This window comes from Hymenobacter profundi (assembly GCF_019334315.1).
Lineage (GTDB): Bacteria > Bacteroidota > Bacteroidia > Cytophagales > Hymenobacteraceae > Hymenobacter > Hymenobacter profundi.
Window position 1 is genome coordinate 1 of the sequence record NZ_JAHWGL010000030.1, and the last position, 45,080, is coordinate 45,080.

General features: G+C 56.3%; 33 protein-coding genes. 25 read left to right on the forward strand and 8 right to left on the reverse strand.

Annotated features, from left to right (window positions below):
- Nucleotides 1-80: 80 nt before the first annotated feature.
- The 4 genes from KYK14_RS09330 to egtB all read right to left on the reverse strand — a co-directional run bounded on the left by KYK14_RS09330 (nt 81) and on the right by egtB (nt 5,264).
- Complete coding sequence (locus tag KYK14_RS09330) at nt 81-1,472, reverse strand: MATE family efflux transporter (RefSeq protein ID WP_208305881.1); 1,392 nt, start codon at nt 1,470-1,472, stop codon at nt 81-83.
- A gap of 178 nt (nt 1,473-1,650) precedes the next feature.
- Nucleotides 1,651-2,766 (reverse strand): pyridoxal phosphate-dependent aminotransferase, encoded by a 1,116-nt coding sequence (locus KYK14_RS09335; RefSeq protein WP_219158611.1) that lies wholly within the window; start codon nt 2,764-2,766, stop codon nt 1,651-1,653.
- 49 nt (nt 2,767-2,815) lie between these two features.
- Nucleotides 2,816-3,814, reverse strand: coding sequence for an L-histidine N(alpha)-methyltransferase (gene egtD / locus KYK14_RS09340; RefSeq protein WP_219158612.1), 999 nt, complete (start codon nt 3,812-3,814; stop codon nt 2,816-2,818).
- 142 nt (nt 3,815-3,956) lie between these two features.
- On the reverse strand, nt 3,957-5,264 hold the full coding sequence (gene egtB, locus KYK14_RS09345; protein ID WP_219158613.1) for an ergothioneine biosynthesis protein EgtB: 1,308 nt from the start codon (nt 5,262-5,264) through the stop codon (nt 3,957-3,959).
- Nucleotides 5,265-5,517: 253 nt separating this feature from the next.
- On the opposite strand from egtB, the gene KYK14_RS09350 reads away from it, so the two are divergent.
- The 3 genes from KYK14_RS09350 to KYK14_RS09360 all read left to right on the forward strand — a co-directional run bounded on the left by KYK14_RS09350 (nt 5,518) and on the right by KYK14_RS09360 (nt 8,307).
- Entirely contained in the window at nt 5,518-5,769 is a 252-nt protein-coding gene (locus KYK14_RS09350; RefSeq protein WP_185283032.1) for a KGG domain-containing protein, read from the forward strand.
- Nucleotides 5,770-5,893: 124 nt separating this feature from the next.
- Nucleotides 5,894-6,961 carry an o-succinylbenzoate synthase gene (locus tag KYK14_RS09355; protein WP_219158614.1) on the forward strand — a complete coding sequence of 356 codons (1,068 nt, stop codon included), beginning with the start codon at nt 5,894-5,896 and terminating at the stop codon, nt 6,959-6,961.
- Nucleotides 6,962-7,032: 71 nt separating this feature from the next.
- Nucleotides 7,033-8,307 (forward strand): aspartyl protease family protein, encoded by a 1,275-nt coding sequence (locus KYK14_RS09360; protein ID WP_219158615.1) that lies wholly within the window; start codon nt 7,033-7,035, stop codon nt 8,305-8,307.
- A gap of 179 nt (nt 8,308-8,486) precedes the next feature.
- Here the strand turns inward: KYK14_RS09360 and KYK14_RS09365 are convergent, their stop codons facing one another.
- A complete protein-coding gene (locus KYK14_RS09365; protein ID WP_219158616.1) occupies nt 8,487-10,223 on the reverse strand; it encodes a phospho-sugar mutase in 1,737 nt (578 codons plus the stop codon).
- 272 nt (nt 10,224-10,495) lie between these two features.
- Here KYK14_RS09365 and KYK14_RS09370 point away from each other — a divergent pair, with 272 nt between their 5' ends.
- Both KYK14_RS09370 and KYK14_RS09375 read left to right on the forward strand, forming a co-directional pair.
- Entirely contained in the window at nt 10,496-10,882 is a 387-nt protein-coding gene (locus tag KYK14_RS09370) for a hypothetical protein (RefSeq protein WP_185283036.1), read from the forward strand.
- Nucleotides 10,883-11,119: 237 nt separating this feature from the next.
- Nucleotides 11,120-11,794 carry a hypothetical protein gene (locus KYK14_RS09375; protein ID WP_219158617.1) on the forward strand — a complete coding sequence of 225 codons (675 nt, stop codon included), beginning with the start codon at nt 11,120-11,122 and terminating at the stop codon, nt 11,792-11,794.
- Nucleotides 11,795-11,853: 59 nt separating this feature from the next.
- Here KYK14_RS09375 and KYK14_RS09380 read toward each other — a convergent pair whose 3' ends face one another.
- On the reverse strand, nt 11,854-13,761 hold the full coding sequence (locus tag KYK14_RS09380; RefSeq protein WP_219158618.1) for an ABC-F family ATP-binding cassette domain-containing protein: 1,908 nt from the start codon (nt 13,759-13,761) through the stop codon (nt 11,854-11,856).
- Between the two features lie 373 nt (nt 13,762-14,134).
- Here KYK14_RS09380 and KYK14_RS09385 point away from each other — a divergent pair, with 373 nt between their 5' ends.
- The 12 genes from KYK14_RS09385 (at nt 14,135) to KYK14_RS09440 (ending at nt 32,600) form a co-directional block, all read left to right on the forward strand.
- Entirely contained in the window at nt 14,135-14,722 is a 588-nt protein-coding gene (locus tag KYK14_RS09385) for a curli production assembly/transport protein CsgE (RefSeq protein WP_219158619.1), read from the forward strand.
- Between the two features lie 59 nt (nt 14,723-14,781).
- Entirely contained in the window at nt 14,782-15,210 is a 429-nt protein-coding gene (locus KYK14_RS09390) for a curli production assembly/transport component CsgF (RefSeq protein ID WP_243900069.1), read from the forward strand.
- 55 nt (nt 15,211-15,265) lie between these two features.
- A complete protein-coding gene (locus KYK14_RS09395) occupies nt 15,266-16,672 on the forward strand; it encodes a CsgG/HfaB family protein (protein WP_219158620.1) in 1,407 nt (468 codons plus the stop codon).
- A 250-nt stretch (nt 16,673-16,922) separates the two neighbouring features.
- A complete protein-coding gene (locus tag KYK14_RS09400; protein WP_219158621.1) occupies nt 16,923-17,735 on the forward strand; it encodes a hypothetical protein in 813 nt (270 codons plus the stop codon).
- A gap of 125 nt (nt 17,736-17,860) precedes the next feature.
- A complete protein-coding gene (locus tag KYK14_RS09405; RefSeq protein ID WP_185283042.1) occupies nt 17,861-18,448 on the forward strand; it encodes a hypothetical protein in 588 nt (195 codons plus the stop codon).
- Nucleotides 18,449-18,612: 164 nt separating this feature from the next.
- A complete protein-coding gene (gene csgH, locus KYK14_RS09410) occupies nt 18,613-18,984 on the forward strand; it encodes a curli-like amyloid fiber formation chaperone CsgH (RefSeq protein ID WP_219158622.1) in 372 nt (123 codons plus the stop codon).
- A 177-nt stretch (nt 18,985-19,161) separates the two neighbouring features.
- Nucleotides 19,162-20,601 (forward strand): carboxypeptidase-like regulatory domain-containing protein, encoded by a 1,440-nt coding sequence (locus tag KYK14_RS09415; protein WP_219158623.1) that lies wholly within the window; start codon nt 19,162-19,164, stop codon nt 20,599-20,601.
- Between the two features lie 68 nt (nt 20,602-20,669).
- Nucleotides 20,670-21,494 (forward strand): glutamate racemase, encoded by an 825-nt coding sequence (murI, locus tag KYK14_RS09420; RefSeq protein ID WP_185283045.1) that lies wholly within the window; start codon nt 20,670-20,672, stop codon nt 21,492-21,494.
- 361 nt (nt 21,495-21,855) lie between these two features.
- Nucleotides 21,856-25,647, forward strand: coding sequence for a T9SS type A sorting domain-containing protein (locus KYK14_RS09425; protein ID WP_219158624.1), 3,792 nt, complete (start codon nt 21,856-21,858; stop codon nt 25,645-25,647).
- A 162-nt stretch (nt 25,648-25,809) separates the two neighbouring features.
- On the forward strand, nt 25,810-28,836 hold the full coding sequence (locus KYK14_RS09430; RefSeq protein ID WP_219158625.1) for a lamin tail domain-containing protein: 3,027 nt from the start codon (nt 25,810-25,812) through the stop codon (nt 28,834-28,836).
- 194 nt (nt 28,837-29,030) lie between these two features.
- Nucleotides 29,031-29,840, forward strand: coding sequence for an SDR family oxidoreductase (locus KYK14_RS09435; protein ID WP_208306472.1), 810 nt, complete (start codon nt 29,031-29,033; stop codon nt 29,838-29,840).
- A 93-nt stretch (nt 29,841-29,933) separates the two neighbouring features.
- A complete protein-coding gene (locus tag KYK14_RS09440; RefSeq protein WP_219158626.1) occupies nt 29,934-32,600 on the forward strand; it encodes an MGH1-like glycoside hydrolase domain-containing protein in 2,667 nt (888 codons plus the stop codon).
- A 173-nt stretch (nt 32,601-32,773) separates the two neighbouring features.
- On the opposite strand, the gene KYK14_RS09445 is transcribed toward KYK14_RS09440, so the two are convergent.
- Nucleotides 32,774-33,439, reverse strand: coding sequence for a hypothetical protein (locus tag KYK14_RS09445; protein WP_219158627.1), 666 nt, complete (start codon nt 33,437-33,439; stop codon nt 32,774-32,776).
- Nucleotides 33,440-33,777: 338 nt separating this feature from the next.
- Here KYK14_RS09445 and KYK14_RS09450 point away from each other — a divergent pair, with 338 nt between their 5' ends.
- The 8 genes from KYK14_RS09450 (at nt 33,778) to KYK14_RS09485 (ending at nt 43,774) form a co-directional block, all read left to right on the forward strand.
- Nucleotides 33,778-34,419: a (2Fe-2S)-binding protein gene (locus tag KYK14_RS09450; RefSeq protein ID WP_246601771.1), complete on the forward strand. Its 642-nt coding sequence runs from the start codon at nt 33,778-33,780 to the stop codon at nt 34,417-34,419.
- A gap of 6 nt (nt 34,420-34,425) precedes the next feature.
- Nucleotides 34,426-35,415 (forward strand): FAD binding domain-containing protein, encoded by a 990-nt coding sequence (locus KYK14_RS09455; RefSeq protein WP_219158628.1) that lies wholly within the window; start codon nt 34,426-34,428, stop codon nt 35,413-35,415.
- A gap of 142 nt (nt 35,416-35,557) precedes the next feature.
- Nucleotides 35,558-37,933 carry a xanthine dehydrogenase family protein molybdopterin-binding subunit gene (locus KYK14_RS09460; RefSeq protein WP_219158629.1) on the forward strand — a complete coding sequence of 792 codons (2,376 nt, stop codon included), beginning with the start codon at nt 35,558-35,560 and terminating at the stop codon, nt 37,931-37,933.
- Nucleotides 37,934-38,073: 140 nt separating this feature from the next.
- The gene (locus tag KYK14_RS09465; RefSeq protein ID WP_219158630.1) at nt 38,074-39,270 is read left to right on the forward strand and encodes an XdhC family protein; all 1,197 of its coding nucleotides are present in this window, start codon (nt 38,074-38,076) and stop codon (nt 39,268-39,270) included.
- A gap of 23 nt (nt 39,271-39,293) precedes the next feature.
- On the forward strand, nt 39,294-39,926 hold the full coding sequence (locus KYK14_RS09470) for a nucleotidyltransferase family protein (protein WP_219158631.1): 633 nt from the start codon (nt 39,294-39,296) through the stop codon (nt 39,924-39,926).
- Between the two features lie 78 nt (nt 39,927-40,004).
- The gene (locus KYK14_RS09475; protein WP_219158632.1) at nt 40,005-41,453 is read left to right on the forward strand and encodes an AAA family ATPase; all 1,449 of its coding nucleotides are present in this window, start codon (nt 40,005-40,007) and stop codon (nt 41,451-41,453) included.
- A 15-nt stretch (nt 41,454-41,468) separates the two neighbouring features.
- On the forward strand, nt 41,469-42,293 hold the full coding sequence (locus tag KYK14_RS09480) for an HNH endonuclease family protein (protein WP_219158633.1): 825 nt from the start codon (nt 41,469-41,471) through the stop codon (nt 42,291-42,293).
- A gap of 62 nt (nt 42,294-42,355) precedes the next feature.
- Nucleotides 42,356-43,774 carry an MFS transporter gene (locus KYK14_RS09485; RefSeq protein WP_219158634.1) on the forward strand — a complete coding sequence of 473 codons (1,419 nt, stop codon included), beginning with the start codon at nt 42,356-42,358 and terminating at the stop codon, nt 43,772-43,774.
- A 66-nt stretch (nt 43,775-43,840) separates the two neighbouring features.
- Here the strand turns inward: KYK14_RS09485 and KYK14_RS09490 are convergent, their stop codons facing one another.
- The gene (locus KYK14_RS09490) at nt 43,841-44,857 is read right to left on the reverse strand and encodes a zinc-binding alcohol dehydrogenase family protein (protein WP_219158635.1); all 1,017 of its coding nucleotides are present in this window, start codon (nt 44,855-44,857) and stop codon (nt 43,841-43,843) included.
- Nucleotides 44,858-45,080: the final 223 nt, after the last annotated feature.

Consider the following 45,080-nt stretch of genomic DNA (forward strand, 5'->3'; position numbering starts at 1 on the left):
TTACGCTTGTCGTTCACGCGTGATAAGGTCCTTCGCAGGCTCAGGATGACAGCCGTATTCTTTATTCACAACCTCACCACTTAATGCGCCATTACAATCCGTTCCAAATTCACGGCTGCCGGCGTTTGGGCGCTGTGCTGCCGGAAGCGCCAGAGCAGCACGCCCGCTACCAGCGTGAGGCCAGTGAGTAGCCCTACCCATACGCCGGTTGCACCCCAGCCCAGCCCAAAGCCCAGGCCGTAGCCTATGGGCAGCCCCACCGCCCAATATGCCAGCAAGGCTACTATAGAAGGTACTTTTACATCTTCCAGACCGCGCAGCGCGCCCAGCCCTACCACCTGCAAGCCATCGGATACCTGGAACAGCGCGGCAATGAGCAGCAGCCCGGCGGCTTGCTCTACCACCAGGGTTGTGTCGTTGTATAGGTAGGGAATCACCTGGCGGCCTGCTACCAATATGAGGCCCATCGTGCCCATAAACAGGAAGGTGAGCCAATAGGCCGTAAAGCCCGCCTGTCGGGCACCGGGGCCGTCGCCGAGGCCGTAGAAGTTGCCTACCCGCACGGTGGCCGCGGCCGCAATGCCGCTGGCCGCCATATAGGTAACGGAAGCTACGTTGATGGCAATCTGGTGGGCAGCCAGCGGCGTAGCGCCCAACCAGCCAATCATGATGGCGGAAAAGCTGAAGGCGCCCATTTCGAACATCATCTGCACGCCAATGGGCGCGCCCAGGCCCAACAACCGGCGCAGCGTAACGGCATCGGGGAGGAACTGCGTGCTGGCCGCTTCGCGGTAGGGTTGCAGGCGGGCCGCTCGTAGCACGTAGGTGCCCATGAGCAGCGCCATCAGAATGCGGGCCGTGAGGGTAGCCCAGGCTGAGCCCATCAGCCCCATTGGGGCCACGCCGAAGTGCCCGAAAATCAGGACGTAGCACAGGAAGGCATTCACTACGTTGGCCATGATGGACAAGTACATGGCTTGGCGGGTGAGGCCCAGGCCTTCGGCAAACTGCTTGAAAGCCTGAAAGAGCATCAGCGGCACGTAGGACAGGAACAGCACCTGAATCCAGGGGCGGGCCAGGGCTTCTACGGCCGCCGGCTGGTCTAGGTAGCGCAGCAGTGGCGTTAGGGCAAAGCCCAACAATGCCAGCACCAGACCGGCCGCCAGGCACAGCCATACGCCATTCACCAGCAGCCTACCCAATGCGGGCACGTCGCGGCGGCCATTGGCGGCGGCCACCAGCGGCGTGATGCCCAACGACACGCCCAGGCCCAGCACCAGTCCTACCGTACTTGTGCTCACGCCCAGGGATATAGCTGCCAACGACGTAGCCGCCAACGCAGGCGGGTCAATGTGGCCTACCATCACGCTGTCGCAGACGTTGACGAGCACGTGGCCCAACTGGCTCAGCACCACCGGGTAAGCCAGCAGCAAGGTGGGTTTAATGTGTGGACGAAGCGCGGTGAAAGACATAACAAGCAGATGAATGGGCCGGCAAAGGTAGCGTAATGCGAAGCACTGCCGTTCACCCCACCCCCAGCCCCTCCCCTCCGGGAGAGGGGTGCCAGTCAACATCAGAATGATTCGTCAGAACGCACCCCTCTCCCGGAGGGGAGGGGCTGGGGATGGGGTAACCGAAAGCGCTCTAAATTCACTTGCGCATTGCTTCTAGCGCCATTCGCAGCCGAGGTAGCGCCTCGGTCAGTACCTCGGACTCCACGGCGTACGACAGCCGCACAAAGCCCGGCGTGCCGCAGCTGGTGCCGTCTACCACCTCTACTCCGTTGGATTTTAGATGGGCCACCAGGGCAGCCGAGGCAACCTCCTCCGATTCGGCTGGGGGAAGGTAGGCGCGTAGGTCGGGGAAGGCGTAGTAGGTGCCGGCCGGCGGGGGTAGGGCGGGCACGTGGGGTAGGGCAGTCAGGGCGTGCAGGAGCTGCGTCCGGTTGGGCGCCAGCCGGGCCAGTAGGTCAACCGCAATGGCGTCGGCGGCTTCTACGGCCGCTTGGGCTGCCGCCTGGGCCGGCGCGGGCACCGACTTACCGGTGGCAAATTGGATGGCCGCGCACTTGCGGGCCAGCGCTGGCGGCATTACCAGATAGCCCACACCCCAGCCCACCAGCTCCAGCGACTTTGAGAAGCCGTTGAGCACCAAATGTTGCGCGTGCGGGTCGGGAAAGGAGAGCAGGGTAGGAGTCGGGTCCTCGCCAAACTGCACCAGATCGTAGATTTCATCGGAGAGCACCAGCAGCTCGGGGTGTTGCTGCGTGACTTCCAGCAGCGCCCCTACCTCGGCCCGCGTGTAGAGGCGGCCGGTGGGGTTGTTGGGGTTGGTGAGCAGCAGCAGGCGAGTGCGGGGCGTGAGGGCCTCCGCGAGCTGCGTCGGGGTAAAGGCGTAGTTATCATCGGCAGAGAGCGGGAGCAGCCGCACCACGCCGCCCGCCCGCTGAATCACCTCCCAGAAGCCAAACCACGCAGGCGTCGGCACCAGCACTTCGTCGCCGGGTTGCAGCACGGCTTGCAGCAGCGTGAGCAGGCCCGCTTTGCCGCCGGGCGTCACCACCACGTGCTCGGGCGTGACGTGGGTGGCGCCCCGCTGCCGGTAGTGCGACGCCAGGGCCGCCCGTAATTCCGGTTGTCCTTCGGCCGCCGATACGGGCAGGGCCCGGTTGCTGCGCAGAGCAGCCATAGCCGCTTCCACCGCCACGGCGGGGGTAGGGTAGGGGCCGTAGCCAGAAGCCAGACTAACCAGAGGCGAAGAGGACATATACCAGAGAAGTCAGAAGATAGAAAGGAAGCCGCAAGCTAGGCCGTGGCTACTCAGGTGCCAGCACCACATCCGCGAAATAAGCCTGCGCATCCGAGAAGGAATGCACCAGCGTGAGCCCGGCTTCCTGGCCCAGCTGCTTAATCTGAGGTAGGGTGAACTTGTAGGAGTTTTCGGTATGAATCATCTCCCAGGCCGCAAACTTCACGTGTAAATCCAGGGCGGCAAACTGCACCGTTTGGGCGCGGGTGCTCACCAAAAACGAGTGCACGGCCCCGCTCAGCGGGTCATAATCGGTGTAGTGCTGCCAATGCTCCAAGTCGAAATCGGCACCCAGCTCACGGTTCAAACGCTTGAGCAAATTGAAGTTGAACGCCGCCGTAATGCCCTGTGTATCGTCGTACGCCGCCCGAATCAGGCGCGGGTCTTTTTGTAAGTCGAAGCCAATGAGCAGCCGGTCGTCGGACGAAAGCGGACGGGCTACACTCCGCAGAAATTCATGCCGATCCTTGGGTAAGAAGTTGCCGATGTTGGAGCCCAGAAACAGCACCGCTTTGCGGCCGGGCCGGGCGGCCAGCAGCGTCAGCGCGTCGGCATAGTCGGCCGTTACGGGCTCCACGGGTAGTGTTGGCAGTTCGTCGGTCAGGCTGGCTACCAAGCCATCCAAAGCACCCGTCGAAATATCGACCGGCACGTAGGTGAAACGGGCGCCAGTATCGAGTAGATGGCGGAGTAAGATTTTGGTTTTCAGACCGTCACCAGCTCCCAACTCCACTAGAAAAAAATGCTCGTCGGCGGCTGTAGGGCGTAGCGCATCGGCAATGGCAGCCTGGTGCGTCGTAAGCAAGGCAAACTCGGTGCGAGTAGGGTAGTACTCCGGCAGCGCCATAATCTGCTGAAACAGTCGGCTACCCTCGTCGTCGTAGAAATACATCGACGACAGCATTTTGGGCGTGCGGCTCAGGCCGTCGGCTACGTGCTGGCCCAGATCAGTAGCAGAAGCGGGTGCTGCTGGCTCGGCGGAGGTAGGGGAGGAGAGGTGGGGCATGAAAGAAAAAGTATCGGGTGCGGTTTTACAATGAGATTGTCATCCTGAGTGCAGCGAAGGACCTTATGCCCGCAGAACGAGTCGTTGCTACGTCTGTCGTTCAATCGTGATAAGGTCCTTCGCAAGCTCAGGATGACAGCCGTTACCGGGCCAAGCGAATACCCGTGAACTGCCAGCGCTTATCGGCGTGGAAGAAGTTGCGGTAGGTAGGGCGAATGTGGCTTTCGGGGGTGGCGCAGGAGCCGCCGCGCAGCACCAGTTGGTTCACCATAAACTTGCCGTTGTACTCGCCCAGCGCCCCAGCCGCACGCTGGTAACCGGGGTAGGGATGGTAGGGCGAATACGTCCATTCCCAAGCGTCGCCGAGGAGCTGGTGGCACTGGCTGGGGTCGGCATCGGCGGGAAGGGGCTGCGGGTCAAAGAGGCCGCTTTCCAGAAAGGTGCCGGCCGCCGTAGTAGGCTGAAACTGTCGGGCCGCAATTTCCCATTCCTGTTCCGTGGGCAAGCGGTGGCCGGACCACTGCGCGTAGGCATCAGCCTCGTAAAAGCTGATTTGCGTGACTGGCGCGGCCATGTTCAGGGGTTGCAAGCCGTGGTGAGTGAAGCGCAACCATTGCCCATCTTTCTCCACCCAATACAAGGGAGTTTGCCAGCCTTCGCGCTGCACCAGTTCCCAACCCTCACCCAGCCAGTAGCGAAAATCCTTGTAGCCGCCGGCCTGTATGAATTCCAGGTATTCGGCGTTGGTTACCAGGCGGTTTTGTAACTCGAAGTCAGCCACGTAGGTATCGTGTACCGGTAGCTCGTTGTCGAAGCAAAAGCCAGTACCCTCGTGGCCCATACGCTGGATGCCTCCGGTTACAGGCAGCCAGGTAGCGGCGGGGGCTGAGGTAGCTGGTTTCTGGTCGGCTGGCGCGGGTAGGTAGGCGGGTGCCAACGGGCTGGTGCTCAGAATGTATTTGATATCCGTAGCCAGCAGCTCCTGGTGCTGCTGCTCGTGCTGCAAACCCAACTCAAACAGCTCGGCAAACGTGGCGGGTAGGGTGTCGGCTAGGGCCAGCAGTTGAGCCATGTGCGCGTCTACGTGGGCGCGGTAGGCGTACACATCGGCCAGCGGTGGGCGCGAGATGGTGCCGCGGTCGGCACGGTTCACGCGGCTGCCCAGCGAGTTATAATAGGAGTTAAACAGGTAGGCGTATTCGGGGTGGAATACCGTGTAGCCCGGCAGGTATTCGCGCAGCAGGAACGTCTCAAAAAACCAGCTCATGTGCGCCAAGTGCCATTTGGGTGGGCTCACATCGAGGGTAGGCTGCACCACGGTATCTTCGGCCAGCAACGGGCGGCACAGTGCCACCGATTGCTCGCGCACGGCTTGGTAGCGGGTTAGCCAGTTGGTATTGAGGGTGGTAGGGGTAGTGGTAACGGTAGTTGGGGAAGCAGTGGTAGACATACTAGTGGAGTTGGCAGGTTGTTAATACGTACGGCAAAAGGTAGGCGTTGGACAACGAATTGTGATAAATACAGCTCTCTGCAAGCTCATCCGTATTTATCGCGGCGTGGTGCGGTAAGTAACCATACTGTTCAGTATAAACCTTGATTTATAGGCATAAAATCGGTCCTTTCTTTTCTTTTTATCGTCTCTTGTCCTGACTTGCTTACGCAGATGGCAAGTTCTATTCTTCATCCTTTTACCACTAAGCGCTATGCAAACCAACGCCACTTCCTCCACAACCACTCGTCGTCCAGCACAGCGCCGGGCCAACAAAACAGTTACGAAGAGCCCCCGCGGTTTTGCCGCCATGGATCCTGAGCAGCAGCGCCGCATTGCCAGCGAAGGCGGAAAAGCCTCGCACGCCAGCGGCCGCGGACACCGTTTCACCTCGGAAGAGGCTCGCGCTGCCGGCCGCAAAGGTGGTATGGCCAGCCGCACACGTCCGGAGACGGCTACCCGCTAGGTAGTTGCTATACTTACTACATGCGTAAACCCTTGGCCAAGCCAAGGGTTTATTTTTTTGTGACAGCCAACCGAAATCAACGTGCGCTGTTGTGTACCGACGGTCCACATGCCACCGATTTTCTATGCTTACGCTCCGCTACTCGCACCGCCCGCTTCGCTTCAACTTCCCGGCCCGCACCTCGCGCGGCGCCCTCACCGAGCACGTGGCCTGGTACCTGCACGTGCACGACACTGCTCAGCCCAGCGTGGTAGGGCTGGGCGAGGCCGCCCCACTAGCTGGCCTCAGCCCCGACTATGGCCCCGGTTTCGAGGCGCATATTCAGGCACTGTGTGCAGATTTCAACCGGCTTGCGTTGCCGGAGCTGCCACCCGAACAAGCGCACCAGTTTGTGGGGGAAGACCTGCCGGCCCTGCGCTTCGCCCTCGAAACCGCCCTGCTCGACCTGCAACATGGCGGCCGACGCCTGCTCTACGATACGCCGTTCAGCCGGGGCGAGGCTGGCCTACCCATCAACGGACTGGTGTGGATGGGCGACGCGGCCTTCATGCGCGAGCAAATTCAGAAGAAGCTGGCAGAAGGCTATTCCTGCCTGAAGCTGAAAATCGGAAGCCTAGATTTTGCCACGGAATTGCAGCTGCTGCGCGAAATCCGGGCGGTGGCCGGCCCCAAGGAGTTGACGCTACGTGTGGATGCCAACGGCGCCTTTGCACCCGCCGAGGCGCTAGCCAAGCTGGCAGCGCTCAGCGAGTTTGCGCTGCACTCCATCGAGCAGCCCATTCGGGCGGGGCAGTGGGCGGAAATGGCCCGCATCTGCCGCGAGTCGCCGGTGCCGGTGGCTCTGGATGAGGAGTTGATTGGAGTACCGGCCGAACAACAACTAGCGCTGCTCACGGAAACTCGGCCGGCCTACATCATCCTGAAACCAACCCTACTGGGTGGGCTGCAACGCACGCTCCAGTGGCTGCGCACGGCCAACCAGCTGAGCATTGGCTGGTGGCTGACCTCGGCGCTGGAATCCAACGTGGGGCTGAATGCCATCAGTCAGTTTGCCGGGCAGTACGTAATGGATGGCTTTCCGCAGGGCCTGGGCACGGGCCAGCTGTACCACAACAACGTGGCGGCACCGCTGCACATCCAGGGCGGAGCGCTGCACTACAATCCGCAGGGTACGTGGGAATTGCCGGAGTAGGCTAGGGTAGGGGTGAAGTGGCGGGGCGTACGTTTTTTGCGTATCTTACCCAACGCTCTTTCCTACCCTGTATGCTCTTGGTTCAAGTACTTACACTGATTTTTCAGGGTAGTCGTCTGTGGCTGCTGGCGGCGCTGCTGCTGAGCGCCGGGCCATTGGTAGCGCAGGAAAAGCCGGCCTTTCGGTTCGAGCGGCCACGGGCGCGCCGCATCAGCCTACCGTTTCTGTTGCAGCGCAACTTGGTTATTGTGAGTGCCCGGCTCAATGGGCAGGGGCCGTACAATTTTCTGCTCGATTCGGGGGTAGGGATTTCCATTCTCACCGATCCGGCCGTGAAGAACTTCCTGCAACTGCGCACCGGCGAGGAAATACGGCTGATGGGCGCCGGCGAATCGGAGCAGCCGCTGCTGGCCTACCGTGTAGATAGCGTGCAGGTGCAGCTGCCGGGAGCGGTAGCACCGGCCCTCACGTTCTTCACGCTTTCGGAGGACATACTCAATTTGTCGGCCTATGTAGGAATGCCCATTCACGGCATTTTGGGCTACGATGTGTTCCAGAGCTTTGTGGTGGAAATACACGCCGATCCGGCCTTGCTCTACCTCCACGACCCCATCCGCTACCGGGCGCCCCGTTCGCGGCGGTGGGCCCGCATTCCACTAACGCTGCGAGCCAACCGCACCTACCTGACCACCGCCGTGCAGCTCAACGACACCCTGACGATGCCCCTAAAACTGCTTCTGGACACGGGCGCGGGTCATGCCCTGTCGCTGGAAACCGGCTCGGCGTCTGATATTCCCCTACCCCAACGTCGGCTGCGGGCGCAGCTAGGGCTAGGCCTCAGTGGCAACATCAACGGCTACCTGGCGCGGGTACAGAGCATGCAGCTGGGGCGCTACCGGGTGAAGTCGCTCCTCACATCCTTCCCCGATGCACAGGAAGTGCGCCTAAAGACCACCGTGCCGCGCGACGGTGGCCTGGGCTTCGAGCTGCTCAAGCGCTTCACCACCATCATCGACTACCAGCGGGGCGTGCTGCTGCTGCGACCCAACGCGCTCTACCACGACCCTTTTGAGCACGATATGAGTGGCATTGACTTGCTGGCAGTTGGTACCGACTACCGCCGCTACCTCATTTTGAAAGTAGAGCCCGGTTCGCCCGCCGCCGCCGCCGGCCTGCAACCCGACGACGAATTACTCATCATCAACATGCAGCCTACCGGCAACATGACGCTCACGCAAATCAGCCGCCTGCTACACTCCGGCGACAAGCGCGAGTTAATATTCATCGTGCGCCGCCCCAACGGGGAGTTGTTCTCTACGAGCCTGCGCCTGAAGCGGCAGATATAGGGTAGGGCTGGGGTGGAGAGTATTGTAAAAATGAAAAAGGCCTGTCATCCTGAGCGGAGCGAAGGACCTTCTCATGCGTGAACGACAATCGTATTAACGACTCGTTCACGCATGAGAAGGTCCTTCGCTCCGCTCAGGATGACAGGCCTTTTTTTAGTCTATCAGGACCTAAATTAACCCTATTTCAACTGCATATCCTCGATAATCGCCTGAATGCGCTGATCCAACGTACGGTCGGCCAAGTCGAAATCCACAGTAGATTTCAGCGGCTGCTTCACGCTGAAGTAAAACTTAATTTTGGGCTCGGTGCCGCTGGGACGGGCCGAAATTTTGCTGCCGTCTTCGGTCAGGAACTGCAATACATTGCTGCTTTCCAAGCCAGTATCGGTGGTTTGGCCAGTTTTCTGATCCGTGATTTTGCCGGTTTTGTAATCCCGGATTTCCACCACTGGCGAGCCGGCAATGGTAGCAGGCGGGTTGGCACGCAGGTCGCGCATCATCTCCTGAATTTCCTCAGCGCCGCGCTGGCCCTTCTTGGTCAGCGAAATCAGGTGTTCTTTGTAGAGGCCATAGTCGGCGTACATCTGCACCATTTCTTCGTAGAGCGTGCGGCCTTTGTCTTTGGCCACGGCCGCCATTTCGGCCACCAGCGCACACGCCGATACAGCGTCTTTATCGCGCACAAAATCGCCAATCATAAAGCCGTAGCTTTCCTCGCCACCGCAGATATACGTTTCCTTACCCTCCAGGTCGCGGATGATGCCGGCAATGTATTTGAAGCCTGTAAGCGTGTTATAAGCCTTCACTTGGTAGCGGTTGGCGATGTCGCCCAGCACGTCGCTGGTCACAATCGTATACACGATGAAGTCCTTATCGGTCATCTTGCCAGCCTGCTTGCGGGCCGACAGCATATATTGCGTGAGTAGGGCAGCTGTCTGGTTGCCGTTCAGCAGCACCCATTCGCCTTTGTCGTTTTTCACACCCATGCCCACGCGGTCAGCATCGGGGTCGGTAGCTAGTACGATGTCAGCATCGAGGGCTTTGGCCTGATCTAGCGCTAATTGCATAGCAGCCTTTTCCTCGGGGTTCGGCGACTGCACCGTAGGGAAGTTGCCGTCGGGGGTAGCCTGCTCCTGCACCACGTGCACGTTCTGGAAGCCAAAGCGCTCCAACGCTTTCGGTACCAGCGTGATGCCGGTGCCATGCAGTGGGGTAAATACGATTTTCAGGTCCGACTGGCGCTGAATAGCGGCCGGGTTGATGCTGAGTTGCTGCACCTGCGCGAGGTAGGCATCGTCCAGCTCCTGCCCAATCAGGTGAATCTTCGACTCGTCGGCCTGGAACCTCACCTCATCCACCGACTGAATGCTCTGCACCTCCTCAATGATGTTCTTATCGTGCGGTGCTACCACTTGGGCGCCGTCGTTCCAGTACACCTTGAAGCCGTTGTACTCCTTGGGGTTGTGCGAAGCCGTGATAACGCAGCCGCTTTGGCAGCCCAGGTAGCGGATGGCAAACGACAGCTCTGGGGTAGGGCGCAGGGCATCAAACAAATACACCGTGATGCCGTTGGCCGAGAAGATATCGGCCGCAATGCGCGCAAACTCTTTGCTGTTGTTACGCGAGTCGTGGGCAATGGCCACTTTAATTTCCTGGCCGTGAAACGAGCTCAGCAGGTAGTTGCTCAGGCCCTGTGTAGCCATGCCCAGCGTGTAGCGGTTCATGCGGTTGGAGCCGGCGCCCATCACGCCGCGCAGGCCACCGGTGCCAAACTCCAGGTCGCGGTAGAAGGCATCGTTGAGCGCATCGTCCTGGCCGGTGGCTACCAGCTGTTGGATATCGGCTTTGGTGGTCGCATCGTAGTTGCCGGAGAGCCAGGTATTGATTTTCTGCTGAACGTCGGGGGAGAGAGCCATAAAAGGGAATTGTGGAAGTAAAAAAAGTCGGTCTTTTGAGAACGGCGGTAAAGAAAAGAGGTTTACACAATATCAGCGCGAAAAGCACTGGCGAATCTCCGTTACTACGTAAAAGAGGCCTGGAGCGAACTTGCGAAAACAACTGTTCGTTGGCCCGTATACTAGTCTGCCGGTAGGCCCTTCGTGGGTTTCCACGCCCTGCCACCGTAGAAATGTAGGGATTCCTCCCCACCTTTGTATCGTTAACTCTAACCTCCGCCGTTGTACCACCTATGAACGTTACTGAACTAAACCAAGCCCTCGTTACCCTGATTGAGAAAAAGCAGGAACTGCAAACCCTCACCTACGACGACGCCCGCTACGACGACGTAGAAGAAGAACTGCACGATCTGGAAGACGATTTCAACGACGAGTACGGCCAGTTTCTGGAAGAAGCGCTGGAGAAAGTGCACGACGACCTGGGCTCCGATACCGACGTGCTGCTGCCCACGGCCTACCTGCCCGCCAACATCAGCGGCGAGCCTACCCCCAAGGAAGGCGTTTGGATCGACTCAGAGAAATATTCCGGCAAGGAAGCCCGTCTTACTTTGATACCTAACCCTACTCGCCTTTTTCTGACGGTAGGCAAGACCGTGCGTCAGGAGGTGTGGAAAGCATAAGCTAGAAAGAATCTACTGTTGAAACCCAGGTTGCGCTAGCGTAGCCTGGGTTTTGTTTTATAAAGCGGCTTAGAAAATTACTAAACCGCTTCTATATATCCTGTATACCCTATTTCGTTTATTTACTTTCAGATTACTTACCCTGTAGCTTACTACCCTATGAAATTATTGCAACGGCTATCTATATTGATTGTCAGCAGCCTTCTAAGCGCGTGCGGACCGTCTTACTTCCTCACCATGAAACCCACGGCGGCGGATACTATCTGGTATGAAGGGCGCGAAATGATGCTGCAAGAGCAGGACAGTATGCTGGTGCAAATGAGCTTCGTGCGGTATGAAGGTAGAGAGTTGGTGTTTGAGGCAGTAGTAGAAAATGGCTCCTCGCAGCCTATTTTGGTAGCCCCCGAGCAGTTTTACTACCAACCCGTGGTTACCCAGGCCGCAGCGGCAGGTACCGCCACCAATGTGCCCGGGCGCGTAGCGGCCATCGACCCAGAGCAACGCATGCAGCAACTGGAAACGCAGCTGGCGTACGAATCCAAAGAAGCCACCAAAGTCAGTTTCGGCGAATTGCTCACCACGCTAAGCCACATTACAGAAAATGTGGCCAGCATCAAGAAAGAAGAGACGGAGAAAGAGATAGACGAGCGCGAGGAACGGCAGCAAAGTGAGCGAGACTACTACACCAACCACCGCATAGACCACAGCATAGCGGCCGACCAGGTACGATACACGAAGGAGGAGGTAGAGCAACGGCTGTTGCGCAAAAACACGTTGCCACCGGGCCAGTACATCCGCGGCTACGTTTACTTTCCGCGCACCGATGCGGCCGATGTTATTCGGGTAGTAGTGCCTGTCAACGAGCAGCAGCCCGCCACGTTCGATTTCACGCAAAACCGGACGAAGCAGTAGCTCCACAAAGCAAAAGCGCCGGCTCGTGGGAGTCGGCGCTTTTGCTTTGTGGAGATTGTCTACACGAATTCAGCTAGCTCTAGCCACCGTTCGCCTTTGGTATCCAACTCTGTATCAATTTTCTTAAGGCGGGCCGCCCAGTCGGCTAGCTCCTGGGGGGTACCGTTGCCGCTGCTGAGCTTGTCTACGAGTTGCTGCTTCTCGTTTTCCAATTGCTCAATGGCAGCTTCCAGCGTTTCGTATTCCTTCTTTTCAGCGAAAGAGGCCTTGCGCTTGGGCGTCGCCGCAGGGGTAGGGGCTGCCGGAGCAGCAGCAGGCGCCACCCCAGCGGCGGCTTTGGCCGTTTTGGCAGCTTGCTGCTGATACTCGGCCGTGTTGTGCTCTTTCTGCCACTCGCGGTAGTCGGTGTAGTTGCCGGGGAAGTTGTGCATCACGCCGCCTGGCTCCAGCACAAATACGTGCTCCACCAGCGCATCCATAAAGTAGCGGTCGTGCGACACGATAAGCAAGCAGCCCGCGAAATTCAGCAGGAAATCCTCCAGGATATTCAGCGTGATGATGTCCAGGTCGTTGGTCGGCTCGTCCAGAATCAGGAAGTTGGGATTCTTGATGAGCACGCGCAACAGCTGCAAGCGGCGCTTCTCGCCTCCGCTCAGCTTGCTTACCAGTGTGTACTGCTGGGCCGGCGGAAACTGAAAGTGCTGCAAAAACTGCGAAGCCGTTACCACGTCGCCGTTGGCCATTTCCACTACCTCGGCCACTTCCTTCACAATATCAATCACACGCTGCGATTCGTCGAACTCCAGCTCCGTTTGGGTGTAGTAGCCAAATACGGTAGTCTGGCCCGCATCTACGGTACCCGAGTCGGGCGCCAAGCGGCCCGTGAGCATGTTGAGCAGAGTAGACTTGCCCGCACCGTTTGGCCCAATCAGGCCAATGCGGTCCTTTTTCTTGAACACGTAGCTGAAATCGTCCAGCACCACATGGTCGCCAAACTGCTTGTGCAGGTGCTCTACCTCAATGATTTTGCCGCCCTGGCGGGTAGTCTTTACCGACAGCTCCAACTGCGGACCGCCAATCTTGGTCTTGGCCTTTTCCTGCGTTTCGTAGAACGCGTCGATGCGGGCTTTCTGCTTGGTGCCGCGGGCCTGGGGCTGGCGGCGCATCCACTCCAATTCCTTGCGCAACAGGTTGCGGGCTTTTTCCACCTCCACGGTTTCCATCTGCTCACGCTCGGCTTTCTTCTCTACGAAGTAGGAGTAGTTGCCCTGGTAGCGGTGCACGCGGCCCTGGTCTAGCTCCACAATTTCGTTGGCTACTTTATCCAGGAAATAGCGGTCGTGGGTTACCATCAGCAGCGTGAGGGTAGGGGAGGCCAAGCGGTTTTCGAGCCACTCAATGGTATCGAGGTCGAGGTGGTTGGTAGGCTCGTCCAGAATTAGTACATCGGGCTCCTCAATCAGCACGCGGGCTAGGGCCACACGCTTGCGCTGCCCCCCCGACAGGTTACTGACTTTGCGTTCCAGCAATTCACCCAGGATACCTAGCCGGCCCAGAATCTGCTTCACCTGCGAGTCGTAGTCCCAGGCATTGTGCGTGTCCATCAGCTCCAGCACCCGTTGCAGCTCGTTGGGCGAGTGGTTGGGGTCGTTTACCACGTGCTCGTAGTCGCGGATGGCAGCGAGGGTAGCGTTTTGGCTGGCAAAGATGGTTTCTTCTACCGTCAGGTTTTCGTCGAACACCGGCTGCTGGCCTAGGAAGGCCACACGGGTTTCCTTGCGCACGCTCACCGAGCCCGTATCGCCGGGCTCAATACCGGCCAGAATGCGCAGCAACGTGGTTTTGCCGGTGCCGTTGATGCCGACCAGCGCCACGCGCTGCCCTTGTTGCAGGCCAAAGTTCAGGTCGCGGAACAACCAACGGTCGGCGTAATTTTTCGAGATATTCTCAGCGGAAAGCAGATTCATGCTACAAAGGTAAGATAAGGACCATCCTAAAGCTTCCTGTCTCTCTGCATTTCACATGGTTGAGGAAAAACAGCAGCACCATTCTCCAGTCTTGGCGGATGAAAGGCTGATAAGTATGCGGTTAGTGCTCATGATATAAATCCCAGGCAAAGCACAGTGTATATTATATGATTTATTCGATAAAATATTGATTAATTAATAATTATAATGCAAATAACGGTTGCGGGAGTTGTATTATTTTATCAGACAGTTACATTTATGTGAACCGTCCGATAAAGCCATTTTTGAGTTATTTATTGGCTTTTATCTCTGTATGTACAGGAATTGATTTTTGTTTAAAGTAAGTCATATCGCATAAGAATAAGACAATTGTATGAACATCGCGAGGATTTCCGCTATGGTTCGGGTATGTGGCGGCTTGTTATGCTGGGTAGGGCTGCTGGGTATGCCCACTACCTATGGGCAAGCTGAGCGCCGGGCACCGGTGCGTGTAAACCAGCCCTCCAAAGCGGATTCCAAGCTGCCGGGCAAACAAGAAAGTCGGCAACTCTCCCCCAAGAAAGTGGAAGAGGCCCTGCGCCTACTGCTCCGCGCCGATTCGCTCCAGTCCACTCAGGCGCCTATTGGTGGCCCCGAAGCGAGCGGCCTAGTAATGGACCAGACGGTGACGAAGATTGGCCACGATTTCTACGATGCCTTTTACGCCGGCTTCGAGGCGCCTGTGGGTGTGCAAGACTTTCTGGTGACGATCAGCGAGCGACCGGCCCGCGGCAACTCGGCCTTGGTAGCCGTGAGCGTCAACAACGAAGACTTGCTTGAATTTCCGTTGCAACCGCGGCAGGAGTTGGTAGAGGAAGCTGCCAGCCAGGCCATTGCTCTGGCAATAGAGTACCTGCAAACCAGTCAGGAAATCAGCCGCCAGTTGGAGCGGGGCGAGCGGCGCACCCTGGAAGTATACTAGCCGCCGTCCTACCCTACTACAGCCACTTATCTCTCCACCCTCTTATCTACCCTTCTCTCATGAAAATGCTTCGCTTCTGTTTGGTGTTGCTGAGTGTATACCTGCTGCCGGGTTTTGCGCAGGCGCAAGATTTCATATACGAGCCGAAGAACCCCAATTTTGGGGGCGGGAACTCCTTCAACTATTCCTGGATGTTGAGCGCCGCCACGGCCCAGGACACCAACAAAGACCCTAACAGCAGCCGTGCACAAGCCGCCACCGACCCGCTGGCCGACTTTGCGGCGGGCCTGAACCGGCAGATTCTGAGTCAGCTAACGGACCGGTTTATTACCTCGCAGTTTGGGCAGGGTAGCACCGTGAAGGCGGGCACTTACCAAGTAGGCGGCTACCAGATTCAGGTGACGCCGGGAAGCGCGGGGGTAGTTATCCAGATTTCTGACCCGGCCACCGGCAACCAAACCACCGTCACTATCCCTAATATCCCGTAGGCGCGGGCTGCCTACCCGCTGCTATCAGTTCGTTTACCCGCCCCATCCCACCCGTATGAATCTACGCTTACTCCGCTACCTACCTGTAGTATGCGGCCTGCTGTTGGCTGGCTGCACGCCCTATTTTCACCAGCCTTTCGGCACGGAGCGCGCCCGGTTGGGTGCCGAGGTAAACGCCAACCGCGAGATGCGAAACCTGCCCGCCCCTAAAGCCCGCACGGTAGTGGCTGTGTATAAGTTTCGAGACCAAACCGGCCAATACAAGCCCCAACTCAATGGGTCTAGCTTCTCCACGGCCATCACGCAGGGGGCTACCACCATTCTGCTGAAAGCCTTGGAAGAATCGGGGTGGTTTGACCCGATTGAGCGCGAAAACCTGGGCAACCTGCTTAACGAGCGCAAAATCATTCGCTCCACGCGCGCCGAGTTTGCCGAGCAAACTGGTGTGAAGCAGCCGGTGCTTCCTCCGCTGCTGTTTGCGGGCGTAATCCTGGAGGGCGGCATCATATCGTACGATGCCAATATGCTGACCGGCGGGGCCGGCCTGCGCTACTTTGGGGCGGGTGCCTCCGGGCAATACCGGCAAGACCGCGTGACGGTGTACCTGCGGGCCATCAGCACCAGCACCGGCCAGATTTTGAAGACCGTATACACGTCCAAAACCATTTTGTCGCAGCAGGTAGACGCCAGCCTGTTTCGCTTTGTGAAGTTTAAGCGGCTGCTGGAAACCGAAACCGGCTTCACCTACAACGAGCCCAGCGAGATGGCCGTGAAGGATGCCATTGAGAAGGCTGTGCAAGCCTTGGTATTCGAAGGTATTCAGCTAAACCTGTGGGCGGTGCAGGACTCGACGGAGCGCACGGGTAGCAAAATGCTGGCCTATGTACGGGAGCGGGAGTATGGCCTGCACTACGACGTGCTGGGCCGGCAGGTGCTGGAGCGCCATCCGGCCGTTCACGCCACCCTCACGGCAGGCGCCCAACGCTACGCCGGCGACTTTGCCAATCCGCGTGTTACGCCCGTAATGCAGGGCAAACTGCTGTACCAGCTGGAAGGTGGCCGCTGGCTACCCTTTGTGTCGGTTGGAGGTGGGCGCTTGGCCACAGAGCGCTTCTTCGACCAGACAATCTATTATGCCGAGGCGGGCGTGCAGATGCGCCTGCTACCCACTGACCGGCTCTCGCCCTACCTAACGCTGGCCGGAGGGGCTACGCAGCACGGCCGCGGCAACGAGACCGGCCCGCGCGGGATAGTGCCCCACGCTACCCTGGGCGTGGGACTGGAGTATCAGCTAAGCGGCAAGTGGTGCGCTACCGGCAGCGCCGACGGGCGGCTATTTCTGCGCGACAACCTAGACGGCGCAAGCGTGGGCCAGTACAACGATAACACCACCTCCCTACAAGTGGGGTTGACCTATATAGTAGGCAACGCAAAAAGGCGTCCGAAAACGGCTGGTAATTAGAAGAAAAAAATATGGTGAAAACAGTGGAATAGTACTGTTTTGAGAGGAGGAAAAGGATTAGTACTACTAACCGCTAATAGTATAATTATTTTTACATAAAAAAATATTATTTCAATACGAAATCGTTTGCGGTTTTGTTTTACACCCCTATATTTGACTTGTTCTTCCGGAAAGAGCAAGAAAAATTTTCTGATAGCGGCAGAGGGTATCTGTTGCTAAAACACAACATAATCATACTTATACCTCCAACATGAAAAAGATTCAACTTTTGCTTGCAGGTGCTGTGCTATTGGCTGGAGCTGCCCATGCACAGACTGGTACCCGCGCTGAGTTCCGTAACGTGAATGATTGCATCGGCTGCGAAACGATTAGCTTGAACGCTCGGCCTGTCAATCAAAGCAACCCCAATCCTAATTACAGCGCTCCATCGTTGGCATCTATTGATAACTGCTCGGTGGTAATTCAGGGCCAGGCATCGGGCGCGCCTGCTAAAGACCGTGGTGATAATAACGTGGCTGTGGTAGACCAAAGTGGCACCAAGAATAACGCCCAACTTTACCAACGCGAAGGCAACCGCAACTACGGGCTTCAGGTGCAAACCGGTACTAGCAACCAAGCACAGACCATTGTATGGGGTAGCCAAAACACAACGATTCAACTACAGAACGGCAGCCGCAACAAGGCTGGCATCAACGTAGACCAGGTAGATGGTTCGTATACTCCCGGTGGCACTGAAAACGGCAATAACAACTGGGCACAGCAGCGTCAGCAAGGCACAGGAACTGGCGTGGGTAACGACAACATTGCCAACCTCAACCAGTACGGGAACAACAACCTTTCCTCGCAAGACCAGCAAGGTAACAGCAACAGTGGGGATGTTTTTCAGCATACCAACTACAGCACCGCCGTGCAGCAGCAGACAGGTGATCTTAATACGGCCGTTACGCTTCAGGGCAAAACGCTGGCAAGCGGCGTTATTATGAGTGGCGACCAGTATCAACGCAGCTCCATTCAGCAAGGCGGCAACTCCAACGCCGCTATCGTTTCGCAAGACCGTCGCTAAGCAGTGGCGGGTGGTACTCTGGCCGCCTGCCTAGCCAGTTGGGTGCGTAAGTCTCTCGCCGGGGAGCAGCACCCAGCTACGGCTTTAGCAATGGCGAAGCAAGGGTGCCCCTTCTCTGAAAAATCATGAAATACGCACTGCTTTTGGTACTGAGTGGCTTGCTAAGCTGGGGCGCTTACCCCGTACTGGGCCAGCAGCTTGGCCGCAGCGAAGCCGCTACGCCTGAGCAGCGGCTGGTGGAAGACCTGGGGGCCAACTGGAAAAACCTGCCCGTACCGTTGCTCGTGAACCTGCAAAACTTGTCGGAGATTGTGCAGCAGGGCAATAGCAACTTGGCCCTCACTACCCAGCAAAATGCAGGCAACCAGACGAATCGGGCTTTCATTGAGCAGGTAGGGAGCCTGAACAAAGCCTACATTGTGCAAACGGGCACGGGCAATACCACCCGCATCACCCAGCAAGGCCAAGACAATATGGCCGTGAGCGAGGTACTCGGCGACCAGAACCTGACTACCCTCGTGCAGAAAGGCAATGGCAACCTGTTGAACCGTCAAGCCCAAACCTCCAATATGGAATACAGCGTGTTGCAAGAAGGTAACAACAATTTGCTGAACACGCGCGATGCGGGCCCAGCGGTACCACAGGGCTACAGTATCGAAATGCGCGGCAACGGCATTCGTCTGAGCATTGAGCAGGGCAAAGTAGGGCAGTAATAGGCAGCCCCAGTACAGTAGGAAAGACCAGCCCATCAGGTTGGTCTTTCCCATTGCGGGCAGCGGTGCTAAAGCCATGCTGTACGATTAGCCTACCCTAGTCTCGATTAATAATGCTTTCCACCCCATGCTGCTGAAAAGCAGACCACCTACTTGGTTAGCGTATGATAAAACATATACTACACGTGTTGCTTCCTAGCTGCTTATTGGCCTTTCAGGATAGGGAAAAACCTTGCGAGGCGAAAATTGCGCTGGAGCGTGATGCGGTTCAATTACGCATCACCGGGTATTGCCACAGCCAGAGCACCCAGCCAGCCAGCTACCGCTACGAGTTGGTGGTGGCAAAAAAAAGCCAGGGTGGACAGGCAACGAGTCGACAAAGCGGCGAGTTTGAGTTGCTGCCTGGTCAGACGGTGCGGCTTTCGCATATCACAGTAGATGCGGGTGGTGCCTATGCTGGACGGTTGCGCATTTTCACCCACGCCGGTGTTCTGTTAGCCCGCGACTCAGTGTGGCAGTCTACGCCCACTCACTAGCCTGCTTATCTCAGTGCTGCATAGCCGCATGTCGTTCGCCCTACCCGCTCCCTACCACCCACTCTTTATCATATTGCTGTGATGCTTCATTATGTACGCGCAACCTGGTGCCATTGGCTGTTCTGTTGTTTCTGCTGGCTGGCGCTGAGCGCTTGCGAAGACACTCCGGTAGAGCCTGTGTATTACGGGAACGTGTCGGGTGTGCTACGCGATGCCCGCACCAACCAGCCCCTTGCCAACGTTGCTATTAGCACTACACCTGCTACCTCGGCCGTGGTAACCGATGCGCAGGGGAGTTTTTTGCTGGAGCGAGTGCCTACCGGGCGCCTCGCCATTACAGCTTCCAAAACGGAGTATCAACCTGCTACTACTACCATTACAGTAGAGGAAAACCAGACGGCCCAAGTAGCCATTATTCTCACCAAAAGCCAGACGGCCACCGCGCCCGCCGCGCCTACCCGGCCCGCGCCCGCCGACCAGGCCAACGTGCCTGGCCCCGATGTGACGCTGGAGTGGCACCCGGTGCGCCCTGCACTCCTCAGCGACTCTCTGCGCTACGATGTGCTGCTATACGAAAGCAACTCCACTGTTCGGCGCCAGTTGCTCACCAACTCTCGCGATACTACCGTGCGCGCCACCGGCTTGCAGTACAACACCACCTACTTCTGGCAAGTAACGATCCGAAATGGGAGTGGAGCCGCTACACGCTCCAATCTGTGGAGCTTTACTACGGGCGCCCTACCCGATAATCGCTACCTATTCGCCCGCGAGGTAAACGGAAACACAGATATTTATTCTTCCAACACTACAGGCAGCATGCTACTGCGCCTGACCACCTCCGCTTCTGTAGAAACCGCGCCGCGGCTGAGTCCCAACCGCGACCGGATAGCGTATGCTTCCAACGCCACCGGGCAGTATCAGCTATATACGATGAACCGCGACGGGTCGGATCAACGGCAGATTACGCAGCTGCCCGTGGAAGGCTACTTCAATTTTGGTACGGGCTATTGCTGGTCGCCCGACGGGTCGCAGCTATTGTATAGTAGCTACAACAAGCTTTACCGCATCAACCGCGACGGTACAGGCCTAACATTGATAGCCACAGCCCCCGCCGAGCGGCACTTCCGTGAATGCGACTGGACAAGCCAAGGCAATCGGATTGTGGTGCAAACAGTGGGCGTCAGTGTCTATGATTCTGAGCTGTACTACCTCAAGCCCGATGGTACAGGCCTGACCCTGGCAATAGGAAATTTGTCGGGCCGCCTCGATTCACCGTCATTCAGCGTCGACGGGCGCCGCCTGCTTTACACCCGCGACGTAGATGGGTACGACGATGGAACCGGTCGGCAACTCAACGCACACATCTTCTCTCAGCTATTGGATGGTAGCAACCTAGTTGATATTTCGGCTGGGACAGGTTCTGGAGCGAGTGCCGCTAATAGTAAGCCATTGGGTTTCAATGATGTGCTGCCGCACTACGCGCCAGATGGGAGCAAGGTGATTTTCGTGCAGGTAAACAACGTGGCCCGCTCAGTGCCCGAAGTCTGGATCGTTGATTTGAATGGTGCCAACCGGATGCGCTTATTTGAGAATGCTACCTACCCTGATTGGAAGTAATTTGCTTTGCAAAACCAGCAACCAACAATAAGGCTGACCGGGAGAAAGACCTTACCTTCGTGCCTGTTATGGCGCCTTCTCCTGAGTTTGCATCACGCCCCATCGGCATTTTCGACAGTGGTATTGGCGGCCTCACGGTAGCCCGGGCCGTAAACCGCGCCCTACCCCACGAGCGACTGGTCTACTTTGGAGATACGGCGCATCTGCCCTACGGCGACAAGTCGACCGCGGCCATTCAAGCGTATTCTGTCAAGATCTGCGACGTGCTGTTGCGGCAACAATGCAAGGCCATTCTGATTGCGTGCAACTCGGCTTCGGCAGCGGCCTATGAGCTAGTGCGCGAATACGTGGGTAGTAAAGCCTTAGTGCTGAATGTTATAGACCCTATTGTGGCGTATGTAGGGCAGCACTACGCCGGGCGTACCATCGGCCTGATTGGCACCAAGCAAACGGTAGGCTCCAACGTCTACCGTAAAAAGATTGACGACTTGGCCGTCGGAATTGAACTACACGCGCTGGCCACCCCACTGCTGGCCCCTATGGTAGAGGAGGGCTTTTTCGATAACGCGATCAGTGAAAGCGTTATCCAGAACTATTTATCCGACTCGTCGCTTGAAGCCATTGAGGCCCTAGTGTTAGCCTGCACCCACTATCCGCTGATTCGGGAGCAGATAACGCATTTTTATCAGGATCGTATCGACGTGCTCGACCCCTCTGATGTGGTAGCACTGGCACTGAAAGAGATGCTAACAAAGCATCAGCTATTGGCTTCGGCCTCCACTCGCCCGCATCACCATTTCTACGTATCCGACTTCACGCGCAGTTTTGAGGAGAGCACCCGCATTTTCTTTGGGCAGGAGGTAGACTTGGAATTATATCCGCTTTGGGAATAGATAGTTTCTGATGTCTGAGGCTGTCTAATTGGGAAAGTTATATCCCTTATTTTGCGTTGCGAAAGCAAGTACGCTAGCTAATAATTGTACTTAGCTTGGGAATAGTCATAACGCAAAGTATTATAAATCAATATTGCACAGATTGGAATAATACGTATTCATTGTCTCATTACGGGGCTTGGCATGAATTATGGCTTCTTAAAAGGAAAGAATAGCAAAGCCTGTTCTTTTGAGGTTTATTTGATAAATCATAAATTTTCATTAAATGTTTATGATATAGAATAGACTTACTGCGTAGAAGCACAAATCTCATGCTCCAGAAAAAAGCATATTCTAAAAGAACCTCCTTTTTCCATTCACTATGAAAAAATTGTACAGTTTACCTTGGGGAAGATATGCTCGACCTTGGGTTGCAGTGTTACTCTTACTGTTGAGTTCAGCAGTCAATAGTTGGGCGCAGACGTTCACAGAGACGTTTGGTACGGCAGGACCTAAAACTGTTGTGCAGGCAAACACGGATAACAATTTTGACAACAGTGGCAGATTCACCTTTGCTGGTAATGCTACTCTAATCAAATCAGATCCTTATATACCACCATCTCCAGGTTCACAGGGTTCATTCATCTATTTCGGTAATATAGATCCTGTCACTGGGGGTAGCGCTGAAGAATTGCCAGCGGATAATCGTACTTTCTCTATTTTTAGAATTAACACTTCTCAGTTAACGAACATAGTACTGAGGTTTAACTTGTATGCAACGCCGGGTATTGCATCCGTTCCAGGGGATTTTATAGCAGAATATTCTCTAAACCCAGCAGCTAGAAACCCTATTTATACTTCTATCCCGTCTGCTGCCATTGATAACGCTCTGCAGACTGATGGGTGGAGTGCTATCAGTATTACCAATCCTTTTAATGGAAACACAGCAGATGCTATAGCCATACGCTTTACGCGTAAAGGAAAAAATAATAGTACTGGTCCTACTGGCGACTACATTGCCATTGATGATGTAGCTCTATCCGCTACTGTTGCGCCCAACTTCACTGTTAATCCGCCGTCATTAGGTTTTACTAACACTGCCATTAATGCGCAATCAGCCTCCCAAACAATTAGCGTTTCGGGTAGTGGCTTAACGTCTGCTATCAACGTTGTCGCACCATCCGGTTACCGGATTCGCAAACAAGGCGACGCTGCTTACCTGGCAGAGGGTGCTACCCTTATGCTGACGCCAACCAACGGGGCTATCAATTCAGTAGTAGAAGTGGTATTCAATCCAACGGCTGCAGGCACATACAGCGGGCAGATTACGTTTAATACTACAGGCGTCACGCAGAAAACAGTTGCAGTGAGTGGAACGGCGGTTGCGCCAACTATTGCTGTTTCGCCCGCTACGTTGTCCTTTGGCAACGTGGAAACGAATACAAAATCAAATATTCAGAGCGTTGTCGTGCAGGGTAGCAGCCTGATGAGCGATATTTCCGTGCAGGTACCAACAGGTTATGAGTTTCGCAAGCAGGGCGATGCTGCTTTCCTCTCCGCTGGCAACACGCTGACGCTCACACAGGCTAATGGTGCTGTGAATGCTGTGGTAGAAGTGCGCTTTGCACCCGTAACGGCCGGCGTATTTAGTGGCAATATGTCTTTTGTCGGCACCGGCGCAACTACGCAGTTTGTTGCTCTCTCAGGTACTGGCGTTGCCCCAGCTCCCGTTGTGACGGTTTCGCCTGCCAATATCACGTTCTCCGATACCCAGGTTGGACGCTCATCCGATGCGGTTTCTTTCTTCGTGAGCGGGCAAAATCTCGATAACAACACAATTATTGTTAACTCGCCTTCAAACGAGTTTCTGATCCGGCGTGGCACAACAGGAGCCTTTGGGTCGCAAGTGACTCTGACCGGTACCGCTGGTACTCTGAGCAGCACCGAACTACAGGTGCAGTTCTCGCCTTCCACCGCTGGCAACCGGGCTGCCGTCATTGCTGCTGCTTCGGGTACAACGGTTAATTCCATTTTGCAAGTGAATGGCAACGGCTTACCGGCTCCTACGGTAGCCGATGTCTTTATCAATCCCGACCCAGCAACGCTGGATTTCGGTTCGGTCTCCTCAAACGGCTCGGCGCAGGTGCTGACGTTCAAGGTGGGTGGTACGCTGCTGGGAACCAACCCGCTGGTGCTGACGCCCGCTAGTTCTGCTTCCTCAAACCCTAATATTGAGATTCGGGCAGCAGGGATTGGCGATTTTGAATCTAAGCCATTAGTATTCCAGCCTGTGGATGGTAATGTAAGCGAGCGTATAATTGAAGTACGATTGGGTGGCACGCTTACCGCAGGTAGCTATGCTGGTACAATTACGGTCAGCAGCCCTAATAGCGGTGCGCCTAATAAGGTAGTGAATGTGGTAGCAAACAGCAATGGTGTTGCGGCTACCATATCGGCCGACAATACGCTGACCGATTTCTCAACGGTGCCTGGGGTAGCTTCTGCAACGCAGTCTTACAAGCTGAATGGCCAGGGCCTAATTCGGGATATTACAGTGAAGGCTCCCAACAACTTCCAGGTAGCGTTACAAGAAGCAGACTTTGCCAGTTTAAAGGATGCCAATGGAAAGGATATCACTGGCAATACAATCACGGTGGTGCGGAACAATGCTACTGGTGACGGATTCCAGAATCCGGTATCTATTTATGTTCGTTATCTGCCTTCTGTTGCAAGTGATCAACCCGATCCGGCCAGCATTTCCAACACCAGCGACCCCGCTGTGGGCGCGGCCGTGCAAGTAAAAGGCTTCAGTGCTCCTTCGGTTGAAATTGTGGTGCAAACGCCGCAGATCAACAACGTAGTTGTTGGGACAGTATCGAATCTGGTGGCTGTTACGGTACGTGCTGTGCGGGTTCGTCAGGCGATTACCATAGCAGAGGTGCTGACTCAACAACCTAGTCAGTTCAACAACCCCCTACAGGATCAGTTTCAGATTTCGCTGACTCAGAACGATGCTGATTTTGGGCAGACAGTAACGTTCACTCCAAATGCAAGTACGTTCAGTATTGATCAGGTGGTGTATGTGCGTTATAAACCTACTCACATTGGGGATGCTACGTCGAAGCTTCAATTCCGGAGCGATGATTTCATTACTAAAACATTCCAAGACTTCTCGGTAAATGGTGGTCTTAGCGGCAGAGCCCTCGATACGCAGCCTACTGTACAAACTACCATTAGTGTGACACGAAGTGGTTCAACAGCTACCGTGTTTTTCTCCCCAGCACAGGGTGGAGCAGTAAATGGCGCGGGTGAAGGACGACTTATCATTGCCAGCTTATCTAACTCGCTAAGTGGTAGCTCGCAGCCGCAGGACGGACAAACTTATCTGTCAGCAGACGGTACTTTTGGGCAGGGTGATATTTTAGTGCCAGGCTACTACGCAGTTTATACAGGTACTGGCGATCAGGCGGTAGTGAAAGGCTTAGATCCTAGCAAACCATACTATTTCTACGTATTTGACTACAACTATGTGGCCACCAATAGTTCAGGTAAGCGGTTGTCGGTGCCAGGTGCTGAGAATTACCGCACGCCAACACCACCTAGCCAAATTGTACCAGTAGATGCCAGTATACCCGGTACGCCGCTACCTGTAGAACTGAAGTCGTTTGCTGCCAAGCTCACCACCAGTGGTGTGAAATTGGATTGGGCTACAGCCAGCGAGAAGAACAATAAAGGGTTTGAGGTACAGCGCAGCCAGGATGGTGAGCAATTCACTGTGCTACAGTTTGTGAAAGGACATAGTTCTAAAGCTAGCGGAACGGTTTATTCAGCATTTGATGCACAGCCGCTCTCAGGTGTTTCTTACTATCGTCTGAAGCAGGTAGACGAAGACGGCACGTTCGCCTACTCACCGGTAGCTGCTATCACTAACATAGAAGCTGCCCGCGAAGTAACCTTCTACCCCAACCCTGCCCGTGACGTGCTCAACATCAGCACCAGCGAGTCGCTGGTAGAGGCTCGTGTAACAGTAACTGATCTAACGGGGCGGACGTTGCTGACTCGCACGCTGGATGCTTCTAATACTGTGTCGTTGAGCGTTCTGCGTACCGGCACGTATCTGGTAACTGTAGAGACAGCCTCAGGAAAAGTAACCCGGAAAATAGTGAAGGAGTAACTTAACTAGTACACTTACTAAAAGCGCCCCGAGCCTAGGTTTGGGGTGCTTTTGTGTTTTACGATAATGAGCGTCTTGCTGAATACTGTTGGATCATCTTTTGTATGTATATAAATAGCTTGGTATCTATTGTTTGTGTTTGGTAATTAATCCTTTTACAGTATGAATATCCGTGTGGTGCAGCAAAGATGCCTGTACCAGAAAATAGTATTTGTGCTGGTAGGGCTGCTCGCAGCAGCGCCCTTGCACAGTTGGGCGCAGCAAACGCACAGCGCCCGACCGGCTGTCAGTTCCTCCATCGTAATAAGTCAAGTGTATGGCGGCGGCGGTAATGGTGGGGCTACTTACAAGAACGATTTTGTGGAGCTGTTCAACCGTGGCAACACCACCGTTGACTTGAGTGGCTGGACGCTGCAGTATGCGGCTTCGACCAGCAATTTTTCGGCAAGCTTTAGCCTTACGGGTACCATTGCCCCTGGTCGTTACTATCTAATCCAACTGGCTAGCGGTGGAAGTGTTGGCGCCAATTTGCCCGCGCCGGATGCAACAGGAGCAATCAGTATGGCCATGGCTGCTGGCAAGGTAGCCTTGGCAAACAATGCCACGGTTGTAACGGGTTCTACGGGAAGCAACGTGGTGGATTTTGTGGGCTACGGAAACGGAACGAACGATTCTGAAGGTAATCAGCCTACGCCAGCGTCGAGTGCTGTGCTAAGTGTTGGCAGAAGCAGCAACGGCTGCACCGACACCGACAACAACCAGAACGATTTCACAGCGGGCACGCCAGCCCCACGCAATAGCAGCGCACCAGCCAACAACTGCGGTACCACGCTAACCGCATCGCCCTCTGCTCTTACTAATTTTGTAACCACGACCGGCGTTGATTCGGATGAACAGAGCTATACCCTTACGGGGAGTGGCCTGGGTGCCGCCATTACTGTCACCGCGCCGACAGGGTATGCTGTGGCCCTGGCTTCGGGCGGACCCTATACCACGTCCGTCACTACCGGCGCTCCGGTGGGGGGTAGTCTGACCACTACGGTATACGTAGTACTGCGTAGCACCACGGCTGGTACTATTGCGGGCACCATTACCAATACCAGTGGTGCTACCTCGGCCGGAGTAGCTGTTTCGGGAATGGCTAATGCGCCGGTTACAAACACCCAGACCGTGCGCTGGGACGGCGGTGCGGGCACCAACTACTGGTTTGATGCGGCCAACTGGAGCAACGACGCGGTGCCTACTACCGCCACCGATGTGGTGCTGGACCACACGTTTGTAACGGCTGGATACAAAGTACTGCTACAATCTGCCACCACCACCGTTGCCACGGTAGAGCCTGCCGTTTCCATTCAGTCGCTGGTGGTCAATCCGGGAGGTGGGGAAGCTATTAGCTTCGAGATACCCGTGCTCAATACCAATGGCAGTGCCCTGAGATTAGCGCGTAGCACCGCAAACGAGGTAGCCCTAGCCATTTACAACAAAGGCACTGTCACGAACAGCACCGGCAACAGCAATAGCTCCGGCGCGGGGCTAACAGTAGAAGGCAGCAATCCTACCGTATATATCTACAATGGCGGTACCTATCAGCACTACACCAACCGCGGGCACGCAACGGTAGTAGAAAACATAGCGCCTGTTACCGGAACCGAGGCCGGCCGTTGGGAATTTCGTCTTTCCAACACCACGTTTTCCACTACTCTCTCCATAGGTAAGCGCAGCTATCCTACGCTGGTGCTGCGCGCCAATCCTGCCGCCACCAATATCACCAGCTATACAGGCAGCAGCACTGCCCTAACCATCCGGGGCGACTTGGTAATTGAGCCAGGAGTGGTATTTGCGCCCAACGTAACGGGAGAGTTGAAAATAGCCGGTAACTTGAATATACAAGGTGCGCTACGCTTTGCACCTACCAATACGAGCGCGCCGGCTAAGGGCCAATTGGTACTGAATGGCGTACTACCCCAAACCATCAGCGGGGCTACCCTTGGCGCTGTAGGAGCCGACAGCTACCTGAGCGCTGGCGTAACGCTGCAAATAAACAATCCCAGTGGGGTGCTGCTGGCAACACCTGTGATGGTAAACGGCACGCTGCAACTCACGGCGGGGCCGCTTATTACCAGCACCGTCAATACGTTGACGCTGGCGGCGGGCGGCACAACGAGCGGAGGATCGGCAGACAGCTTTATCAACGGGCCAGTGGCATGTGTGGCTAATGGCGCTGGTTATCTGCGGTTCCCACTGGGTAGGGTAGGAGTTCGGGGCAATATGTATCGGCCGATTGTGCTTACCATCACAAAGTTGGCCTCGCCTACCACCTTCACAGCCACGCAGGTAGAAGAAGGCGGTATAGGCAGCTTGAGCGGTGGCCTGACGCGAGTGAGTCGGGTGCGCTATTTCGAAATCACGCCCACGCCCGCCCCGGCTGCCGGCGATTTTACCGGTACCGTGACGGTAAGCTATGGCGCTGATGATTTTGTGAATGCTCCCGAAGCTAGTTCCCTCGTCATTGCTAAGAATAACAACAACGCCTGGAGTAATATCGGCCGAAGTGCCTACTCGGGTACCGCTAGTAGCGGCACCGTTACGTCAGGTGAGTTCACCTCGTTCAGTTGGTTTGCACTGGCTAGCACCAGTCCTGTTGTTTCTGAAAACCCATTACCAGTTGAGCTAACATCGTTTACAGCAAAACGTTGCGCTACTGGGGCGCTGTTGCGCTGGACTACGGCCACGGAGCTGAACAGTGCGCGGTTTGAAGTGTGGCGCAGTACCGATGATAAAACATTCACGATGCTGGGCAGCCTACTTGGCCATGGTACCACCACACAGGCGCAGGCTTATCGCTACCTTGACACTACCCTTGGTGACGAAGCGGCTACCTACCGGCTGCGGCAGATCGATACAGACGAACACGCCACCAATACGCCCACGCGCTCCATCGCGGCGCTGTCATCAGAAAAGCCGGCTGTCTATTTCCCGAACCCGATAGGAGAGCACCTGACGCTGCATCTGGCTGCTGCTGCCACCTTTCAGATTATAAATGGGGCCGGGCAAGTGGTGTATATGGGATACGCTGCTGCTGGTACGACTACACACTCGCTGGCGGCACTTCCGGCGGGGCTGTATATACTTGAAATTCAGATTGCCGGACAAGCAGCGGTTAGACAGAGGTTGCTGATTGTCAAATAAAAAAGTGTAGAGTTGCAAACGGCAAATTAGAAAGCGCATAGCTCTACCGTAGCCGCTAAGGCCGCGAATCAAACGGCCCGTTTTCAGTGGCAACTATTGAGCTGTTTACCACATTCCTGTAACCTGCGGGGTCATTTAGCAGTCTACGGATTATTCCGTTTTCTCTTTTTTTGACTTTGCATATGGCTATAGAAATGAAGGCACAACCACGGTTGCGCAATCAGGTGGCACTGGTAACGGGCGGCAGTTCGGGCATTGGGGTAGGGGTATGCCTGGCCCTGGCCGCCGACGGCGCCAAAGTGGTCGTGAACTACCACAGCGACGAAGAAGGCGCCGATAAAACCGTGGCGGCCATCGAAAAAATAGGCGGCGAGGCCTACGCTGTGCGTGCCGATGTGAGCAAAGAGCCCGAGGTGTTGGCGATGTTCGAGGATATTAAGAAGCGCTACGGCACGCTGCATATCCTGGTCAGCAACTCTGGTATTCAGAAAGATGCCAGCTTTCTGGATATGACCCTGGACGAGTGGAATGCTGTCCTCAACGTAAACCTGACGGGTCAGTTTCTGTGTGCCCGCGAAGCTGCCCGCGAATTTGTGAAGCGCGGCGTGCAACCAGAAATTTCGAAGGCAGCTGGCAAAATCATCTGCATGAGCTCTGTACACGAGGTAATTCCGTGGGCCGGGCACGTCAACTACGCTACGTCGAAGGGCGGCATCATGCTGATGATGAAAAGCATGGCGCAGGAGTTGGCGCCACACAAAGTCCGAGTGAACAGCATTGGGCCGGGCGCGATTCAGACGCCCATCAACGAAGAAGCCTGGGGCACGAAGAAAGCACTTAACAAACTGCTGGAACTGATTCCATACGGCCGCATTGGGCAGCCCGACGACATTGGGGAGGTAGCCGCCTGGCTGGCCTCCGACGAGTCGGATTACGTGACGGGCACTACCCTTTTTGCCGATGGCGGTATGACTCTCTACCCCGGCTTTGCCGATAATGGCTAACCATCATTGCTGACCTGCTACTGCTCCATCACTGGCCATTGTTTGGAATGTGATGGAGCAGTACATACTTGCGAAATCGGCAATTGAAGTAGTATGACCACAAAAGAACAGAGCCCCGAACACCACCGGTTGGCCCAAATCGACAATCCCGAAACACCCTGGCGGCGGTTTGGCCCCTACCTTTCGGAGCGGCAGTGGGGCACGGTGCGCGAGGACTATAGCCCCGATGGCAACGCCTGGAACTACATCACCCACGACATGGCCCGCAGCAAGGCCTACCGCTGGGGCGAAGATGGCATTGGCGGCATCTGCGACGATGACCAACTGTTATGCCTATCAGTGGCGCTCTGGAACGATCAAGACCCTATTCTGAAAGAGCGGTTGTTTGGGTTGAGCGGCCCCGAGGGTAACCACGGCGAGGACGTGAAGGAGTTGTATTACTACCTCGACAACACGCCGTCGCACTCCTATATGCAGATGCTCTACAAGTATCCGCAACGTGCGTTTCCGTATGAGTGGCTGGTTCAGGAAAATGCGCGCCGGGGGCGGCACAAAACGGAGTTTGAGTTGCTGGATACGGCCATTTTCAAGGAAAACCGGTATTTCGATGTCTTCATTGAGTATGCTAAAGCCGGCCCGGAAGATATTCTGGTTCAGCTAAAAGTATGCAACCGCGGCCCCGAGGAAGCCACCGTGCAGGTGCTACCCCAGTTATGGTTTCGGAATACTTGGGCGTGGGGGTACGACGACTACCGCCCGCAGTTGCAGGCAGCTGAGGAAGGTAGCAGCATCACCATCAACCATCGGGAACTGGGTGAGCGGCGCCTCTATTACGATGGTGAGCCCGAACTGCTGTTCTGCGACAACGAAACCAATACCCAGCGCCTCTACAACGCCCCTTCCGATGCGCAATATTTCAAGGATGGCATCAACGATTATGTGGTGTACGGGCACGAGCAAGCCATAAACCCAGCGCAACGTGGCACCAAAGCCGCCGTGCGCTACTCCCTAACCATTCCGGCTGGTGATGAGCGCGTGGTGCGCCTGCGCTTGGCAGCACCTAACATAGACGAGCCTTTTGCGGAGTTCGATAACTTGGTACAGCAGCGCAGCGAAGAAGCTGATGCGTATTACGAGGTAGTGCAGCGCGATATGCGCAGCGACGACGCCCGCAACATTCAGCGGCAGGCGTATGCGGGCATGCTCTGGAGCAAGCAGTTCTACTATTATAATGTGCGCCAGTGGCTGGAGGGCGACCCGGCCCTACCTCCGCCACCACCCCAACGCAAAGAGGGCCGCAACCACAACTGGACTACCCTCAACAACGCCGACATCATTTCGATGCCCGATACCTGGGAATACCCCTGGTATGCCTCTTGGGATCTGGCGTTTCACTGCCTGCCGTTGGCGGTGCTGGATGCGGAGTTTGCCAAGCAGCAACTGCGCCTGCTCACCCGCGACTGGTACATGCAGCCCAACGGCCAGCTGCCCGCCTACGAGTGGAAGTTTGAGGACGTGAACCCGCCCGTGCACGCCTGGGCCACGTGGCGGGTGTACAAAATCGATCAGAAAAACCGAGGTGGCAAAGGCGATACGAAATTCTTAGAGTCGGTATTTCATCGATTGCTGCTAAACTTTACGTGGTGGGTGAACCGCAAGGATGCCGAAAATCGCAACGTGTTTGAGGGTGGCTTTCTGGGGCTCGATAACATTGGCGTGTTCGACCGGAGCGCCGATCTGCCCAAGGGCGTGTTCATTGAGCAGGCCGACGGCACCAGTTGGATGGCCATGTTTGCCCTGGATATGATGCGCATTGCCCTGGAGCTGGCCCGCACCAACCCCGTGTACCAAGACATGGCCAGCAAGTTCTTCGAGCACTTCCTCTACATCGCCGAGGCCATGACCAAGGTAGGAGGCGGCTATTCGCTTTGGGACGAAGAGGACGAGTTCTACTACGACGTGTTGAACTCGCCCGACCGGGGCCGCCAGATGCTGAAGGTGCGCTCCATGGTAGGGCTGATTCCGCTGTTTGCCGTGGAGGTACTCAATGATGATATGTTGCAGGAGCTGCCCCGTTTCAAGGAGCGCATGGACTGGTTTCTGACTCACCGCCCCGATCTGGCCAAGCTGGTGTCGCACTGGCAGCAGCCGGGGGAGGGCGCTACCCGCCTGCTATCCTTGCTGCGCGGTCACCGCGTGAAGCGCCTGCTGGCCCGCATGTTAGATACGGCGGAGTTCCTTTCGGAGTATGGCGTGCGCGCCCTCTCGCGCTACCATGCAGAACACCCCTACGTGTACAAGGCCGACGGCAAGAGCTTCACCGTAGGCTACGAGCCGGGCGAGTCGCAGTCGGACCTGTTTGGGGGCAACTCCAACTGGCGCGGACCTATCTGGTTTCCGGTCAACTTCTTGATTATCGAATCGTTGCAGCGGTTTCATCACTACTATGGCGACGACTTCGTGGTAGAATATCCCGCGGGCTCCAACCAGTATGTATCGCTGCTAGCCGTGGCCGACGCCCTGACGGAGCGCCTGAGTAACCTGTTTCTGCGCAACGCAGAAGACAAGCGACCGGCCCTAGGCGACAATAAGCAACTACAAACGGACCCGCATTTCAAGGATTATCTCCTGTTTCACGAGTACTTTAACGGCGATACAGGCAGCGGCCTCGGCGCTAGTCACCAAACTGGCTGGACTGGCTTGATTGCCAAGCTGCTACAGCCCCGCCGTAAAGACAAGCACCCGGCTGAGGAGTTGTAAGAGAGTTGTGAGTTTGTGAATAAAAAGCGCGTGTCATCCTGAGCTTGCGAAGGACCTTATGCCAGTAGAACGAGTCGTTGTTACGATGGTCGTTCATGCGTGATAAGGTCCTTCGCAAGCTCAGGATGACAGACGCCTTTTTCGCTAATAACTCACATCCCACAACCAACACCCTACTGCCGCCGCAGGGTAGGCAGGTTGTGCCACGCGCTTTGCTGCGGTTGAGTTCCACCGTATACCTGCGCTTTGTCGGCATCCTGACTGCGGCCAATGAGGACAGCAAACCCCTGTTGCTGAGGCGCGGTGGCCTGAAACTCGTAGCCGCTATAGGGTAGGCCCGTTTCGCTATCCTTTGGGATTTCGATGCCTGCAAAGAAGCTCGGATTCAGGTCAGCCAGGCCGGTTTGGCGGCTTAGGAGCTTGCTGCCCTGGCGCGCTTCAGCCACGTAGTGCACCGTAGAATAGTTGCGGCGCGTGAGCGTGAGCCGATACGCACGGCCCTTATCGGTGGCGGCGTATACCACGGGCGCGTTTGCGGGCAGCTCGGCCACTGGAAACGCTACGGAGTCGGTGGAGCTGAGCAGGAGCCAGCCGCCGTGCACGTCGAAGGTGGTTTCGGCCTTGTTGGCTTCCTGAAAGCTACGGATGAACTGAGGCGAGAAATGCGTGGTATCCAGCTGCGCCAAGCGGCGTGCCTTGGGTCGGGCAGCTGGCGGGGTAGGGGCTACCACCTCGGCGCTGACCTGGGGGCTGTCCTGCTCCAGGTTTTTGTTGCTGGTACAAGCGGCGGCCAGCAGCAAAGTAGCCAAACCAAAGAAGCGCAGAAAAGAAGCGGGCATAAACAAAAGAACGGGCAAGCAACTGAGGGATAAAGAGGTAGGGCGCTACGCCCCGCCGACTGCTCAGGTACAAGCAGATCCGGCCGACAAAGATACCAGTTGCCAACCACCAATAAGGCAACAGATATCTAATTGCTTGCAACCAACTTTTCGGCATAGCCGTAGACCAGAGGCTGCTTGCTTTTCAAATATAAAATATTGTGAATCTGCTAATTAAGATAGATTCTAAGTAAGCGATTACCAAACAAACGCATTTCGGCAACAGTTGTAGGATGTGCCAACGCTACCTGCTGAGCGTAGCCCCCTCCACCTAATTTCTCATTAAACTCTTCTTTCTGATGTATAACGATTCTCCGGCCGACCAGAGCGGCACTAACCCCGGAGTTACGCCCAACGATGGCTCGCGGCGGAATTTCATGAAGCAGGCCGGGGGTATCCTGGGTCTGGTGATGGCGCCGCCCTTCATCAGCCAGGCCGAACGCCTCACGGCGCTTTCCAAAAAGGTAGCGGGCGTGTCGCCGGTGCAGTTGAAAGTGAACGGCACCGTCCGCACGCTGCAACTGGAGCCTCGCGTTAGCTTGCTTGATGCCTTGCGCGAGTATATGGGCCTGACCGGTAGCAAGAAAGGTTGCGACCATGGCCAATGCGGTGCCTGCACCGTGCACGTAGACGGCCGCCGCATTGTGAGCTGCCTTAGCCTGGCCGTGATGAACCAAGGCAAAGAAATCACCACCATAGAAGGGCTGGCCCAGGGCGACAAGCTGCACCCCATGCAGGAGGCTTTCCTGAAGCACGACGGGTTCCAGTGCGGGTATTGCACGCCGGGCCAGATTATGTCGGGCGTTGCTTGCGTGAAGGAGGGCCACGCTGGCTCCGAGGCCGAAGTGCGGGAGTGGATGAGCGGCAACCTGTGCCGTTGCAGCGCCTACCCCAATATCACAGCTGCCATTCTGGAGGCTGAAAAAAGCATGAAGGCGTAATTGATTATGAATAACTTCTCCTACCTCCAGGCCACCAAGGCCAAAGAAGCCACCGGGGCCAAACGCGACGATAAATCATCGGCGTTTATTGCCGGGGGCACCACCCTGATCGACCTGATGAAGCTGAACGTGGAAAACCACGACCAGCTGATTGACGTGAATATGCTGCCTTTTAAGGGCATCGAACAAAGCAACGACGGCCTACGCATTGGCGCCCTAGAGCGCATGAGCGACGTGGGCGAGCACAAACTAATAGTAGAGCAGTACCCAGCCATTTCGCAGTCGTTGCTGCTGGCGGCGTCGGCGCAGCTGCGCAACATGGCCAGCATTGGCGGCAACATTTTGCAGCGCACCCGGTGCCCCTACTTCCGCGATACGGCTTTCCCCTGCAACAAGCGTGAGCCCGGCACCGGCTGCCCCGCTAAGGAAGGCGACAACCGTAACTTGGCCATTCTGGGTACTTCCGATGCCTGCATTGCCACCAGCTACCCCGGCGACTTGTCTGTGGCTCTCATTGCCTTAGATGCCGTTCTGACGCTGGAAAACGCCAAGGGCAAGCAGCGCCGCGTGCCCATCTCCGAGTTTTACCGCCTACCCGGCAAAACGCCCCACATCGAAAACACCCTGGAAGCCGACGAGCTGATTGTGGCCGTGACGGTGCCCAAGGCTGAGCACGCCCGCAAGTCGCTGTATATGAAGGTACGCGACCGGGCCAGCTACGCCTACGCGCTGACGTCGGCCGCCGTGGGGCTTGATGTGCAGGGTGGTACCATCCGCTCGGCGCGGGTGGCGCTGGGCGGGGTAGGAGCCCAGCCCTGGCGCTCCAAAGAGGCGGAACAGATGCTAGTGGGCAAGCCTGCCAACGAGTCTACCTTCCGGGCTGCGGCTGCCGCTGCGGTGCGTGGCGCGCAGCCTTATGAGCACAATGCCTTCAAGATAGAGATGGTGCAAAATACGCTGGTGCGTGCCCTGACCGAGGTAGCCGCCAAGGGGTAGGGGCGCGTTGCACGCGCCCTTAAACCGGTAGAACAAGTCCGGTATAAGGCGAGTGCCACACACTCCACCACGAAAAACGATTTGGATTGACGCATCAGCAACAGCAACGATAAACGGGCGCCTGCAAGGCGCCCCTACCTATATGGAAACCAATTTTTTTGAACCTACTCTGCCCCCCGTTAATGCGGTAGGCAAGCCCATGGACCGCGTAGATGGTCGGGCAAAGGTGATGGGTGCCGCCCGCTACTCGGCCGAGTATCCGGTGAATGGCCTGGTACACGGCGTGCTGAAAACCAGCGATATAGCGAAAGGCAAGATAACCAATATCGATACCGCGGCAGCAGCCAAAGAGCCCGGTGTTATCAGCATTCTCACATATCAGAATATCCCGAAGCCAGCCAAGGTGCCCAGCACCCTGAAGGAGGAGAAAAAGTGGCAGGCGGCGCAGTCGTACCTGCCCATGCAGGATGCCGAAATTCACTACGCCGGTGAGCCTGTGGCCCTGGTGGTGGCCGACACGCTGGAGCGCGCTACCCAGGCGGCGGCCCTCATCAAGGTATCGTATCAGGTGGAAAAGCCCATCGACTCCTACCACGATCCGAAGGCTGATCTGTTTGATCCGCAGAAGATTCAGAACGGCAAGACCGATGGGCACAAGGTGCGCGGCAACCCCGAGACGGCCTATGCCAGCGCGCCGGTGAAGCACGAGGCTACCTACGTGCACGCCATCAACCACCACAACCCCATGGAGCCTGCCGCTACCACCGCCGTATGGGAGGGTAGCGACCGGCTGACGGTCTACGAATCGACCCAGAACATCACGATGAGTCAGGGTTCTTTGGCGAATCTGCTGGGCATTCCGCGTGATCAGATACGCATTATAACGCACCACTTGGGTGGCGGTTTCGGGTGCAAAGGCTCGTTTTGGCCCCACACGATTCTGACAGTATTGGCGGCCCGCGCCGTGAACCGGCCGTTGCGGCTGGTGCTCACGCGTCCGCAGATGTATACCTCGGTAGGTCACCGCGAAGACCAGGAGCAAACCCTGAAAATAGGCGCTACTCAGGAAGGCAAACTGGTGTCGATGATCCACGAGAAAAAATCAACGACTTCGCCCTGGGACAACTATGCCGAGTCGAACAGTAAGGTGGTGAACATGCTGTACGCGTGCCCGAACTTCTCGGCCCGCTACGAATTGGCCCGTGCTAATGTGATGACTTCGGTGTGGATGCGCGCCCCTGGCGAGGCTCCCGGTTCGTTTGCGCTCGAGAGCTCCATGGACGATCTGGCCCATCAGCTCAACATGGACCCGCTGCAATTCCGCCTCCTCAACTACGCCGACAAAGACTACAGCGACAACGAAAAGCCTTGGTCCAGCAAGTCGTTGAAAGAGTGCTACGCCCGTGGCGCTGAGCTATTTGGGTGGAGCAAGCGCAACCCCAAGCCCGGCCAAACCCGCCGGGGTAAGAAGTTGGTAGGTATGGGCATGGCAACGGCTACCTACCCCGTGCACAGCAGCCAGGGCACGGCCCGCGTGCGCCTCTTCGCCGACGGCCACGCCGTAGTGCAGAGCGGCGCCACCGACCTGGGTACCGGCACCTGGACCGTGATGACGCAGGTAGGCGCCGACGCGCTGGGCCTACCACCCGAAAAAGTGCGGTTCGAGCTAGGTGATACGCGCCTGCCCACGGCTCCCGGTTCGGGCGGCTCGCAAGCAGCCGGCACGGTGTCGTCGTCCATTATGGCGGCGGCCGAAGACCTGTGGAAAAAGGTGATTGATATGGCCGTAGGCGACAAAAAATCACCGCTCTACAAGGCCAAGCCTACCGATGTGAAGGTAGAGCTGGGCCGCATGTTCCTGAAGAAGAACCCGCAAAAAGGCGAAACCTTGGTGGCCGCCCTCTCGCGCAGCGGCATGACCGACATAGAGGGCATGGCGATGGGCAAGTATGGCTCCGGCTACGAGGAAAAGCATTTTGCTGCGGCAGGCGGCGCAGCTGGAAGCCCCGAGGAGCCAGGTGGTAAGAACGAAAAGGGTGAGGAAAAGAAGCCTTCGGGCCACTCTATGCACTCGTTTGGCGCTCACTTTTGCGAGGTGGAGGTCGATCCAGACTTCGGTACCATCCGCGTGACGCGCTGGGTAGGGGTGCATGGGGTAGGGCAGGTGCTCAACCTGAAAACCGCCACCAGCCAGCTCTATGGTGGGGCCATTTTCGGGATTGGCTCGGCGCTGATGGAGGAAACCTTCCGCGACCCCAACTACGCCCGTTACACCAACCACAACCTGGCCGAGTACCACATTCCTGTCAATGCCGACATTCCCGACATGAAAATCGAGTTTGTGCCGGAAAAGGACCCTTACATTAATGCGCTGGGCGTGAAGGGCATCGGGGAAATCGGGATTGTAGGCGTGGCCGCCGCCGTTGCCAACGCCGTATACAACGCTACCGGCAAGCGCATGCGCAGCCTCCCCATGACGCCAGACAAAATGCTGCAAGCCCTGCGCACTTCGGCGTAGACTTAAAGATATAAAAGCTTGTCATCCTGAGCAGAGCGAAGGACCTTATGCCCGCAGAACGAGTCGTTGTTACGACTGTCGTTCTAGCGTGAGAAGGTCCTTCGCTCCGCTCAGGATGACAATATAAGTTACGTATTCCCATGACTGAACTCCAACGCCTTCTCATCGCCTACGACGCGCACCGCGCGGCGGATAGGCCGTGCGCGCTGGCTACGGTGGTTGATCTGGCTGGCTCGGCCTACCGCCGGCCGGGCGCCCGCATGCTGGTAACGGCCGATGGTCAGCTTACGGGTGCCATCAGCGGCGGCTGCCTCGAAGGCGACGCCCGCCGCCGCGCCCGCCAGTGCATCCAGCGCCAACAGCCTACCGTCGTCACTTACGATTCCACCGACCCCGACGACGACCTACAATTTGGCTCGGCGCTGGGCTGTCAGGGCATCGTGCAGATTTTGCTGGAGCCGTTGGCTTTCGACAATGTCAGCAATCCATTGGAGTTGTTGCGCAACTGGTGGGAAGGGGTAGAAGAACCAGCTGTAGTCGCTACTGTTTTTCACCTGGATGGCCCCTCCACGGCCCCGGTCAGGGTAGGGGAGCGGCTGCTCCTCACAACCAGCGGCGCAGTGCAAGGCAGCCTGCCAACCCACTCGGCACTATACGAGCGTATCTTGGCCGATGCCCGGCAGGCGCTAACCGACAACCAGCCGGCTACCCGCAGCTACCCCTCAGAAGTAGGACAAGTACGTGTGAGCTTGGAAATTCTGCGGCCACCCGTGCGCCTGCTGATTTTCGGGGCCGGCAACGATGTGAAACCCGTAGTACGCATGGCCGCTACCCTAGGATGGCGCGTGCGCGTAGTGGATGGTCGCCCCGGACTGGCGCAGGCCACACGCTTTCCCGAGGCCGAAGCGGTGCATGTAGTACCCGTAGATCAGGTTTCTACCCTACCGCAAGACGGAAGCTTCGCCCTGCTCATGACCCACAATTATTACTACGATTTAGCTGCTTTGCGCCATTTGCTCAATGCGCCTACGCCGTACATCGGTCTGCTAGGTCCGCGCAAAAAGTATCTGCGTTTGTTGGAGGAATTGGAAAAGGATGTGCCCGATGCCGCTCAGCGCCTGCAACAACGATTGCACAGCCCCATCGGCCTAAACCTGGGTAGCGAAACCCCTGAAGAAATTGCCCTTTCCATTGTAGCCGAAATACAAGCTGTACTGGCTGGCCGGCCGGCCGGATTCCTGCGTGACTCGCCGCACCCCATTCACCACCGCATTGCTTCCGATGGAGAGTTAGCCGCCAGCGCGGCCGTATCGGCGGTGTGCGAGTTGGGAGGGTAGGGGCCTTGACTATCAATACGCTAGTGTCAGAAAGTCAGGATTCTTCTCTGCCCGTAGTGGGCGTACTATTGCTGGCAGCAGGCTCGTCGTCTCGTTTGGGGCGGCCTAAACAGTTGCTCCCATACGAAGGACAAAGCCTCTTACGCCGAGCTGCTACCACGGCCGTAGAAGCGGTGCTGGGGCCGGTTGTTGTCGTAACGGGCGCATTGCACGAGGAGCTGTTACCGGAATTAGCAGACCTAGCTGTGCAAACGGTGCATTGCCCTACTTGGCAAACAGGCATGGGCGCTTCGCTGAAAACAGGTTTGGCGGAGTTGCAACAGCACCAGCCAGCACCAACCAGCGTCCTCGTGCTGCTCTGCGACCAGCCTCACATTACGTCTACCTTGCTGCGGCAGTTGGTAGTGGCGCAGCTAGCCACGCAGCAGCCCATTGTGGCAACTGAGTATGGCTCCGTGCGTGGGGTGCCGGTGTTGTTTGGGGAAAGCGTGCTGCCCTTGCTACAAGCATTGCCCGACGCAGCGGGAGCGCAGCAACTGCTGCGCCAGCACCCCGAGTGGGTAGCTACCGTGCCGTTCCCCGCCGGGGCAGTTGACGTAGATACGGAAGCGCAGTACGCGGCTTTGCTGGGTGGCGAAGCGGACAGCGGAAACTAATAAGTTTACTGATCCTTTTCTGTCTACTGAAACCAAATTGCGAACTTGGGGCAGTTTGGCCCTCTTCGCTGCACTGCTATGACTGAAAAAACGCAAACCCCGCTGCCCGCTTATTTCCTCTCGCTCAGCCTAGAAAACGTACGCAGCTTTGGCGAGAAGCAAACTATTTCCTTCGCCCGCCCGGATGGCAGGCCGGCGCAGTGGACGATTATTCTGGGGGATAATGGAGTAGGAAAAACGACGGTGTTGAAGTCATTGGCGGGAGTTTCATTATTTCCTAAGCTACCTAAACCAGCTAAAGAGGAAGATGGAATTCAAATTGATTTATGGAAAGAATTAGGGGTGTCTAAGTCTGCTGAAGCTGAACCTGCTTATACTAAAATATGGAAGGTATGGCCTGCTATTAGAAATGGCCGTCAAAGTAATAATGAGATTAGGAAGGATACAACTTGGGGATTACCGTCATCAATTACTAACAACCCCGACTTTAAAGTTGCTATGTTTTGGTGCGAAGCGTGCGTAGGAGATGTATTTCAGCATAGTCATCCAGTTTCTATAGCATCATATAATATGACAGCAAGATATATAGGTAGCAATTCGATAGGCAGAGGATGGTCGTCTATTCCATACAATCTTGTTAGCCTGCTTTGTTACGGATATGGTGCTGGGCGAACAATTGGTAATTCTACCTTAACTGAAACACCAGATACTTCTGACTCCTACACTAGCCTATTTGATGACCGTGCTGACTTGCTAAACCCAGAAGAATGGTTTCTGCAAATGGAATACAGTTCACTCAAACAGGATAAGAAAGCAGGCAAAGCGTTAGAGCAAGTGCGGCAAGCGTTACTGCTAGTCCTGCCCGACGTAACTGATATTCGAATTTCCAGCAAAGGGCATCAACAATACTTGGAATTGGAAACCCCCTACGGCTGGGTGCGTCTGCGCGACATGAGCCTGGGGTACCAAACCTTGGTAGTATGGCTGACCGATTTTGCCAGTAAGCTCTTCCTCCGCTACCCTGACAGCAAGAACCCATTGGAAGAGCCGGCTATCGTGCTCATTGATGAAATCGACTTGCATCTGCACCCAAGCTGGCAGCGCAAGTTGTTGGGATTTCTGAGTGGCATCTTCAAGAACACCCAGTTTATTGCCACTGCGCACAGTCCCTTAGTAGTACAAGCGGCTGGTGATGAAGGGGCTAACGTAGTGTTACTGAAACGCGAAGGTGACCAAACGGTGGTAGTAACTGATGTAGAAGACGTGCGCGGCTGGCGTGTCGACCAGATTCTGACCAGCAGCTTCTACAATTTAGAAACTGCCCGCTCCCTGGAAACAGAGAAGAAGCTAGAACGCCAGGCAATACTACTCAACAAGAAAAAGCTTACCGCTAAAGAGCGTCAGGAATTGGATGCTCTGACGCTGGAGCTGGAAGGCCAACCAATGGGTAGTACGGGCAACGAAGAAGAGGAAGCGGAGTTGCTGCGTCAGATAACGGAGCGCCTGGGAGCTGGTTCGTCCAAATAAGCTGCGCTCCGTGTAATGATTCGAATAAAGAAGTCATCCGTTGCGCCAGCTATTCTCAAAACGGCCAGCGTAGCGGCGGCCAAGCAAGCGTTGGAAGTTCGCTACGATGCGAATGCAGCCGGCTGCCGCGCCCCCGGTAACCGTATACTGAATGTGCCGGCTACATTGTATAATGACGCTACGGTAAAGCAAAAGCTCATCAAAGCACAGAAAGAAAAGTGCTGTTATTGTGAAGGCAAATTGCTGGCTGTCGGCTACGGCGAGGTAGAGCACTACCGTCCCAAAAATGGCTTCAAACAAGGTCCTAATCTGCCACTGGAAAAACCGGGTTATTACTGGCTGGCGTATGAGTGGGACAACTTGCTCTTCACCTGTAAAAGGTGCAATGGCGGGCACAAACGCAATTATTTTCCTTTGGCTAATCATCCGTCGGGGCGGGCTTACTCTCATCATGACGCGCTGACGCAGGAGCAACCGCTGTTGCTGCATCCCGTCTACGACGATCCGGCTATACATATCGGGTTTCGGCGAGCCGTGGCAGTAGCCAAGACGTCACGCGGCCAGGCAACTATTCAATTATGTGGCCTCAACCGCAAGTATAAGCTGGAACGCCGTCGTACGCATTTAGCCCACATCGAGAGCCACGACTCGCTGGCCGATATGGACATTACTACGATGTCGAAAGCTGACTTAGCAAGAGAAGTAGCAAAATGTGGCTCGCCGCAAGCTCTAGTAAGGCGCATTCTGCAAGCAAAGACTATTCGCGACCAAGCGGCTTTTGCTCAAGCCGAATACGCTGGTATGGTGCGCGCGAACTTTCCGCAGTTGCCGCGCCGTTAAGCTCGCCAACCTCAACCAGGAATTCCCGTTACCTTGCTCGAGCCTACCCTAAATCTCTCTTTATGAGCACTACCGCTACTCCTGCCCCTGATGCGGGCTTTCAGAGCGTACCCAAAGACGACAAGCGCATCACCCGTGGCTGGACGTTTTACGACTGGGCCAACTCGGTGTATCCACTGGTAATTACCAGTTCCATTTTTCCCATTTATTGGGGCAGCATCACAGAGGAGCTAAGTCCTAAAACGGACGTTGTCAATTTCTTAGGAGTAGAAGTGCCCGGCTCGTCGCTGCTGACGTACGCCATTTCGGCTGCCTTCCTGCTGATAGCTCTGGTCAGTCCTTTTCTGACGTCGCTAGCCGACTTCTCCGGACGTAAGAAATTGTTCATGCAGGTGTTTTGCTACCTGGGAGCTGCCTCTTGCGCGGCATTGTACTTCTTCACCCCAGAAACGCTCACGCTCAGCACATTCATCTTTATCGCGGCCACCATCGGCTTTTCAGGGTCTATCGTATTCTATAACAGCTATTTGCCCATTATTTCTTCGGAAGAACAGTACGATTCCTTGTCGGCGCGGGGCTTCTCAATGGGGTACATCGGCTCCGTTTTGTTGCTCGTTATCTGCCTGTTGCTAGTCACCTTCAACGAAGCGCTGGGTATTGAAAAGGCCTTTGCCACGCGGCTGAGCTTTTTGCTGACGGGTATCTGGTGGGCTGGTTTCGCCCAAATCACATTCTTCTCGCTTCCCGCCGACCCCGGCCGCCCAGCCGGCGCCACCTCCGATTCGGGTTGGCTGCTTAATGGCTTCCACGAGTTGAGCAAGGTATGGGACCAACTCAAGCAGCTCCCCAATCTCAAGATTTTCTTGCTGGCCTATTTCACCTACAACATGGGGGTGCAAACGGTGATGTACGTAGCCACCATCTTCGGTGATAAAGAGTTGCACCTCGAAAGCACTGCCCTGATTGTCACTATTCTCCTGTTGCAAGTAGTAGGCATTCTAGGCGCCTACCTGTTTGCTAAGCTCTCAGAGCGCATTGGCAACACGCGTGCATTAAGTTGGTCGGTGGTCATCTGGGCTTTCATCTGCATTGCGGGTTACTTCGTACAGGCCGGCTGGTCGTTCTACGCCCTGGCCTCGGTGATTGGCCTTACCATGGGCGCCGTGCAAAGCCTGTCGCGTTCCACTTACTCCAAGATTATCCCTGAAAATACTCCCAATACAGCCGCCTTTTTCAGCTTCTTCGACGTGACGGAGAAGCTGAGCATCGTGATTGGTACGGCTGTTTTCGGCGTTATTGCTCAGATTACGGGCTCCATGCGCAACAGCATCCTCGCCCTCATCGTGTTCTTCATTCTGGGGTTGATTTTCCTGCTTCAGCTGCGCGGCAAAAAGCTACGCGAAGACCCTGCCGACACCGATGCTTTTCCCGGCCCGCCGCCCGCTACCCCCAACGTAGCTATGCCCGCTAAAGAGCTATAGGCTATATGCTTTGGGATGTGATACATCTTACCGTGAACATGCCGTAGTTGGCTTGCGGAGGAGGGCTTATTCCACTTCTATCATAGCCTTAATAACACCCGTGGCGGGGTCGAGCCAACTAGCAAACACGTCCTTGGCCTGCCCGAACGGCACGCGGTGGGTGATGTAGGTGGTAGGCTGCACCAGGCCCTGGTGCATGGCGTGTAGCACGTGTTCAAAATCGGCGCGGGTGGCGTTGCGGCTGCTCATAAGCGTGGCCTCGCGCTTGTGAAACTCGGGGTGCGAAAAGCTGATATCGCCCTTCTGCAAGCCTACCAGCACAAAACGGCCGCCGTGAGCCAGGTACTGAAACACATTGTTGATGGCCCGTTGGCTGCCTGTAGCGTCGATGACTACTGTGGGCATGTCGCCGTGGGTGATGTGGCGGAGTTGCTCGGCCACGTCTGCATCGCCGGCGTTGATGGTATGCGTCACGCCCAGGGCCGAGCGGCAGAAGTCGAGGCGCTGCTCATTGAGGTCGAGAGCAATAACGTGCGCGCCGGCAATGCGGGCAAACTCCATCACGCCCAGCCCAATGGGGCCAGCACCTACCACCAGCACAAACTCGCCGGGTTGCACCCCAGCCCGGCGCACGCCGTGCGCCCCAATGGCCAGCGGCTCCACCAGCGCCAACTCATTGAAGGTGAGGTCGTTGCCGTGAACCAGCGCGGCGGCGGGCACGCCCAGTAGTTCGGTCATGCCGCCGTCGAGGTGCACGCCACATACTTGCATCTGCACGCAGCAGTTGGGTAGGCCGCGCCGGCAGGCTATGCACGTGCCGCAGCCAAAGTAGGGGATGAACGTAACGGCCTCGCCTACCTGAAAATCGGTGGCGTCGCCGGGGTCTACTACCTCGCCGGCCAGCTCGTGGCCCAGTACGCGGGGGTAGGAGAAGAAGGGTTGCGTGCCTTCAAACGCGTGCAAATCGGTGCCGCAGATGCCAATGCGCCGGATGCGCAGCAAGGCATCGCCGGGCCGTAGGGTAGGGGCGGGGCGGTGCTCATAGGCGAGTTGGGTAGGCGCGGAGCAGACGAGGGTATTCACGGATAGTTGTTAGGATGATACAGTGGCAAGCTATAGACAGGCGAATATGGCGCGGGGCTGTGCCCCGTGTCTACTAATCGCAGGCCTCCGGCCTGCACCGCTAGAACACTAGGCCTAGTGGCGCAGACGACGGCAGGCCGGAGGCCTGCGATTAGTAGACACGGGGCACAGCCCCGCGCCATGGCTACCTACTAAGCGTTGGCGAGGGCGCGGTCGAGATGTA

What these genes read in the sequence shown, in the direction of transcription:
- KYK14_RS09330 (WP_208305881.1), bottom strand. Translation starts at nt 1,472, where the DNA reads ATGTCTTTCACCGCGCTTCGTCCACACATTAAACCCACCTTGCTGCTG.
- KYK14_RS09375 (WP_219158617.1), top strand. Translation starts at nt 11,120, where the DNA reads ATGAAACCCACGGCGGCGGATACTATCTGGTATGAAGGGCGCGAAATG.
- KYK14_RS09365 (WP_219158616.1), bottom strand. Translation starts at nt 10,223, where the DNA reads ATGGCTCTCTCCCCCGACGTTCAGCAGAAAATCAATACCTGGCTCTCC.
- KYK14_RS09395 (WP_219158620.1), top strand. Translation starts at nt 15,266, where the DNA reads ATGAATCTACGCTTACTCCGCTACCTACCTGTAGTATGCGGCCTGCTG.
- egtD (WP_219158612.1), bottom strand. Translation starts at nt 3,814, where the DNA reads ATGCCCCACCTCTCCTCCCCTACCTCCGCCGAGCCAGCAGCACCCGCT.
- KYK14_RS09455 (WP_219158628.1), top strand. Translation starts at nt 34,426, where the DNA reads ATGAATAACTTCTCCTACCTCCAGGCCACCAAGGCCAAAGAAGCCACC.
- KYK14_RS09380 (WP_219158618.1), bottom strand. Translation starts at nt 13,761, where the DNA reads ATGAATCTGCTTTCCGCTGAGAATATCTCGAAAAATTACGCCGACCGT.
- KYK14_RS09445 (WP_219158627.1), bottom strand. Translation starts at nt 33,439, where the DNA reads ATGCCCGCTTCTTTTCTGCGCTTCTTTGGTTTGGCTACTTTGCTGCTG.
- KYK14_RS09440 (WP_219158626.1), top strand. Translation starts at nt 29,934, where the DNA reads ATGACCACAAAAGAACAGAGCCCCGAACACCACCGGTTGGCCCAAATC.
- KYK14_RS09360 (WP_219158615.1), top strand. Translation starts at nt 7,033, where the DNA reads ATGCTCTTGGTTCAAGTACTTACACTGATTTTTCAGGGTAGTCGTCTG.
- egtB (WP_219158613.1), bottom strand. Translation starts at nt 5,264, where the DNA reads ATGTCTACCACTGCTTCCCCAACTACCGTTACCACTACCCCTACCACC.
- KYK14_RS09460 (WP_219158629.1), top strand. Translation starts at nt 35,558, where the DNA reads ATGGAAACCAATTTTTTTGAACCTACTCTGCCCCCCGTTAATGCGGTA.
- csgH (WP_219158622.1), top strand. Translation starts at nt 18,613, where the DNA reads ATGATAAAACATATACTACACGTGTTGCTTCCTAGCTGCTTATTGGCC.
- KYK14_RS09350 (WP_185283032.1), top strand. Translation starts at nt 5,518, where the DNA reads ATGCAAACCAACGCCACTTCCTCCACAACCACTCGTCGTCCAGCACAG.
- murI (WP_185283045.1), top strand. Translation starts at nt 20,670, where the DNA reads ATGGCGCCTTCTCCTGAGTTTGCATCACGCCCCATCGGCATTTTCGAC.
- KYK14_RS09385 (WP_219158619.1), top strand. Translation starts at nt 14,135, where the DNA reads ATGAACATCGCGAGGATTTCCGCTATGGTTCGGGTATGTGGCGGCTTG.
- KYK14_RS09400 (WP_219158621.1), top strand. Translation starts at nt 16,923, where the DNA reads ATGAAAAAGATTCAACTTTTGCTTGCAGGTGCTGTGCTATTGGCTGGA.
- KYK14_RS09355 (WP_219158614.1), top strand. Translation starts at nt 5,894, where the DNA reads ATGCTTACGCTCCGCTACTCGCACCGCCCGCTTCGCTTCAACTTCCCG.
- KYK14_RS09450 (WP_246601771.1), top strand. Translation starts at nt 33,778, where the DNA reads ATGTATAACGATTCTCCGGCCGACCAGAGCGGCACTAACCCCGGAGTT.
- KYK14_RS09485 (WP_219158634.1), top strand. Translation starts at nt 42,356, where the DNA reads ATGAGCACTACCGCTACTCCTGCCCCTGATGCGGGCTTTCAGAGCGTA.
- KYK14_RS09425 (WP_219158624.1), top strand. Translation starts at nt 21,856, where the DNA reads ATGAAAAAATTGTACAGTTTACCTTGGGGAAGATATGCTCGACCTTGG.
- KYK14_RS09335 (WP_219158611.1), bottom strand. Translation starts at nt 2,766, where the DNA reads ATGTCCTCTTCGCCTCTGGTTAGTCTGGCTTCTGGCTACGGCCCCTAC.
- KYK14_RS09435 (WP_208306472.1), top strand. Translation starts at nt 29,031, where the DNA reads ATGAAGGCACAACCACGGTTGCGCAATCAGGTGGCACTGGTAACGGGC.
- KYK14_RS09430 (WP_219158625.1), top strand. Translation starts at nt 25,810, where the DNA reads ATGAATATCCGTGTGGTGCAGCAAAGATGCCTGTACCAGAAAATAGTA.
- KYK14_RS09475 (WP_219158632.1), top strand. Translation starts at nt 40,005, where the DNA reads ATGACTGAAAAAACGCAAACCCCGCTGCCCGCTTATTTCCTCTCGCTC.
- KYK14_RS09405 (WP_185283042.1), top strand. Translation starts at nt 17,861, where the DNA reads ATGAAATACGCACTGCTTTTGGTACTGAGTGGCTTGCTAAGCTGGGGC.
- KYK14_RS09370 (WP_185283036.1), top strand. Translation starts at nt 10,496, where the DNA reads ATGAACGTTACTGAACTAAACCAAGCCCTCGTTACCCTGATTGAGAAA.
- KYK14_RS09480 (WP_219158633.1), top strand. Translation starts at nt 41,469, where the DNA reads ATGATTCGAATAAAGAAGTCATCCGTTGCGCCAGCTATTCTCAAAACG.
- KYK14_RS09465 (WP_219158630.1), top strand. Translation starts at nt 38,074, where the DNA reads ATGACTGAACTCCAACGCCTTCTCATCGCCTACGACGCGCACCGCGCG.
- KYK14_RS09390 (WP_243900069.1), top strand. Translation starts at nt 14,782, where the DNA reads ATGAAAATGCTTCGCTTCTGTTTGGTGTTGCTGAGTGTATACCTGCTG.